Source organism: Billgrantia sp. Q4P2 (genome assembly GCF_052806135.1).
This window is the reverse complement of record NZ_JBRBAI010000003.1, coordinates 447,644-502,798: the sequence shown is the minus strand read 5'-3', so window position 1 is coordinate 502,798 and position 55,155 is coordinate 447,644. Positions and strand designations below refer to the sequence as shown.

The following is a 55,155-nucleotide window of genomic DNA, read 5'->3' as shown; positions in this document are numbered from 1 at the left end:
CCTCTGGGCGAGCCGGCTGCCCCCGGCGAGCCGTGGCGGCTTGATCTGGAGGCTTTGGAAGCGGCGATCACGCCCGAGACGCGGCTGCTCTTGTGGTGTCATCCTCACAACCCCACCGGTCGGGTGTGGCGCCACGAGGAGCTGGCCGGGCTGGCGGAGCTGGTCGAACGTCACGACCTGCTGGTGGTTTCCGACGAGCTGCACTGCGATCTGCTGCTCGACGAAGGGGCCGTGCACCGGCCGCTGGCAGCAGCGTTCCCGAGCTTGGCGGCACGTACCATCACCCTCTGGGCGCCTTCCAAGACCTTCAACCTGGCCGGCCTCACCGCCGCCTGCGCGGTGATTCCGGATGCCTCGCTGCGGCAACGCTTTGCCGCGGCAACGCGAGGTTTGATGCCGGACGTGAACGTGCTGGGGCTGGTTGCCGCCGAGGTGGCCTACGCCCAGTGCAACCCCTGGCGTCGGGCGTTGATCGAGGTATTGCGTGGTCACCGCCAGGCCCTGGTCGAGCGCATCGCCCAATGGCCGGGAGTGAGCATGAGCGCCCCCCAGTCCACTTATCTTGCCTGGCTCGACCTGCGCCGTGCCGAAGGGCTGGCGCAATGCAAAGGCTCACCTCAGCAAGTGCTGATGGAACGGGCGGGAGTGGCGCTCTCCGACGGTGCCGATTTCGGCTGGCCGGGCTTCGTACGGCTCAACTTCGGTACTACCGCGTCGCAGCTCGAAGAGGCGCTGGTGCGCCTCGATACGGTGCTGAAGGGATAATGCACCATAGGTGAGGCGGCCCAGCGGGGGCCGCCAGCGGTTGGGTCGGTGCTGGATCAGTACAGCAGCGTGAACAGCTTGCGGCGATAGGTGACGGTCAGGGGATGTTCGGCGCCCAAGGCATCGAAGACTCGCAGCAGGGTCAGGCGTGCCGCGTCATCCCCGTAGCTTCGATCGGTGCGCATCACGCCGAGAAGCCCCTCCAGCCCTGCCTCGTAGTCGCCATCGGCAACCTGGCGCAAGGCGCGCTTGAAGTTCGCCTCGCTGTCGTCACGGCCGGCCAAGGTGGTCAGCTCCTCGTCGCTTGGCGCCTCCTCGCGGAACTCGATGCTGGCGCGCACGCCACGCGCCGAAGCGGCGTCGCGCTCCTCGGGGGGCAGATTGTCGAGCAGGGCCAGGGCCTCCTGGCTGCGGTCTTCCGCGACCAGCGCCCGGGCCAGCTCCACCTGGTAGGGGTAGTGCTCGGGGTTCTCCTGCACGAGTTGTTCGTAAAGGGCGCGGGCCGTGGCGGCGTCACCCTGAGCCAGGGCCTCGGCGGCCTGCTCCTCGGGGCTCGCCGGGGTATCCTCCGGCGCGGGGAAATAGCGCGACAACCATTCGCGGATTTCCTTCTCGGGCAAGGCCCCCTGGAAGTGATCCACCAGCCCGCCCTGGCTGATCAACTTGACGTCCGGCACCGAGCGCACGCCGAGCTGAGCGGCGATCTCCTGGTTCTCCTCGATGTTGAGCTTGGCCAGGATGAAACTGCCACGATACTCCCGGGTCAGCTTCTCGAGAATCGGCATCAGTGCCTTGCAAGGCTGGCACCAGGGCGCCCAGCAGTCGAGCAGCACCGGTACCTGCATGGAGAATTCCAGCAACTGCTGGATATTGTCGCGATCGACATCGATGATCAGTTGCTCATCGCTGGGCGCCGCTTCCTGCGATGAAGAAGGAGATTCTTGAGGCGCCGTTAGCGGGGCACCATTGCGAGGGTCGACGATGGACATGGAAACGGCCTTGCACAAAGAGTGAGTTTGTTCGAAAGATGCGGGTAAAGGCCGCGGGATTCAAGGGGGCAGGTGCCGCCTTCGTCGTCGCGTTGGCCAGCAGGCTGCCGTGGGCGCGGCATCCATTACAGGGCTGTGATAGTCTCGTCTTCGTCCGGCCGTATCGGGGCCGGGCATCCAGACATGAGGATCCGTGGGATGGCAACGTACCGACTGAACGGCGATAGTGACCTGATCGACAACCCTTCACCGCGCTGTGCTTGCATGCTGGTGCTGGATACGTCTGCGTCGATGTTCGGCCCGCCGATTCGTGAACTCAACGCTGGCGTCCAGGCCTTCATCTCGGCCATTCAGGAAGACGACATGGCCGCCTGCTCGGTCGAACTCGGTGTCATCACCGCCGGCGGCAAGGTCACCGAGCAGTTGCCCTTCACCACGGCCATGAACATCTCGCAGTGCCGTCAGTTCACTGCCTCCGGCCTGACGCCGCTGGGCGGCGCCATGGAGCTGGCGCTGGACCGTCTGGAGGAACGCACCGCGGCCTACCGCAAGGCGGGAGTGGCCTACTACCAGCCCTGGCTCGTCGTGATCAGCGATGGCGTGCCGACCGACCAATGGCAGGTGGCGTCGACAAGGGCGCGGACCCTGGCCCAGCAGCGCAAGCTGGTAGTGATGCCGGTGGGTGTCGAGGAGGCCGATCTCGAGGCGCTCAGCGCTTTTTCCACCCGGCCGGCCAAGCGCCTTGATGGCTTGAAGTTTCGCGAATTCTTCCTCTGGCTCTCGGCCAGCATGAGCCGCGTCTCGGCGTCGTCGTCGACTACCGATCAGGTCAAGCTGCCGCCTACGGACAGTTGGGACAGCATCTAGTACGGATGCCTGGCGTCGAAGGAGGTCGAGTGGTTGCACGCGCACTGGTAGTAACGGATTCACAGGGCAAGGTCCGGCGGCTCGGCAAGCGCCTCGAGCGTGGGGGGGAGGGAGAGATCTTCGCCCTGCGCGACCGTCCCGACGTGATCGTCAAGTGGTACTACCCCGAGGTGCTCGACAAGCGCGGTGAGGAGCTACACCGCAAGGTCGAGGCCATGCGCGGCCTGCGTGATGCCCATATGACCCGCGACGTCTGCTGGCCACTGATTCGTGTGTTCGACGAACAGCATCGCTGGATCGGATTCGCCATGTATCGTGCCCGTGGCGTGAAGATGAGTTTCCTGGCCCACTCCTTGCTCTATCAGCGCTACTTTCCCGGCCTCGACCGGCGCCGGATCGTCGGCTACCTGATCCGCTTCGTCGAGATCGTCCAACAATTGCATGAGGCTGGAGTCTGCATCGGCGACTACAACCTCAACAATGTCTTCTGTGTCCCGGCGTCCGAACAGGTGACGTTGATCGACTGCGACAGCTACCAGCTGCGCGTCGGTGGCACCTTCTATCCCTGCCCCGTGGGCAGCCCCGACATGACCCCCAAGGAGCACCAAGGCGTCTCGTTCCGGCATATCGTGCGTTCACCGCGCAGCGAGGCCTTCTCGCTGGCCATCGTGCTGTTCAAGTGCCTGATGCTGGGGCGCCATCCCTACGATATCGTCGGTGGCGACGACCCGGTGCGCAACCTCAGGCGAGGCAATTTCGCCTATGGCCGCGGCCAGCGCGACGTGCCCCAGGGCGTATGGTACGAACTGTGGCGCGAACTGCCCGACACCATTCGCGACATGTTCGTGACCACCTTCACAGTAGGGGCCGATGCCCCTATCCAGCGCGCCACGCTGGCCCAGTGGCATGCCGCGTTGAGCGACTATCGCGAAGCGATGGCGACTGGCCAGTGTGCCGTGCACCTGGCCAAGCCCGGTCGCCCTCAGCGTTCGCAGGTGCTGCATGCCCGCTGAATCGAAGCTCTCCTGCAGCGAGCCGGTGCATGCATGGTCGGCCCTGGGGGTCGCCACCGCCGGGTTGGCGCACCTGGAGAACACGCCGCCATTGCCCTGTCAGGACGCCGTGGGTGCCGTGGCAGGTCCGCGTGCGGCGCTGGTGGCAGCCGATGGTGCCGGCAGCTCGCCAGCCTCGGACCGTGGTGCGCGCACCCTGGTCACCGCCATGCTGCGTTTGGCCGATACCCTGGAGGCGCAGCTGGCCTGGCTGCTCGATGCCGACACTGAGCCAGACCCCGAGGCCGTACGCCAGTTCGCCGCACTGCTGGTGCGTCATGCCCAGGGTACGCTCGAGGATCTTGCGGCCGAGCAGTGCCGGCCGGTCCGTGACCTGCGCTGTACATTGCTGCTGGCGCTGGTGGGTCGCGAGCGGCTGCTATGGCTCAAGGTGGGGGACGGCGAGATCGTACTGGAGAGGGCAGTGCCCAGCGACGCGCAGGAGGGGGGGGAGCCCGAGCTGCTGCCGCATCTTTCCACCTTGGGCGAGCGCGGCAAGGGGGAATTTGCCAACCAGACGGTCTTCGTCGACGAGCGCCTGGCCTTCGAGCAGGTGCAGTACGGAAGCGAGCCGGTGGCGGCCCTGACCGGCATCGCCCTGATGAGCGACGGCGCCGCCGAGAAGCTGGTCTCGCTCGATGGCGAGCAGGTGTCGGGGCAGCTCAGCCACTGGCTCGACGACCTGCGCCAGGGGCGGCTGCGCCAGCGCGACCTGGTGCGCCGCTTCTACAGCGAGAGCTTCTGCCGCGGCACCGGCGGTGACGACCGCAGCATAGCGTTGGCAGCGCGTGACCTGGAGTCGCTGTGAGTCGAGGCTTCATGGCCTCGGTTCTCATATTGGGTAGCGGGGGCCGCTGACCTTGAAACGAAGAGCGAACCGACGGTCGTCGGTTCAATGCCGTGCGAGCAACAAAAAACCGAGGCTTCATGGCCTCGGTTCTCATATTGGGTAGCGGGGGCCGCTGACCTTGAAACGAAGAGCGAACCGACGGTCGTCGGTTCAGTGCCTGGCGGGTAACAAAAACAAGCGAGCAACAAAAAACCGAGGCTTCATGGCCTCGGTTCTCATATTGGGTAGCGGGGGCCGCTGACCTTGAAATGAAGAGCGAACCGACGGTCGTCGGTTCAGTGCCTGGCGGGTAACAAAAACAAGCGAGCAACAAAAAACCGAGGCTTCATGGCCTCGGTTCTCATATTTGGTAGCGGGGGCCGGATTTGAACCGACGACCTTCGGGTTATGAGCCCGACGAGCTACCAGACTGCTCCACCCCGCATCAACGTGAGGCGTATTCTACGCTTTTTCTGCGTTGTGTCAAGGAGAGCGGCGTTGCTCGTGCAAGGGCGGCGCATGTGTCCATAATCAGGGGGGGAGGAGGCTTGAAGGCGAGCCCTTCTGCCAGCATTCTGTAAGAGCTGGCCTGCCCCGGTAGGTCTGGCAATGCGATTACAAGCGTCATGATCAGGGAGGTGGAATATGACTCAATCAGCACCCGTAGCGTGGGTCACCGGCGGAACCGGTGGTATCGGTTCGGCGATTTGCCGTGCACTGGCATCGGCGGGCTACCACGTAGTAGCGGGCTACCACAATCCGGAAAAAGCCAAGACCTGGCTCGAGACACAGAAAGCCGACGGATTCGACAATATCTCCCTGTCGGGTGTCGACCTGACTGACTATCAGGCGTGTGAAGAAGGGGTCAAGGAGGTCGAAGCGGCCCATGGGTCGATCAGCGTACTGGTCAACTGTGCCGGGATCACCCGCGACGGCACGATGAAGAAGATGACGCCCGAACAGTGGCACGAAGTCATCGACACCAACCTCAACACCGTGTTCAACACCTGCCGCAGTGTCATCGAGAGCATGCTCGAGCACAAGCACGGGCGCATCATCAACATCTCCTCGATCAACGGCCGCAAGGGGCAGTTCGGCCAGGTCAACTACTCGGCGGCCAAGGCCGGCATGCATGGGCTGACCATGGCGCTGGCCCAGGAGACCGCCACCAAGGGCATCACCGTCAATACCGTGTCGCCAGGTTACATCGCCACCGACATGATCATGAAGATTCCCGAGAACGTGCGCGAGGCCATTCGTGAAACCATACCGGTGAAGCGCTATGGCACGCCGGAGGAGATTGCACGGCTGGTGGTCTTCCTCGCCGACAAGGAATCCGGTTTCATCACCGGGGCCAACATCGACATCAATGGTGGCCAGTTCATGGGCTGAAGGCTGCGTTGAGTCCTTTATGAGGGAGGCCCAGGCCTCCCTTTTTCGTTCTACAGGGAGCTTCAGGGTGGCGGCAGACGTGTCAGGCGCGTGAGCAGCGAGTCGAGTTCGCCCACTTCCCGTTCCCACTGCTCGGGAGAGACCGGCCCCGTCGCCAGCAGGTTGCGCAGGACGATGCGGACCTCCTCGTCGCGGCTCAGTTCACGGCCAAGGCTCTCGTTGAGCCGTTCGACCTGAATAGCCAGCCGCAGGGGTTCGTCGTGCTGACTGACGCGCCCCATGGTGAGCAGCGAAAGGTGAACGCGCAGGCGTGCCAACTGCTCGCTGACCTCCTGAAACGGCAGCGGGTTTCGCCGCGAGGCATTGCGCTGTTCATGGGCGCTACGCATGTCCTCGGGCAGGTCGAGTGTCGGGTCGAGGAGAACGTCCTCGCTGGCGTCCCCTCCGAGGCAAGCAGCATCCGCCGCCAAATGAGCGTCGAGCAGGGGGCGGCAGGCTTGCCAGCGCTGGATCTCTTCCACTACGGCCAGGCGTGCCAGGCGCTCGCGGCGGGTGCGTACGATGCCGCTCCAGCGGCGCCGCATGCCTTCCGTACGCCGTCCCGAGGGTAGCGGCTCCAGGGCCGCAGCCGCGTCAATGGCCTGCTCCAGCACGACGCTGTCGGCATGGCGGGTTGGCTGCCAGGCGTCGAGCCGATCGATGAGGGCCTGCATTTCATCGAGGCGTTGGCGCGCCCGCTGCACGCGGTCGTCACGCTGGGCCTCGCGTATGGCGAAGATCTGGTCGCAGGCCGCGCGGAACTCGCGCCACAGCGTCTGTTCCTCCCCGCGAGGGGCACGGCCGAGTTCGCGCCAGCGCTGCTGCAAGGTCTTGGCGCGTTCCGCCCGCACATCGGGGGGCAGCGGGCTCTCGATCATCGCCTGGGCTTCGTCGATGAGCCGACGCTTGGCATCAGCCACCTCCTTGGCACGCTGGTCGATCAGGCCCTGCAGGGCGAAGCGTATGCGGCCGAAACGTCGCCCGACGGCCTGGGCCTGCTCGCGTGGTACCGGGGAGTGACGGCGCCACTCTTCACGCGCCTGGTCGCGGATGCGCCGCAGAGCATCCGGGTCGGCGTCGGCGGCGGGCGTGTCCAGCAGGGCTTCGAGCTGCTCGCACAGGGCGATGCGCGCCTCGAGGTTGTGCGTGCGCTCGCTGGCTTGACGTTCGCGCCAGGGGGTCAGGCGCTCATGGATGCGGTCGGAGGCACTGCGAAAATGCTCGGAGAGTTCGCGGCTGGCGGCGGCATCGCCGAGCCCTTTCCAGTCGCGCACCAGTTGACGGTGGCGCCGGTCGAGCTCGGCCTCGGTGATGCCGGTATCGTCAGCAAGCTGGTCGATGGCCTGACACAGCTGTTCGCGCTTGGGACCGGCGACGTAGCCCCGCCAGTCGCGCAGCTCTGCCAGTCGGGCGCCAAGCCGCTTGAGCGTGGCCTGGTAGGGGCGCAGGCTCGCTGCAGGTAACGCGTCGGCACGATGCCTGAGACTCTGGTGGAGGCGGCTGGCTCCCTTGAAGGCGCCGCGGTCGAGCAGCTTTTCCAACTGGGAGAGGTCCTGGGAGAAGCGCTCGAGGCGTACCTCGAAGGCTTCTTCCTCCGACTCTTCGCGACCGGCCAGGAATTGCTGAGCGCGGGCCAGTAGAGGCGTCGGTGGAAGCTCCTTGGGCCACCGGCAGGCTTTGACCGCGCTTGCCAGTTGCTCGACGTCCGGTTCCTTCAGGGCCTGCTCGATCTCAGCGACGCGCTCCTCGTAGCGTTCCCAAGTGCGCAGGACATGATCATAGTCCGCCAGTACGGCATCGTAGCGCTGGCGCAGTGCCTCGTCGGTCACGTGCAGGTCGGAGAGTGTCTGCCAGCGGTTGGCCAGCAACACTTTCTGTGAGCGCAGGCTGGCGATGTCCTGCCCGGTCAGGCGGTCGCCGCGGGGCAGGCTAGCCAGGCTCTCCTCCAGCGCCTCGAGCAGCGACTCTCGTGCCTCGGCGGCCTGCTCCCGGCGGCGATCCGTCTCGGCGATGGCATGCTCATGGGCTTCGTGGTCCGAAATGATCTTGCGACAGCTCAGGCTGGCCTCCTGGAAACGGCGCTCCTGCTGCGCATCGGGCAGGTCGTCGAGCGCTTCCCACTCGCGTGTCAGGTGCCGGTAGCGACCGGCGTAGAGCGGCTCCCAGGGAGCCCGCGCATGCGCTTCGAGCTTCACCAGCAGGGCTTCGCGTTGTTCTCGCGCTGCCGCCAGGGTGGCGGCATCGGTGCGCAGCCGATTCAGGCGCTCGCGCGCCTGGCGCATCACCTGGCGGTCGCGACGCGCCTGCTGGACCAGGCGCTGCAGGCCGGCTTCGCTGATCACGCGCGCCGCGGCGGCGTGGCGCACGGCAGCGATGCCGTTGTGGCAAGCCTGCTCGATAAGATCCTCTTCCGCCGACAGGCGTGCCACGGCGGCCAGTCGCAATTGCTGGTTGTCGCCATCCAGTGCCACGCGCGACAGTAGCGCCCTGTCGTCGAGCCCCTCGACGATGCGCAAGCGCTGGGTCAGGTCCAGGTGGCCGGCCTGACCGGTAAGCAGTGCGGCCAGCCGGCGGTGCAGCTCGGGTAGCTCTGGCTGTTGGTTCGACAAGGCGAGCAGGATATCGATCGAGTCGATTTTTTCCAGCGCTGCCTGGCGGACGGAGGCCTCTGCATCGAGGCATAAAGTTTCCAAGGCCTGGCGCTGTTCCGGGCGAGCGGGGTCGAGCCGGCCGATGGCTTGATATCGAACCTTGGCATCGGGGTGCTGCCAGCGTGGGGCGAGAAGGCGGCGAAGGAATCCGGGCATGAGGCATCCTGCAGTAAGAGGCGCAGCCGATGCTGCGCAAGCCGTATTGTTGCTGTCGTGTCGGCGTCTTTCGTCTAAGGTATGTTATCTAAGCACGCGCCGCGGTTATGGAAAAGCCTGCCGGAACAGGAGCGTGTGGGCCAAAGGCGCCAATGGCCGCCGAGCCTTGGCTGGCCGTATCATCAGTTGCAGGGGGGATGGGAGTCGCTTAGCTTTAGTCCCACGACCCGACAACACCCGAGTGGAGTCCGGCAATGAGCCTCAAAGTGGACAGGGCAGACATGGCATTCACCTTCAAGGGGGGCATGCTGCCCATGACGGTAATGGAATTGGCGAGCGCTGATCCAGAGCAGATCCGCGAGCAGCTTTCGGGCAAGCTTAGCCAATCCCCCGCTTTCTTCCAGCATACCCCTGTGGTCCTCAGCGTGGAGAAGCTCGACGAGCCCCATCTGGCCCTGGAGCGGATCTGTGCCGTATGCCGCACCCACAAGCTGCTACCGGTGGCGGTACGTGGTGGTGCCGACCCCGTCAAGCAATCGGCGTGGGCGCTGGGCCTGGGCTGGTTTCCGCCCACCGACGGGTCGCGTGCGCGCTCACTCGAGGAGGTGCCGCCCGTCGAGACGGCCGTACCAGGCGCTACCGAGGCAGCGGCCTCGGTGGCCAGTGGCGGGCGTATCTATCGCGGCACGGTACGTTCGGGGCAGCAGGTGAGCGCACCCGATGGTGACCTGGTGGTCATCGGCGCCGTCAATGCCGGGGCGGAAGTGCTGGCCGCTGGCAGCATCCACGTCTATGGCGCCTTGCGCGGCCGTGCGCTGGCCGGCATCCATGGCGATACCGAAGCCGGCATCTTCTGCCGCGAGCTGCGTGCCGAGCTGCTTTCGGTGGCGGGTAACTACAAGCGTCTCGAGGATATCGACCCGCACCTGCTGGGCTCCTCGGTTCAGGTCGCGCTGCGCGATGCCCAGTTGGGGATTACCTCGCTGGCCTAAGCCACCTAGCTCTCTTCGTCTTACTTCGTCTATTCAAAGGAACGTGCAACTTGGCCAAGATCATCGTAGTGACCTCAGGCAAGGGTGGGGTCGGCAAGACTACCAGTGCAGCGGCCATCGCCACCGGGCTGGCGCTGCGAGGCAACAAGACCGTCGTCATCGACTTCGACGTGGGGCTGCGCAACCTGGACCTGATCATGGGCTGCGAGCGCCGTGTGGTGTACGACCTGGTCAACGTGATCCAGGGCGAAGCCGGGCTCAACCAGGCGTTGATCCGCGACAAGCGGGTCGACAACCTGCATATCCTGCCGGCTTCCCAGACCCGCGACAAGGATGCCCTCTCGTCCGAGGGCGTCGAGAAGATCCTCGAGACCCTGGGCAAGGATTTCGACTATATCCTGTGCGATTCGCCCGCCGGCATCGAACGCGGTGCACAGCTGGCCATGTACTACGCTGACGAGGCGATCGTGGTCACCAATCCCGAAGTCTCGTCGGTACGCGATTCCGATCGCATCTTAGGTCTGCTTGCCTCCAAGACGCGGCGCGCCGAGCGCGGTGAGGACCCGGTCAAGGAGCACCTGCTGATCACTCGCTACAATCCCTCGCGGGTCGACCATGGCGACATGCTCAACCTCGAGGATATCCGCGAGATCCTGGCCATCGACCTGATCGGCCTGATTCCCGAGTCGGAAGCGGTACTGCGCGCCTCCAACCAGGGGGTGCCCGTGACTCATGACGACGATAGCGATGCGGGACAGGCTTACATGGATACCGTATCGCGCCTGCTGGGGGAAGACATCCCGCTGCGTTTCCATGAGCTCCAGAAAAAGAGCCTGCTAAGCCGCATGTTCGGAGGAGGTCGTCGGTGAAGTTACTGGAATTCCTGAAGCGCGAACGCAAGAAAACCGCCTCGGTGGCCAAGGAGCGGCTGCAGATCATCGTGGCGCACCAGCGTAGCCAGCGCGGCCAGCCCGACTACATGCCGATGCTGGAGAAGGAGCTGCTGGAGGTGATCCGACGCTATGTGCAGGTGGACGACGACGCCATCAACATCAGCCTGGACAGCGAAGACAACTGTTCGGTACTGGAGCTCAACGTCACCCTGCCGCGCAGTTAGGGACATACCGAACGTAGCGATTCGTTCACGCCGACATGCATGCAGTGTTTCCTCGGCTGAGTCGTTCGCGGGGCTATGATAGGCTGTGCCACTCAGGACGCAGTCAGGAGACACCGCGCCCATGGCGAAGCCCAATGCCGCCCCGATGACCTTCCTGTGGCACGACTACGAAACCTTCGGCGCCGATCCTCGCCGCGACCGGCCTTCGCAGTTCGCCGCGATACGTACCGACACCGACTTCAATGAGATCGGTGAACCGATCGAGCTTTTTTGCAAGCCGGCGGATGATTACCTGCCGCACCCCCAGGCATGCCTGATCACCGGTATCACGCCGCAGCAGGCGCGTCGGCGGGGGCTGCCCGAGACCGAGTTCGCCGGGCGTATCCACGCGCTGATGAGCGAGCCCGGCACCTGTGCGCTGGGCTACAACAGCCTGCGCTTCGACGACGAAGTGAGCCGTTGCCTGTTCTACCGCAACCTGCTCGATCCCTACTCCCGCGAGTGGCAGAACGGCAATTCGCGCTGGGACCTGATCGATGCAGTAAGGGCCTTCCACGCCCTGCGCCCGGCAGGCATCGAGTGGCCGCGTCGTGAAGACGGCTCGCCCAGCTTTCGGCTCGAGCACCTGACCGCCGCCAATGGCATCGCCCACGAGGGAGCCCACGATGCCGTGGCCGACGTGCGAGCCACCATTGCCCTGGCGCGGTTGTTGCGGCAGCGTAACCCCCGGCTTTTCGACCACCTGCTGGCGCTGCGCAGCAAGCGTGAAGTAGCCAAGCGCCTCGATATCCCTGGCCGCAAGCCGGTGCTGCACGTGTCGCGGCGCTACCCGGCCAGCCGCGGCTGCAGTGCGCTGGTAATGCCCCTGGCCGAGCACCCCACCAACCCCAACGGGGTGATTGTCTACGATCTTTCGGTGGACCCACAGGCCCTGCTCGAGCTGAGCGCGGAGGAGATTCGCCAGCGCGTCTTCGTCAGCAGCGACGACCTGGCCGAGGGCGAGGATCGGATTCCGCTCAAGGTCATTCACATCAACCGCAGCCCGGTGATCCTGCCCGCCGCGGCGCTGAAGGACGTGGAGGGGCCGCGTCAGGGCGAGTATGGCGAGATCGTCGAGCGCCTGGGACTCGACCTGGCCGCTTGCCGCGCCAACTGGAAACGGCTCGCGGCGAGCCCCGAGGTGGCGCACAAGGTAGGAGAGGTCTTCGCCCAACCGCCCCCCGATGGCCCTTACGACCCGGACCTGATGCTCTACAGCGGCGGCTTCTTTTCGCCTGCCGATCGCCAGCAAATGGAGCGGGTACGAGCAACGATGCCCTGGGACCTGGTGGATGCCAGGTTTGCCTTCCAGGACCCCCGTCTGGAGGAGATGTTGTTCCGCTACCGGGCGCGCAATTATCCCGATACCCTCAGCGGCGAGGAGCAGGCGCGCTGGGAGGCCTATCGCTGGGAGCGCATGAACGACGGCGCCGTGGCTGGGTTCACGCTGAAGGATTTCGCCCGCGAGATCGAGCGCCTCAACCAGGTCGCCCTCAGTGACCGCGACCGGCTGATTCTCGAAGAGCTCGTCATGCATGTGGAGGCGATGATGCCGGCACAGGCTTTTGGTTAAACGTCAGCCAAATATACGACAGCGCCCGGCCTATGGCCGGGCGCTTTGCTATGGGCACCCTGGTGGGTTCAGTCGTTGGCTTCGGGCAGCGGTTGCAGGTGCCGGGTCAGGGCGGCCACGTCGCTGGGTTCGTCACCCGGGTCGTAGGCAACGGTGGCGATCGCCGACTCGAGCAGCTCGGGCCAGATGTCGTGCAGGTCGTCGGCCGTGACGGCGAGCACGCGCTGGGCCAGGCGCTCGCGTCGGTCGAACCCGGTATCGCCGAACGACAAGGCGCGCCACAGCCGGTTGGTCAGCCCCGACAGGCTGGTATCGCGCTGCAGCAGGCTGTCGTGCACGGCCTGGCGATAGGGGGCCAGGTCGGCGTCGTCCATCTCTGCCAGGCGTTGGCCGAACGCCTCGAGGAAGGCGTCGATATGGGTCTGGATCTCGGCGCTCGTGGCATCGGGTGATTGTACCAGCAGGCTCAGCCCTGGCGCGTCGAGCAGGGGGGAGTAGCCGGCGCTGACCACATAGCCCAACTGCTCTTCGGTGCGCAGGCGCTGGTAGAAGGGTGTGTCGATCACCTGTCCCAGCACCGCGAGGCGCGCCTGGGCGTCGAGCGAGCGGTCGCTGCCCTGCAGATAGCGCAGCACCAGCGACTCCTCACGGCTGGTCAGCGGGTGCAGGGTGGGTAGCTCGGCATCGATACGTAGCGGTGTCAGGTCGGGGATCGCCGCCTGCGGCAGCGTGGGGGCGAGCATCTCGGCCACCAGCCTGCCTTCGCGCAGGGCCAGCTCGGCATCGAGGTTACCGATGGCCAGTGCCTGCAGGCGCAGCTCGCCGAGGAACTGATCGCGGAATTCACGCAGGTCGTCCACCGTCAGGTCGCGGCTGGCTTCCAGTAGGTCCTGGGTTGGCCAGCTAGGCCTCATCAAGGCCTCGGCCAGGGTGCGGTGGCCCTGGCGGAACAGCGCGGCCTGGGGAGCGTTGCGCCATTCGCGCTGCAGGCTATAGCGCACGCGCTCGAAGCTCGCCTCGTCGATATCGCCCTCGCGAAGCTGCTCCAGGGTGCGGCGAATGACCCGGTCCTGGCGGTCGCGCCAGCCCGAGAAGGCCAGCGTGATGCCTCGGGCGTGGGCATAGGCCTCGGCATCATGCCCGGCCAGGCGCGCCGTGTAGAACTCCTCGTTGAGGCTGTCATCCAGCCAGCCGGCCAACAGGTTGGCCAGTACGGCATGACGCGGGTCGCTGCTGGCGGCGGGGTTCTGCAAGCTGAAGCGCCACTCCACCTTGGGCGTGTTGAAGCTGGCGTCACTCATGTGCCAGAGGCTGAAGCCCTCCTCCTCAAGCAGCTGCGATGGGCGTTCGTCCTGCTCGTCGAGCAGTGTCACGTCTTCGGCGATGAAGGGGTTGGGCGCGGGCAGGGCAAGGCCCGCCAGCGGCTGGGCAGTGGCGGCGGTGGGCTCGACTTCGCGCCAGGGCGTATTGAACCAGGGCGAGGTGCGCTCGCCTTCCACTTCGGGGCCGCTGTAGACCCGTAGCAGCGTCTCCGGGCGCAGGGCATCGAGATATTCCGCGACCAGCTCGGGCTCGAAGCCATCCATGCGATAGGCGGCATACTGCACGTCTTCCATGGGGAAGCGGGCCAGGTTCATGGCCAGGCGCATGGCACTCTGCAAGGTCGAGCCATGCTGCTGGAAGCGGAACTGCTGTTCGGCGAGCTTGGCCTGCTCGTCGTAGCGCCACTCCTCCAGACCCTGTTCGCGGATCTGCTCGATGGCGGCGAACAGCGTGGCTTCGATCTCGTCGATGCGCTCGGCGCCGGCCGGCGTCAGGCTGACGCTGACGGTGAACAGCGCATGGCGTTCGTCGCCGCGCCCGACGCCGGCGGACAATCCATCGGCCAGCCCTGCTTCGCGCAGTACGGCGAACAGGCTGCCCTCGCCCTCGTGTCCCAGCAGGTGGGCAAGAATATCGCCAGGCTTGTGGCGATAGTGCTGGATGGGGTCGGGCACCGGGAACATGAAGCTCACGTGGCGGCTGTCGCGTACCGACTGCAGTTCTACCTGACGCGGCAGGTTCTCCTCGTATACCAGCGGCTCCTCGATGACCGGGCGCTCCAGGCCGCGGTCGGCAATGCCGGCGAAGCGCTCGGCCACCATCGCTTCCAGTTCGTCCAGCGGCTGCGGAGCGACCAGCGCCAAGTGCATCACGTTGGCATCGTAATGACGCTCATAGAAACCGATCACCCGCTCACGCAGGCTGGGTTCGCCCTCGGGGCGGTCCGCCAGCGTTTCGCGGCTGCCCACCGAGAAGCCAGTAGTGGGGTTGTCGCGGTTGAGCACCTGGTTGAGCACATCATTCTCACGCCGACCGTCGTCGCGGATGCGTGCCATGTACTCGGAGTGCACGATGTTGCGCTCGCTCTCCAGTTGGCTGGGGTTGAACAGCGGCGTGAGGAAGAATTGGCTGAAGCGGTCCAGGGCGCCGGGCAGCGCCTCGGGCTCGATGTCAAAGAAGTAGTTGGTATCCTGCGGGGCGGTGAAGGCATTGTGGCTGCCGCCATGGCGACGCAAGTAGCCCTGATAGGCCTCGGCCTCGGGGTACGGCTCGGTGCCGAGGAACAGCATGTGCTCGAGGAAATGCGCAAGCCCGGCCAGGTCGTCGGGATCCTGAGCGCTGCCCACGCCGACGTTCATCGAGGCGGCTGCGCGATCGGCCTCCGGGTCGCTGACGAGCAGGGCGGTGAGGCCGTTGTCGAGCAGCAGAACGCGGTAGTCACGGCTGTCGTGAGGGCTGACGTGGGGAAGCACGACCTCTTCGACCGCCTCCTCGAGAGCGGCATTGGCGTCGTCTGGCTGCTGTGCCTGGGCGAGACTGGGCAGCAGGAAGCCGGCCAGCAGCAGGCTTGCAAGCCAGGGCGGCGAGTGGCGGCCTTGGCAATGCAGGGGCAGGCGGGGCTTGAGCATCATTTCTCCTGTTCGTTCCAGCGCAGCATGGGACCTGTCGGGTGGGCGCAGGCGGGATCCTGGTTGGCAGGGTCGTTCACCCTTCTTGATACCGGAAAGGCGCCCAACAGTTCCCGGCGTGCTGGCTGCAGTAGCGTGTGGGCGGCTTCCGGCGCCGTCCGGGGGTCGAGCCAGCGCATGGCGTCGGCGGCATCGATCAGCGCCGGCAGCCTGTCGCTGAGTGGCGCCAGGAAGTCGTTGGACGGCACCGTCACCAGTGCCATCGAGTCGGCATGTTCGGTCAGGTCGGTATGGTAGCGGCACCAGATGGCGGCTAGCAGCATCGGGCCACGATCGACACGGGTCACCAGGAATGGCTGCTTGAAGCGCGGCTGCGTCTTCCATACGTAGACGCCCCCCACCGGCACCAGGCTACGGCGGGCGGTGAAGGCATCGCGGAACATGGGGCGTGCGTCGAGCGATTCGGCCCGAGCACAGTGGGGAGCGTGATCGAGCACGGTCAGCCATGAGGGTGTCAGCCCCCAGAAGACCGGGCACAGGCTGACGCGGCCGCCCTCCAGCCGAATGTGCGAGACCGAGCGCCTTGGCGCCAGGTTGGTGGCGGTGAGCAAGGGAGACTCCAGGCACAGTTCGGGCAGCAGTCGAGCCATGTCGAGTGGCGGAATGTAGAGGCGGCCGGCCATGGAGTCTCCGGGTGGCGGAATGGCGTCAGGTTAGCCAACTCGAAGAAAACAGGGAAGGGTTGGCGTACAGTGGTCGAAAACAGTGTTCGATGTGCGCTATCCTAAGTTACCGGGCGAAGTACCGCCGCCCCGAGATGTGCAACCTCCTGCGAGGAACCCGATGGCTCGTCCCCGACAGCATGCGCCCGAAGCGCTCCATGCCCAGGTCATGGCCGCATGCGATGACTGGCTTCAGGGCAACCCCGTCCATGCGCTCTCGCTGCGCTCGCTGGCGCGCGAGGTGGGCTGTGCGCCTAGCACGCTGCTCAAGCTCTACGGCAGCTTCGGCAATCTGCTTCAGCATGTGAACATCGAGACCCTGGCGCGGTTGCGCATGGTCATCGAACCACTGACCGAGGGAGCCCTGCCCGAGCGCCAGCTCAGCTCCCTGGCCTTGGCCTACTGGCAGTTCGCCCAGCGCGAGCCGTTCCGCTGGCAACTGCTGTTCGACTACCCTCTGGCGCAGGAGGGCGAGCTCGACCAGCGCCAGTCTGACATGATCGAGGCGCTGTTCCTGCGCGTCGAGACGAGCCTCAAGGAGTATCAGCCGGCGCTCGGCGACCTGGAGGCCAGGCGCCTCGGGCGAACCCTGTGGGGTAGCGTGCATGGCCTGGTGCAACTGGGGCTGAATGAACGCCTGGGCTACTGGCAGGGCCAGCAGCTCGAAGTGCCGGAGCTGCTCGACCAGCTGCTTTCCACCATCCTCGCCGGCCTGAGAAACAGGTCCAATATCGCGTGAATTTCGTGCTATACGGGGCGCTTGGCTCCCTGTTGCTGCTGGGGGGGTGGCGCGTGGCGCGTGCGCCACGACCGCTCATCCGCTTCCTCATCTACCTGCTGGTCCACAGCTGTTATCGACTGCGTCTGCGCGGGCTCGATCACATACCCGCCAAAGGCCCGGCTGTGGTGGTGTGCAACCATGTCAGCTTCATGGATGCGCTGGTCATGGGTGGGGCGAGCCCGCGGCCGCTGCGCTTCCTGATGGATCGGCCGATCTACGAGTCGCCCTGGCTCAACTGGCTGTTTCGCCTGGTGGGGGCGATTCCGGTAGAGTCCGACCGGCGCGATCCTGGCAGCGTGCGTCGCGCCCTGGAGGAAGTCAGCCGGGCGCTGCGCAGCGGCGAGGTGGTAATGCTCTTCCCCGAGGGGCGGCTGACGCCTGACGGCGAGGTGCATACGTTCCGCCGCGGGCTCGAAACGATCCTGGCGCGTGACCCAGTGGCGGTGATCCCGGCCGGCCTGGCTGGCCTGTGGGGTTCGTGGACCTCGCATCGCGATGGCCCGGCGCTGTCCAAGCGGCCGCGGCGCTTTCGCGCGCGGGTGGCGCTCTATTTCGGCAAGCCGATTCCACCCAGGCTGGCGCGTCGCGACCTGTTGGAGGCGCGGGTACGGGCGCTCAAGGCCGAGGCCGATGGCTGGGTCTGCCCGCTCAAGGCGACCTCCTCGCCCCGGCGGCACTGATCACTGCTGGCGCTGGCGGCTGCTACGCACTGCCTGCCAGCAGCGCGCCGCGGTGATCAGGTTATCGCGAACTTCGAGAATTTCCATGCGAATGCTGCCGATCTGCAGGCAGGCAGGCCCGTCAGGGAAGGCTTCCAGGTGCTCGAGAATCAGCCCGTTCAAGGTCTTGGGGCCGTCGGTGGGTAGCTTCCAGCCCAGCGCGCGGTTGATGTCGCGGATGTTGGCGGTGCCGTCGATCACGTGGCTGCCGTCGTCCTGACGATGAATCTCCTGGTCCTGGCCGGCCACGTCGGTGGTGAATTCGCCGACGATCTCCTCCAGGATGTCCTCCAGCGTGACCAGGCCCTCCACATCGCCGTACTCGTCGACCACGATGCCGATGCGGCGCTTCTGCTTCTGGAAATTGAGTAGCTGGGTGTGCAGCGGCGTCGATTCGGGGATGAAGTAGGGCTCGCGTGCCTCCTGCACGATCGAGGCCTTGGTCACCTCGTCCCGCGACAGGAAGCGTGCCGCGTTGCGCAGATGCAGCATGCCGATGATGTTGTTGATGTCGCCCTTGAACACCGGCAGGCGGGTATGCTGGCTGGTGCGGATCTGGGCCAGGATGGCTTCCAGTTCGTCGTCGAGATCGATCCCCACCACTTCGTGACGTGGCACCATGATGTCGTTGACCGTGACGTTCTCCAGGTCGAGGATCGACAGCAGCATCGCCTGGTGACGGTGGGGAATCAGCGTGCCCGCTTCGTGCACCACGGTGCGCAGTTCGTCGCGGGTCAGGCTGTCCGCACCGCCCTCGAGACTCTTGATGCCTATCAGCCTCAGTAGGCCATTGGAGATGGCGTTGACCAGCCAAACCAGCGGATAGAGCAGCTTCAGCAGCGGCTCCAGTATCAGCGAGGAGGGGTAGGCGACGCGCTCGGGCTTGATCGCCGCATAGGTCTTTGGGCTGACCTCGGCAAAGATGAGGATCACGATGGTCAGGATCAGCGGCGCGACTGCGGGGCCAGTGACCTCGCCGAAGAAATGAATGGCGAGCACGGTAGCGATGGCGGCCGCCAGGTTGTTGACCAGGTTGTTGCCGATCAGAATCACGCCAATGAGCCGATCCGGGCGCGCCAATAGCCGCAGGACCCGACGAGCACGGCTGTCTCCGCTGTTGGCCTCGTGATTCAGCCGGTAGCGGTTGATCGACATCATGCCGGTCTCGGAACTCGAGAAGAAAGCGGAAAGGCAGACGAGTAGGAAAAGCAGGCCGAACAGCAATCCCAAAGGGAAGTCGTCGCTCAAAGTCGTAGGATCCTCGCTGGCTTGTCAGCCCCGTTTGTAGGGATTCGGTCCGGCAGTGTCAAGGCGACCTATGATTCAGTTGCGGTTGAGAATGATCTCGAGCACGAATTTGCTGCCAAAATAGGCCAGCAGCAGCACGGCACAGCCACCCAGCGTCCAGCGTACGGCACGCATGCCACGCCAGCCAAGCACATGATGACTGATCAGCAGTATGGCGAAGATCACCCAGGCGGCCAGAGACAGGATCGTCTTGTGCGCCAGGTGCTGGGCGAACATGCTCTCGACGAACATGAAGCCACTGACGATCGACAGGGTGAGCAGCACCATGCCGGCCCAGATCAGCTCGAACAGCACCCGCTCCATGGTGGTCAGCGGTGGCAGCACCTGGACCACGCCGCGAGTGTGATGATGGCGCAAGGCCTGGTTCTGCAGCCCCAGCAGCATCGCCTGGCAGGCGGCAATGAACAGTATGCCGAAGGCCAATGCCGAACTCATGGCATGCAGGGCGATGCCCGGCGTCATGCCGCCGGTGCGCTCAGGGCTCGGCAGGCCCACCGCCAACAGCAGTGCCAGGCCCGACACCGGGAACAGGGCCACGGCTACGCTGAGCACCGGCTTGGCCAGGCTCACGCTGAGCAGCAGGATCACCATGATGGCGGTCAGCACCACGGCGCTGGTCGAAAGGCCGGGCATCAGGCCGGGGCTCTGATCGATCAGCTTGAAGGCTACGGGAAGATGGAACAACAGGCCCAGCAGGCCCAGGACGCGAACCAGGGTGGGGCGCTGCGGCACGCGCCGAAGCAACGTGAGCCCTTGCCAGGAAGCTGCACCCAGGTAAAGGATGAAGGCCATGATGGCCAGAGGAAGCGCCTGCATCAGTTGTCGCCCGTGCGCCGTCGCCGGCGTCTGTACATCTCGTGGTGGATGGAGTCTGCCGAGGCCACTATAACCAATCCTCGCTGCGGCGCACAGCCGTGGCGCGAGGCCGCATGCATGGAGACTGGCCGCTGCAGGGCGTATAATGCTGGCCAGATTCTTCAACCGCTTTACCCGGGCTGTTCCGTCGCCGGGTGGACCGTCATCTTTGTAGCGAGCGTGACGCTTCGCCGCAGGTGCCTCTCGCCAGGCGGCGAGACATCGCGCCGACCCGACAGCCCGACAGCCGGAGTGGCTTATGTTCCAGAACCTCAGCGAGCGGCTCTCCCAGACGCTCAAGTCCATCAAGGGTCAGGCGCGCCTGACCGAGGACAACATCAAGGACACCCTGCGCGAGGTACGCCGCGCGCTGCTCGAGGCCGATGTCGCCCTGCCGGTGGTCAAGGCCTTCATCGAGCGGGTGCGCGAGCGCGCCGTGGGCCAGGAGGTGTCGAAGAGCCTCTCGCCAGGCCAACAGTTCGTCAAGATCGTCCAGCAGGAACTCGAGGCGATCATGGGCGAGGCCAACGAGGGGCTTTCCCTCAAGGGCTCACCCTCGGTGGTGCTGATGGCCGGCCTGCAGGGTGCGGGCAAGACCACCTCGGTGGCCAAGCTCGCACGCTACCTGCGCGAGCGTGAAAAGAAGAAGGTGCTGGTGGTCTCTGCCGACGTTTACCGTCCGGCGGCCATCGACCAGCTCGAGACCCTGGCCGGCGAAGTGGGCGTCGATTTCTTTCCTTCGCAATCCGACCAGAAGCCGGTGGCCATCGCCGAGGCGGCGATCAAGCACGCCAGGATCCAGTTCCACGACGTGGTGATCGTCGACACTGCCGGCCGCCTGGCGATCGACGAAGCCATGATGGCCGAGATCGCCGAGCTGCACCGCGCTTGCCAGCCGCAGGAAACCCTGTTCGTGGTCGACGCCATGACCGGCCAGGATGCCGCCAACACGGCCAAGGCGTTCCACGAGGCGCTGCCGCTGACCGGTGTGATCCTGACCAAGGCCGATGGCGATGCGCGCGGCGGTGCGGCGCTTTCGGTGCGCCACATCACCGGCAAGCCGATCAAGTTCATGGGCGTGGGCGAGAAGGTCGATGCCCTGGAGCCCTTCCACCCGGATCGGGTGGCCTCGCGCATCCTCGGCATGGGCGACGTGCTGTCGCTAATCGAGGAGGCCGAGCGCACCGTCGACAAGAAGAAGGCCGAACGGCTGGCCAAGAAGGTCAAGAAGGGCGAGGGTTTCGACCTCGAGGACTTCCGCGACCAGCTCCAGCAGCTCAAGAAGATGGGGGGTATGGGCGGCCTGCTCGGCAAGCTGCCGGGTATGGGGCAGATGGCCGAGATGGCCCAGGGCCCGGGGCCCGAGAAGGAGCTGGGCAAGCTCGAGGCGCTGATCAACTCGATGACGCCCCATGAGCGACGCAAGCCAGAGATCATCAACGGCTCGCGCAAGCGTCGCATCGCCGCCGGTGCCGGCCTGCAGGTGCCCGACCTCAACCGCCTGCTCAAGCAGCACAAGCAGATGCAGAAGATGATGAAAAAGGCGGGCAAGAAGGGCGGCATGCAGAAGATGATGCGCGGCATGTCCGGCATGATGGGCGGCGGCGGTCCCGGTGGCCCCGGAGGAATGGGCGGCATGGGCGGCCCCGGTGGCTTCCCGTGGCGCTGATGGCAGGGCTCGATAAAAGGGTTTCAAAGCGGGGCTGATTTCCGTAGAATGCTGCGTCTTCATGGCAGGACCGTGGCTAAGCCCGGCTGCACGCTTGTAAAGAAAGTGACCGAATGACGCGAAGGCGGGTCCACGGACCCGCTTTCCTGGCAGTTGCCGAGAAGCCCGGCCGTTAGCCGGGTCCGGCGCATCGGTATTAAACGTAACCTCAACCGAAGGATAGTTAACGCCATGGTTACCATTCGTCTGGCACGTGGTGGCGCCAAGAAGCGTCCCTTCTACCACCTGACCGTGACCGATTCACGCAACTCCCGCGACGGTCGTTTCATCGAGCGTCTGGGTTTCTTCAACCCGATCGCCCGCGGTCAGGAAGAGCGCCTGCGCGTCGATCTGGACCGCATCGCCCACTGGCAGGACCAGGGTGCGCAGATGTCCGATCGCGTGGCCGAGCTGGTCAAGGAAGCCCGCAAGCAGGCGTGAGCCTGTGATGCCCCGGTGACATCATGAGCGAGCAGGCCGAACGCAGTGAACGCGACGACCATCGCGAAGGCCATGTAGTGCTGGGCAAGTTGACCAGCCCCTACGGCGTCAAGGGATGGCTCAAGGTCTACTCTCATACCAGCCCGATGGACGGCATCCTCGAGTACCCGCAGTGGGTGCTGAGGCAGGGCAATGCCCTGAAGCGTCATCGGCTGCTGCAGGGGCGGCGACAAGGCAAGGGTTTGGTGGCGCTGCTGGAGGGCGTCGACTCGCGCGAGGCCGCCGAGCAGATGGCCGGTGCCGAGATCCTGATACCCAAGGCCGACCTGCCCGAGCTCGGTGGCAACGAATATTACTGGCACCAGCTGGAAGGGCTCACTGTCGTGACCCGTGAAGGGGTGGTGCTGGGTCGCGTCGCTTACCTGTTCGAGACCGGCGCCAACGACGTGCTGGTGGTCAAGGGCGACCCGGGAGGGGCGCCGCCGGCCATCGACGATCGTGAGCGTCTGCTGCCCTTCCTGCCCGACGAGGTAATCCTCGAGGTGGACCTGGCGGGCGGCAGCATGACCGTCGATTGGGATCCGGAGTTTTGAGCCTCACGGGGGACGCCCGGCAGAGCGAATCGCTGGGCATGTGGGTTGGCGTCGTGTCGCTCTTTCCCGAGATGTTCGAGGCCATCACCCGGCATGGCGTCACCGGGCGGGCAGTCAGCCAGGGGCGCGTGGCGCTGGAGTTCTGGAATCCGCGCGACTATGCCAGCGATCGGCATCGCACCGTAGACGACCGACCCTACGGTGGCGGCCCAGGCATGCTGATGAAGGTCGACACCCTGCGAGCGGCCATTCACGCCGCCCGTGAGCGGGCGAGTGAGGCCACGGGGCAGCGGCCCAGGGTCATCTACCTGTCGCCCCAGGGGCGCAGGCTCGACCAGCAGGGCGTGCGTGAACTGGCTTCCGGCCCCCCGCTGGTGGTGGTGGCCGGGCGCTACGAAGGCATCGATGAGCGCATCGTGGAGAGTGACATCGATGAAGAGTGGTCGATCGGTGACTATGTGCTCAGTGGCGGCGAGCTGCCGGCCATGGTACTGATCGATGCCGCGGCAAGACTGGTCCCCGGTGTGCTGGGGCACCATGATTCCGCGGTCGAGGACTCCTTCAACGAGGGGCTGCTGGATTGCCCGCACTATACGCGCCCCGAGGAGATCGACGGGCGGCGGGTGCCGGATGTGCTGCTCAGCGGCCATCACGGCGAGATCCGGCGCTGGCGGCTCAAGCAGTCGCTGGGGCGGACCTGGCTGAGGCGCCCTGATCTGCTGGAAGGCAGGACGTTGGATGCCGAGCAGCAGGCGCTGCTCGATGAGTTCATCGAAGAATACGCCTCGTCTACCAGGTAGATCGGGGCGGAGGTGCAGGACGCCGGCTCGCGCTGAGCTCGCGGACCTGCGTCACCCATCATCTCCCGCGCTCTCGAGCCAGGCTCGGGCGCCGGGATCACGCACCGCCCTTGTACTTGTAATGAGCGGCGGTGCCGAATATCGAGGAGTTTTGTCATGAGCAGCAAGAACAAAGTGATCCAGGCGCTCGAAGCCGAGCAGATGAGCAAGCAGGTGCCGGATTTCGCCCCGGGCGACACCATTATCGTTCAGGTCAAGGTCAAGGAAGGCAACCGCGAGCGTCTGCAGGCCTTCGAAGGCGTGGTGATCGGCAAGCGCAACCGCGGCCTGAACTCCGCTTTCACCGTGCGCAAGATCTCCCACGGTGTCGGCGTCGAGCGTACCTTCCAGACCTACAGCCCGCTGGTTGACTCCATCGAAGTCAAGCGTCGCGGTGACGTGCGCCAGGCCAAGCTGTACTACCTGCGTGAGCGCAGCGGCAAGTCTGCCCGTATCAAGGAAAAGCTGTCGTAAGACGTACTGCGCGGGCGGATCGCTGTGTTGCCCGATTCGTTGCGCAGGCCGGAAGCCCCGCCACCGCTTACGCGGGGCGGGGCTTCGTCGTATTGGGCGATGACATGACACACGACACCCAGCCCCTTGCCCTGATCGAGACGTTTCTGGATGGCCTGTGGCTCGAGCGTGGAGCGAGCGAGCATACCCTGGCGGCCTATCGCCGCGACCTGGAGGCCTGGTGCGCTCGCTTGGCGGAGGCGGGCGATACGCTGCTTGCGCCGGGCGCGGGCCTGCTGCCGACCTGGCTCGACGAGCGTCGTGCCGCCGGCTACCAGTTGCGCAGCAATGCCCGGTTGCTCTCCAGCCTGCGTGGCTTCTACCGCTGGGCGCTGGCCGAGGAGCGTATCGAGCGCGATCCGCTGGCCGAGGTGCGCCTGCCACGGGTGAGGCCCAACCTGCCCGATACTCTCGAGGAGGACGAGGTGGAGCGCCTGCTCGCCGCGCCTGACCTTGCCACCGATATCGGCCTGCGTGACCGCGCCATGCTCGAGATTCTCTACGGCTGCGGCCTGCGGGTGTCGGAACTGGTGGGCCTCAGCGTGGATGCCGTCAACCTGCGCCAAGGCGTGGTGCGGGTGCGGGGCAAGGGCGACAAGGATCGACTGGTCCCGCTGGGGGAAGAGGCCGTACACTGGCTGACGCGTTACCTGCGTAGCGCGCGTGGCGCGCTGATGAATGACGTGACGCGGCCGGCGCTGTTTCCCGGGCGTGGCGATAACTGTATGACGCGCCAGACCTTCTGGCATCGGATCAAGACGCACGCGCGCACGGCCGGTATCACGCGACCGCTGTCGCCGCATACGCTGCGGCATGCATTCGCCACGCATCTATTGAATCATGGGGCCAATCTGCGTGTCGTACAGCTGCTGCTCGGTCACAGCGACCTGTCGACCACGCAGATCTATACCCATGTGGCGCAGGCGCGACTCGAAGCCCTGCACGCCGACCATCATCCTCGAGGCTGAATCATGATCGCGTTATCCCATCGTCTTGCTGGCTCCCTGTTCGCCCTGGCCGTTCCGCTTGCGGCACTTATGCTACCTGCCGCTGCCCTGGCCGATGGCGCCGAACGCCTGGCCGAGCGCCTGCAGGTCAGCGGCCAGCCAATGCCCGTTGCCAGCGTGCACGAGACACCGCTGGAAGGCTTCTACCAGGTGCGCCTGGAAACCGGCGAGACGTTCTACAGCGACGCCGAAGGCAAGTTTTTCCTGGTCGGCGATCTGTACGAAAACGGCGAGGGTGGGCTGACCAACCTGACCGAGCAGTCGCGCAACGTGGAGCGCGCCGAGCAACTTGCCAAGGTGCCCGAGAGCGAGCGGGTCGTGTTTCGCGGCACTGCCGGCAGCCGCGCCGAGCTGGTCGTGTTCACCGATACCACCTGTCCCTACTGCCGGCAGTTTCACGAGGAAGTGCCGACGCTCAACGAGATGGGCATCGAGGTGCACTATCTGGCGTTTCCGCGTGCCGGCATGAATTCCCAGGGGGCCAGGATACTCGAGCAGATCTGGTGTGCCGACAACCGCAGCGAAGCGATGAACGCGGGCAAGCGCCAGGAAGCACTTTCGGGCAGTGCCGACTGCGACAATCCGGTCGAGGAACAGTATCATCTGGGCATGGCCGTGGGCGTCCAGGGCACGCCGGCCATCGTACTGCCCGACGGGCGGCTGGTGCCGGGCTACGTGCCCGCCGAGCGCCTCGCCGACATGCTCGGCCTGGCAGAGTGATAAGCGACGGTAGACAAAGAGCTGCCAAGTGCATGTAAACGCTGGACATTGACACCATCATGGGAGCAGGACATTGAAACCGGTGAGAGTGGGAATCTGTGGTCTGGGTACTGTAGGCGGCGGTACCTTCAACGTGCTGACGCGCAACGCCGACGAGATCGCGCGGCGGGCCGGCCGGCCGATCGTCATCGAACAGGTGGCATTGCGTAGTACCAACTCGGAGTGCGACCTCACCGGAATCAAGACCACCAACGACGTGTTCGAGGTGGCCCGCAACCCTGACGTCGACGTGCTGGTCGAGCTGGTCGGCGGCTATGACCTGGCCCGTGAGCTGGTGCTCACCGCCATCGCCAACGGCAAGCACGTGGTCACCGCCAACAAGGCGCTGATCGCCGTGCACGGCAACGAGATCTTCCAGGCGGCTCATGAGCAGGGCGTGATCGTCGCCTTCGAGGCCGCGGTGGCCGGCGGTATCCCGGTGATCAAGTCGCTGCGCGAGGGTCTTGGCGCCAACCGCATCGAATGGGTCGCCGGCATCATCAATGGCACCGGCAACTACATCCTTACCCATATGCGCAGCGAGGGTCGCGCCTTCGAGGACGTGCTCGCCGAGGCCCAGGCGCTGGGCTACGCCGAGGCCGACCCTACCTTCGACGTCGAGGGCATCGATGCCGCTCATAAGTTGACCATCCTGGCCTCGATCGCCTATGGCGTGCCGCTGCAGTTCGAGAAGGCCTATACCGAAGGCATTTCCCGGGTGACGGCCGAGGACGTCGAGCAGGCCGATAACCTGGGCTACACCATCAAGCACCTGGGCATCTCCAAGCGCACCGAGCATGGGCTTGAGCTGCGCGTGCACCCGACGCTGATTCCCAAGGAGCGCCTGCTGGCCAATGTGCACGGCGTCAAGAACGCTATTGCCATCATGGGCGACGCCGTGGGACCGACGCTCTACTACGGTGCCGGTGCCGGCTCCGAGCCGACCGCCTCGGCGGTGGTCGCCGACCTGCTCGACGTGGCCCGCGACATCGCCACCGACCATCACTATCGCGTGCCCTACCTGGCCTTCAGCGGTATCGGTGAGGGCGACGGCGGCATGCCGATCCTGCCCATGGAGGATATCGTCACCGCCTACTACCTGCGGCTGCTGGCGGTGGATCGCCCCGGGGTGCTGGCGCGGGTGGCGACGATCCTCTCCGAGCAGGGCATCTCCATCGAGGCGTTAGTGCAGAAGGAAGCCACCGAGGGCGAGCTGGTACCGATCATCCTGCTGACCCACTGTTGCCGCGAAAAGCAGATGAACGAGGCGATCCGTCATATCGAGTCGATGGCCGATATTGCCGGGCCGGTCACGCGGATTCGCGTCGAGTCGCTGGACGAGCAGGAGTAAAGGCATGCGCTACATCAGTACCCGCGGGCAGGCGCCTGCGCTCTCTTTCGAAGAGGTCGTGCTGACCGGCATGGCCAGTGACGGCGGGCTCTACGTGCCGGAGGAGATCCCCCAGCTTTCGCGCGAGGCGCTCGAGGCGATGGCGGGACTCTCCTATGCCGAGATCGCCTTTCGCGTGATGCAGCCCTTCGTCAACGGCGAGATCGACGACGAGACTTTCCGCGGCATCGTGCGCGACGCCTACGCCACCTTCAGCCACGACGCCGTGGTGCCGCTCAACCAGCTCGACGCCAACCATTTCCTGCTCGAGCTGTTCCACGGCCCGACGCTGGCGTTCAAGGACGTCGCCCTGCAGCTGCTCGGCCGCATCCTCGACCACTTCCTGGCCAAGCGCGGCGAGCGCGCAGTGATCATGGGTGCCACGTCGGGCGATACCGGCTCGGCGGCGATCGAGGGCTGTCGCCACTGCGACAACCTCGACATCTTCATCCTGCACCCGCACAACCGGGTCTCGGAGGTGCAGCGCCGACAGATGACCTCGGTGCTGGCCGACAACGTGTTCAACATCGCCATCGAGGGCAACTTCGACGACGCCCAGGCCATGGTCAAGGCGAGCTTCGCCGACCAGGGCTTCCTCAACGGCACCCGCCTGGTGGCGGTGAACTCGATCAACTGGGCGCGCATCATGGCCCAGATCGTCTACTACGTGGCGGCCGGCGTGGCGCTGGGTGCGCCCCATCGCCAAGTCAGCTTCTGCGTGCCTTCGGCCAACTTCGGCAACGTCTTCGCCGGCTACATGGCCTACCGCATGGGCCTGCCGGTCAAGCAGTTCATCATTGCCACCAACGCCAACGACATCCTGCATCGCACGATTTCCGCAAACGATTTCTCAAAGCAGGAACTCAAGGCGACCCTGGCGCCCTCGATGGATATCGTGGTGTCGTCCAACTTCGAGCGCCTGCTGTTCGAGGCCTACGAGCGTGATGGCCACGCCGTGGCGGCGCTGCTCGAGCGCTTCCAGTCCGAGCCCACGGCGCTGGCCGAGGCGCCGCTGGCCAGGCTGCGCAAGCTGTTCGCCAGCCACAGCGTCGATGACGCCACCATCCTCGAGGTGATCCGCGAGGCGCACCATCGCACCAAGGAACTGCTCGACCCGCACACCGCCACCGGCTATCGCGCCGCCGAGCGCGCCCGGGCGGATGCCGAGACACCGATCATCACCCTGGCCACGGCCCATCCGGCCAAGTTCGCCGAGGCGGTGGTCAAGGCGGGCTTCCCTGGCGTGCCGCTGCCGCCGCACATGGACGACCTGCTGGAGCGCGAGGAGCGCTACACCGTGCTGCCGGCGGAGCTGGCGAAGGTACAGGCGTTCGTGGCCGAGAATCGGCGGTAGAACTCAAGGCCGAAGCTGAGGCGAGGGATGCCGGGGAAAGGTCTGGAGGGGGTCTTTTTCCAGGGAAGGAAAAAGTAGCGTACAGGGAAGTATTTACAGCGCCCCCGAACAGGCCTTTTCGCCGGATCAGCCCCGAGCGGGTGCCAGTGGCGCAGAACCTTGCAAGGGGTTTTCTGGTGTCCTTCGCATCGAGGTTGGGCCAAGCGCTCTGGCGGACACCGTTTGGCGTATGACTCACAACACTGTGAGCTGAGTCCCATCGCAATAGCCCTCTGCAAAAGAACAGGAGCCACGCTTGGACGTGACCGCGCCGCCCGATCTGCACGCCCGACTCAAGCCTCGGCTGCTGCTGCGCCCGCGTAACGAGGCACTGTATGCCCGCGCTCGCGCCGAGGGGCTGACCGAATTGCAGGCCCGCATACTGGCCGGCCGCCTGGCCAACTACGAGGGCGAGCTTGCGCCGCTCACCCAGCCCAGCCTGCGTTACCTCGAACACCCGGAGCGCCTGGCCGACGGCCGTCGCGCCGCAGAGCGTATCGCCCAGGCCGTGGTGGCGGGCGAGCATATCGGCATCCTTACCGACTACGATGTCGATGGCATTACCTCCCATGTGGTGATTCGGCGCACCTTGGTGGAGCTGTTCGGCGTGCCGGAGTCGCGGCTGCACAGCCTGATCGGTCATCGCATCCACGACGGCTACGGTATCAGCCTGCCGCTGGTGGAGCGGACATTGAGGCTCAAGCCGCGGCCGAGCCTGGTGATCACTGCCGACTGCGGCAGCTCCGACGAGCCGCGCATTGCCCGGCTCAAGGCGGCGGGCATCGACGTAGTGGTGAGCGACCATCACGCCCTGCCGGTGGAGGGCCCTCCGGCCTCGGCCCATGCGGTGGTGAATCCGACGCGCGACGATTGCCAGTACCCCGACCGCACCATAGCCGGTTGCATGGTGGCCTGGCTTACGATGTCGCTCACCCGCAGCGTGCTGGTCGAGTGGGGAGCGATTCCCGAGGCCACGCCCAAGCTCTCCGCCTGGCTCGCCTACGTGGCGCTCGGCACCGTGGCCGACTGCGTGTCGCTGGGAGCGAGCCCGGCCAACCGTGCCGTGGTCAGCCATGGCCTGACGCTGATCAATCGTATGGAAGCCGCCTGTTGGCGTGCCATGGCGGCACGCCTGGGGGAAGACAGCGTGCCGTTTTCCGCCGAGACGCTGGCCTTCCAGATGGGGCCGCGGATCAATGCCCGCTCGCGCCTCGACGACCCCTACGCGGCGCTGCACTTCATGCTGGCGGCCGATGACGCCACTGCGATACGCCACCTGCAGACGCTGGACGATGATAACCAGTCACGCAAGGCGATCGAGGCGGAGATGGTCGAGGAAGCCCGGGCCCTGGCCATGCCGCAACTCGAGGCCGACCAGCCGGCGCTGGTGATCTATCTCGATAGTGGCCACCCGGGTGTGCAGGGCATCGTCGCCTCGCGCCTGGTGCAGTCCTATGGCCGCCCCACGCTGGTACTGACGCCCGCTGCGGCTCCCGGCATGCTTACCGGCTCGGGGCGCTCCATCGAGGCGTTGCACCTGCGCGATGCCCTGCAGCGTACCTTCGAGCTGGCGCCCGGGGCGCTGCCACGCTTCGGCGGTCACCGCGGTGCGGCCGGCGTCGGCGTGCCGGCCGATCAGCTGGAAATCTTCCGGGCGGCTTTCCTGCAAGCGGTAGGGGAGCAGTTGGGCGGCGCCGAACTGTATCCCCATATCCTGACCGACGGAACCTTGACGCCCGCGCAGTTCCAACTGGCCACGCTGCTGGAGCTGGAGGCACTGGGGCCCTACGGGCGTGAGTTCGATGCGCCGCTGTTCGACGGCGAGTTCCTGGTCGAATCGATGCGCTGCGTGGGTGCCGACGGTACCCACCTTTCGATGCACCTTTCCGCGGGCGCGACGAGCCTCAAGGCGATCTGGTTTCGCGCGCTCACGCCTGGGGAACTGCCATCTTTCGGCATGGGTGACAGGTTGCGCTGCGCCTACCGGCTCAATCGCAATCGCTGGCGCGGCCAGGAGTCGCTGCAGTTGATGGTGGAATACGCCGAACCGATTGGCCGCTGACCGCCAAGGCGGCCGCGATACCTGCGACTGAGCTGAGTCAAAGTGACAAGTCCCCGCCCTCGGTAGAATCCGGCTTCCCGCCCAGCGGTCGACATACAAGCCCGACCGGTGCGGCTAATCGAACATCGCTTGCCAGTTGCAAGGTATTCCGCATGGATCCACAAGATCTCCCCACCGACCCCCATCGTCCCTACGAAGACGTGATGGCCATGCTGGTGGGTACGCTGTTCGTCGCCCTCGGCGTCAGCTTCTATACCCAGGCGCTGCTGCTCACCGGCAGTACCGCCGGCATGGCTTTCCTGCTGCAGTACGCCACTGGCTGGCGCTTCGGGGTATGGTTTTTCCTGATCAACTTGCCGTTCTATTACTTGGCGGTGAAACGCATGGGCTGGTCGTTCACCCTGCGGACCTTCGTCGCCATCGCCCTGGTATCACTGTTCGCCGAGCTGACCGGCAAATGGATCGCCTTCGACATCCTGAACCCGCTCTATGCCTCGCTGATGGGTGGCAGCCTGATTGGCATCGGCATGCTGGTGCTGTTTCGCCACCGTACCAGCCTCGGTGGAATCAACATCCTGGCACTCTACCTGCAGGGTCGTTACGGCCTGCGCGCCGGCTACGTACAGCTCGTCATCGACGGGCTGATCATGCTCGCCGCTCTCCTGGTGCTGCCGCCGGAACGGGTCGGGCTCTCGGTACTGGGCGCCGTGGCGCTCAACCTGATCATTGCCCTGAACCATAAGCCCGGCCGCTACATGGGTGTGAGCTGAAAAGTGGCTGTGTTCACAGGGATGTGGGAAGTGCGTAGGCCCGTAGGGAACGGGCCTAGCGCTGACCTTCTCGAGCCAACTTTTCGGCGGGCATGACTCTTATCAGTAATTGGGCCAGACGCCCGGCGTAGCCAGTTCGATCAAGTGCCCGTCGGGGTCGCGGAAGTAGAGGCTTTCGCCGCCGCGGGGCCAGTGGGTGCGCCCTTCGATGGGGACCCCGTGATCACCGAGCTGGTGCTCCCAGGCGGCCAGTTCGCGCTTGGCAATGGCGAAGGCGAGGTGCACCCGCCCCTTGCCATCGTGAGGCGGAATGGTGCCCATGTCGTCAGGCAACACCACGGTTTCCAGGGTTTCGCCCTGTAGGAACAGCAACAGCACCGAGCCGGCACCGGCATCGTAGGCGGTGAAGCGATGGTCGGCATTGAAGGGCTCGAGGCCCATCACGCCTTCGAAGAAGACCCGCGCCCGATCCATGTCATCAACGTAGAGCGCGGTCTCGAGAACGCCGTTGAGCTTGGGCATGGCTTTCTCTCCTTCTGCCATATGTCTTCAGCTTAGCAGGTGCTTCCTGGTTGCCGGCGAGCCTGGCTGGCCAGGCGTCTGTCGTGGCCTCTCGAGAAGAAGGCATGCTGTCACGCAAAAGAGGAAAAGTTCAGCGGCTTACGTACGAATAGAACTAAAGTATGAGGATTCCTGGCGTTAAAACGAACGTTTGGCCTTGATTCAAACGAATGTTTGTCGAAAACTGGCCTGGTAGGACACCGCTCCGGTGAGGGCGGAACAAAATAACCAGCTCCAGCTCGCATTTGGAAGAGGACGTCGAAACATGCAGAACAAGTTCAACAAGATCACCTGGGCCGTTGCCATCGCCGCCGTCGCCTTCACCAGCCAGGCCAACGCCGGCGGTTACCAGATCAACGAGCAGAGCGTCAGCGGCCAGGGCTATGGTCACGCCGGGCGGAGTTCCAACGTCAACGACGCCACCATCGTCTTCGGCAACCCGGCGGGCATGTCCTTCCTCGACCGGGCGCAGCTGACCGCGGGTGGGACTTATCTGAACGTCAACAGCAAAATTCGGAATGTTGAATCCGAGCGTACGGGAGTGGTAACGGCGGGCGGTGCACCCATCGGAGCAACTTCGGGACCGGTCAATGGCACCAACGAAGGGGATATGGTTCCAGGTACTCTGATTCCCTTTGCTTTTTATGCACAGCCGGTCAATGAACAGCTGGCTTTCGGTTTCGGCGTCTATGCCCCCTTCGGCTCCAATACCGATTACGAAGGTGGCTTCGAGGGGCGCAACCAGGGCAACTACACTGAGGTTCGCGTAATAAGCGCCCAGCCAACCGTCTCCTACCGGTTCAATGACCAGTGGGCCGTTGGTGCTGGCATTACCTATAATCGCGTCAATGGCGAACTCCGGCGACAAGTGCCCGTTGCCATCCCGGATGGTTTGGGCGGGGCTGATATTACAGAGTTGGATGCCCGTGTTGAAGGTGATGACGATAACTGGGGCTATAACCTGGGTGTGATCTTCCAGCCGGTTCCAGAGACTACGTTAGGGTTGACCTACCGCTCCAAAGTCAGCTACACGCTCACCGGCGATTTCCGGGCGACCGCAACGGATGCCTCTTTGGGCGTACCTGAAGGAACGGTGGTTAGAGAGGACAATGCCAGTCTCGACCTGACCACTCCCGAGACGGTCAATTTCTCCGTAACCCAGCAGATGAGCGACAACCTCAAGCTGATGGCAGGCGCCTCCTGGACGCGCTGGAGCCGGTTCGATCGGATTCTGGTCGAAGGAGAGAATTCTGACGACCCGATTACCCTTGAGCCGCAGAATTACTCGAACGCCTGGGCGTTTGCCGTGGGCGGCGAATACCAGCTCAACCCGCAGCTTGCCCTACGTGCGGGCGTGACCATCGATAACACGCCCACCAACGATGCCACTCGCAGCGTGCGGATTCCGTCGGATGACCGTCGGATCTTCTCGATTGGCGCGGGCTGGACGCCCATGGAAAACCTGACGCTCGACGTTGCCTATTCCTACCTGACCGAGCGCGGTACCCACGTGGACCAGACCAAGACCGACACCCGCGAATTGCAGCCGGGGGTAGTTTCGCAAGTGACTTCTTCATATAGCGCCGACTACAAGAACGAAGCCCATGGCTTCGGCGCTCAGCTGACCTACCGCTTCTAACAAAGCCCCGGTCAGCGCAACGCCCCGGAACCCGGCCTCGGCCGGGTTCCTTGCGTCAAGTCGCAGCTGACGGATGCGACCTGCCGCCAGGTTCGCTACAATAACCGCCTTTTCCGTGCTGCCTGTGTCACGGGCTCTGGCCCGTACCATGGCGGCCGTTTTTCCTCTGCAATTCAGGCGAGCGAGCCCATGCTGGAAACCAACCCCATTCACAACCTCATCAAGGACCTGTCCGAGCGGACAGACGTCCTGAGGGGGTATCTTTGACTATGCCGAACGCAAGGATCGGCTAGAGGAAGTCTCCCGCGAGTTGGAAGACCCCAACGTCTGGAACGACCCCGAGTACGCCCAGAAGCTCGGCAAGGAGCGTGCCTCGCTGGAGGTCATCGTCGAGACCATCGACGAACTCGACCAGGGCCTGGCGGACAGCCGCGACCTGCTCGAACTGGCCGAGATGGAAGAGGACGAGGACACCGTCGCCGAGGTCCAGAAGGAGCTAGACGGGCTTCGGGAGAGCCTGGCCAAGCTCGAGTTCCGGCGCATGTTCTCCGGCGAGATGGATGCCAACAACGCCTACCTCGACATCCAGGCCGGCTCCGGCGGCACCGAGGCCCAGGACTGGGCCAACATGCTGCTGCGCATGTACCTGCGCTGGTGCGAGCACCACGGCTTCAAGGCCGAGATCGTCGAGGTGTCGGCCGGCGAAGTGGCGGGTATCAAGTCGGCGACCATACACGTACAGGGCGATCACGCCTTCGGCTGGCTGCGCACCGAGACCGGCGTGCATCGCCTGGTGCGCAAGAGCCCATTCGATTCCGGCGGCCGTCGCCACACCTCCTTCGCCTCGGTGTTCCTGTCGCCGGAGGTGGACGACAACTTCGAGGTCGAGATCAACCCGGCGGACCTGCGCACCGACACCTACCGCTCCAGTGGCGCGGGCGGCCAGCACGTCAACACCACCGATTCGGCGGTACGTATCACCCACGAGCCCACCGGCATCGTGGTGGCCTGCCAGAGCCAGCGCAGCCAGCACGCCAACCGCGACTTCGCCATGAAGCAGCTCAAGGCGAAGCTGTGGGAGCACGAGATGCAGAAGCGCAATGCCGCCAAGCAGGAGGCGGAGGATGCCAAGTCCGACATCGGCTGGGGCAGCCAGATCCGTTCCTACGTACTCGATGACCAGCGCATCAAGGACCTTCGGACCGGCGTGCAGACCAGCAACTGCGACCGGGTGCTCGACGGCGACCTGGATGCCTTCATCGAAGCCAGCTTGAAGCAAGGCTTGTAGCCTCGGGTTTCGAGCCACGGGCCGCGAGCGGTAGCCAGTCCGCTTGCGCCCGTGGCTCGGGGCTCGCCGCCCGTAGCGAATTCTTAACAGGTAACGACATGGCCAACCAGAGCTCCTCCCCGGATAGCCCCCAGATCGACGAGAACCGCCTGATTGCCGAGCGCCGGGCCAAGCTGGCGGCGCGGCGTGAGCGTGCCGCCGAGACCGGCGGCAGCGCCTTCCCCAACGACTTCCGCCGCGACAGCCTGGCGGCCGACCTGATCGACGAGCTGGGCGAAAAGGACAAGGCGGAGCTCGAAGCGTTGAGCCGCCCGGCGGCGGTGACCGGGCGCATCATGCGCAAGCGCGGCCCGTTCCTGGTGATCCAGGACCCCAGCGGCGTCATACAGCTCTACGTCGACAAGAAGGGGCTCCCGGAAGAGGTGTTAGAGGACATCAAGGGCTGGGACATCGGTGACATCGTGGCCGGTCGTGGCCCGGTGCACAAGTCGGGCAAGGGCGACCTCTACGTGATGATGGAAGAGGCCAAGCTGCTGACCAAGAGCCTGCGCCCGCTGCCGGACAAGTTCCATGGCCTGACCGACATGGAGGCGCGCTACCGCCAGCGCTACGTCGACCTGATCATGAACCCGGATTCACGCAAGGTATTCGAGACCCGCGCCGGGGTGATCAGCGCCATGCGCCGCTTCTTCGAGGAGCGTGGCTTCATGGAGGTGGAGACCCCCATGCTGCAGCCGATTCCCGGCGGTGCCACCGCGCGGCCCTTCGTCACGCACCACAACGCGCTGGACATCGACATGTACCTGCGCATCGCACCGGAGCTCTACCTCAAGCGCCTGGTAGTGGGCGGCTTCGAGAAGGTCTTCGAGATCAACCGCAACTTCCGCAACGAGGGGCTTTCGACGCGCCACAACCCCGAGTTCACCATGGTCGAGTTCTACCAGGCGCATGCCAACCATCATGACCTGATGGACCTCACCGAGGAGATGCTGCGCACCATCGCGCTCAAGGTGCTGGGCACCACCGTGGTGGTCAACACCGTGCGCAACGCCGAGGGCGAGATCCTCGAGACCTACGAGTACGATTTCGGCAGGCCGCTCAAGCGCATCAGCGTGTTCGACTCGATTCTCGAGTACAACCCGGACATCCACGCCGACGCCTTGGCCGACGAGGCGGCGGCTCGCCAGATCGCCGAGCGCCTGGACATCGACGTCAAGGATGGCTGGGGCCTGGGCAAGATCCAGATCGAGATCTTCGAGAAGACCGTCGAGCATCGCCTGAAGAATCCGACCTTCATCACCGACTATCCCACCGAGGTGAGCCCGCTGGCGCGGCGCAACGACCGCGATCCGTTCGTCACCGAGCGCTTCGAGTTCTTCGTCGGCGGCCGCGAGATTGCCAACGGCTTCTCCGAGCTCAACGACGCCGAGGACCAGGCCGAGCGCTTCCGCGCCCAGGCGGCAGAGAAGGAGGCCGGTGACCTCGAGGCGATGTACTACGATGCCGATTACGTGCGCGCGCTGGAGTACGGCATGCCGCCTACCGCCGGTGAGGGCATCGGCATCGACCGCCTGGTGATGCTGTTCACCGACAGCGCCTCGATCCGGGATGTGCTGCTGTTCCCGGCCATGCGTCCCGAGGTGGACTGAAGGGGCTGCGCTTCGGCCCGGCAAGCCGCTGAAGCGACGGGGGACATGCCTTCGAGGAGGCGCACCGAGCCCATCCCTGGGAGCTACCGGCGCCATCCATGGCGCCGGACCTTCTCTCCGGCATTCCCCCGTCGCGTTACCTCTTCTGACGGATCAAGCCCGGGCCTCTCGGTGTCGACCCGGCGGAAGTATTGGTAAGCGGCGGCGCTAGCGCCCATAATGATCACCGTTTCGACGTCGAGGAGACCGCGATGAAACTGCTCAACCGCTCCGCCCTGAGCGTCAGGCCTACCCGGCATTTCGTGGACTGGATCAACGCCCTGGAACCCACCATGGGAGAGGACGACCTCACCCTGGCCGACGTCGAACGTGAAAGCACGGTCTATCTGATTCCCGAGATGGATACCCCGGAGGCGCTTGAAGCCTTCGTGCGCGAGCGCTATCTCGAGATCCTCGAGACTGAGCTGCGCGCCTGGGAAGAGGACGAGCGCCAGTGGCCCGAGGCCCTGGACTGGGCGCTGTTCCAGCGTTTCCTGCAGGTCGAACACAGCTACCTGGCCATCGACCTGGATGACGAAACGGCGCTTGAGATCTCCGAGGTCGACGATTCGCTACTGCTGGAAACCGACCAGGACTGATTCGCTTCTCTCGTTGTTCTTCGGGAACCGGCTGCGGCCGGTTTTCTCGTTACGTTACCCTGCTGTGATGGAAACAGGATGAGCCGACTCTTCTCCACCCGGCCCGGCGATGACGGCCTGCCGGGTCCCGAGCGCCGCCTGGCGGTGTTGGCGCTGATCCTCGGTACCCTGATGGCCGTGGTCGACGTCACCATGGTCAACATCGCGCTGCCTTCCATCGCGCGCGATCTGCAAGTGTCGGACGCCCGTGCGGTGTGGGTCACCAATCTCTACCAGATCGTCTGCGCCGCTTTCCTGCTGGTGTGCGCCTCGTTCAGCGAGATGGTTAGCCGTCGCCGGCTCTACGTGGCCGGGCTGGCGCTGTTCGTGGTGGCTTCACTGGGCGCGGCGCTGGCGCGTAGCCTGGAGTGGTTACTGGTATTTCGTGCGTTGCAGGGCCTGGGTGCGGCGGCTACGCTTTCCATCGGTCCTTCGCTCTATCGCTCGATCTTCCCGACTCGCCTGTTGGGCAGCGCGCTGGGGCTCTCCGCCCTGGTGGTGGCGGGTGGCTACGCTGCTGGCCCGGCTCTGGGCGGCCTGATTCTCTCGGTGGTCAGCTGGCCCTGGCTGTTTGCCCTGCACCTGCCGCTGGGGATCGTCTCGCTATGGCTGGCGTGGCGCGCACTACCGCGGGAGAAGGGACGGCGAGGCGGATTCGATGGCCGTGGGGCGCTGGGCTCGGTGGTCATGCTGGGCAGCTTCTTCCTGGGCATGGACACTTTGGCTCACGCTGCGCCGCTGTGGCAGGCAATGGCGTGGCTGGCGTTGAGCGTGATCACGGGCTGGCTGTTCCTGCGTCGCCAGCGCCGGGCCAGCCATCCGCTGCTGCCGCCCCGATTGTTTCAGGTGGCGCGCTTTCGCCTGGCGGTCTCCGCCTCGGGGCTGGCCTTCGTCGGCCAGGGGCTCGCCTTCGTCGCGCTGTCATTCCTCTATCAGCAGGAGATGGGCTTCTCGCCCTTGCACACCGCCTGGCTGTTCACGCCCTGGCCGCTTGCCATCATGCTGGTCGGCCCCATTGCCGGCCGCCTGGCCGATCGCGTGAATCCCAGTCTCATGGCAAGTGCCGGGCTGGTGCTGCTGATGCTGGGGCTCGCTTCGCTGGCGCTGCTGCCGCAGGATGCCGGCATCATGGATAGCCTGTGGCGTACGGCCCTGTGCGGTATCGGTTTCGGGCTATTCCAGCCGCCCAACAATCGCGAGCTGATGACCAGCGCGCCGCGCGAGCTGAGCACCAGCGCCTCCGGCGTACTCAGTACCACACGCACCGTGGGTCAGTCCCTCGGTGTGGCGCTGGTAGGCGCTTTCATGGCGGCCAGTGCGCCGGTGCAGGCCACGCTGTGGGTCGGTTGCCTGGCCTGTCTGCTGGCGCTCGTGGCCAGTCTGGCACGGGTGACGCTGGCCGGCGCCGCCCAGGCGGACAGCCGCGAGGAGGTCTCGCAGGTGCAGTCGCCGGGCAAGCGAGTACAATGACCTGACACCCATGATCGAGGAGCCAGCATGAGTATCCAGGCCGATATCGAAGAGAAGCTGAAGGCCCTCGAGCCCACCCATGTGACGGTGGAGAACGAGAGCCATCGACACGCCGTACCGGCGAACTCCGAAACCCACTTCAAGGTGACGGTGGTATCCGCACACTTCTGGGGGTTGATGCCGGTGAAGCGCCACCAGCGTCTCTATGCGCTGCTGGCCGATGAACTGTCGGGGCCGGTGCATGCCCTGGCGCTGCACCTCTACACGCCCGAGGAGTGGTCCGCGCGCGGTGAGGCCCGCCCCGACTCTCCCAACTGTCGTGGCGCTGGCGCGTGACCACCGAACCACAGCGTCTGCAGTACCTGGAGGCGATGGGCCTGACCGCCTGGGTCGCTCGCTTCCAGCTTCCCCATGCGCGGCCAACGGAGGCCTGCGAATGGGAACTGCCCGAGCGTCCTGCCGCTTCGCCGCCTGCCGAGCGCCTGCATGCGCTGCTCGACGAGGCCGAGGCAGCCGCCCGGCAGCCCACGCCGCCTCCGGCCGCGGAGCCGCTGCGTGCACCGGCACCCAAGCGGGCGCGACACCTGCTGGGTATCGCACCGACGGATGAAGAAGTCGATGCCAAGCCACGTCCCGAGCGCGAGCAAGCGATGCCCCGGGAGAAGACGTCGGCTCAGGAACCGCTGCGCTTCACCCTGCAGGTAGCGTGCCTGGCAGGGCGTTGGCTGGTGGTCGTGCCGGGGCAGGCGACACCGGACGCCAGCCAGGGGCAGCTGTTAAGCAATCTGTTCCAGGCGGCGGGGCTTGGGCAGCCCACGGCCTTCGAGACGTTTCGCTGGCCGCCGATGGAGAACCTGCCGGTCGAGGCGCCGCTGGATGAGGCGCGTGAAGGCCTGCAGGCTTTCATCGAAGGCACGCACCGGCGCGGCTGGGCGCTCGAAAGAGTCCTGGTATTCGGTCAGGACGACACGCTCGTCAGGCTTCTCGGCACCCAGCAAGGCACTTTCGAGCTGCAGGGCCTGCCCGGCTGGCAGGGGCCCGCTCTGGCCGAGCTGGTGCAGAGTGCCGCAGCCAAGCGCGAACTGTGGCCCACCTTGCTGGAGTGGCGACGGGCCTGGTCGGAGAGTGGCGGCAGCGATGACTGAAGCCAGGTTGCGGCGGCTGTCGCTTGCCGATCTGGAGCGATTGGTGGAGTTGGAACGCTGCCAGCCGCGCCATGGGTCGCGCAGCCAGCTCGAAGCCGTCCTGCAGGATACCGATTGCTGCGTGCTGGGCGCCGAGGTGGAGGCCCAGCTCGTCGGCCATGCCGTGGTGGCCAGGCTGCCTTTCGAGGCCGAGCTGCAGGCCATGCTGGTGGCGCCCACCATGCGGCGGCGCGGCCTGGCTGCAGCGCTGCTTGAAGCGGTGATCGAGCAGAGTCGAAGCTGGGGCAGCGAGCGGCTACTGCTCGAGGTCAGGGCGGGCAACGAGGCCGCTATCCAGCTCTACCGCCGCGCAGGCTTCAGCGAAGACGGGCGGCGGCGCGGCTATTACCCGCCGCTGTATGAGGTAGCCGACGCGAGCAGGGAGGATGCCATTCTGATGTCGCGTCTGCCTTGAGGCAGGGCGGAAGGGTTCAGCCTCTCTCGGTTTCCACCTCGTCGAACTTGCCCAGCAGGGCGGTCAGGCGACGCTCCCACTCCTCGCGCTCCTGCTTCAGCCGGCCGTTTTCCTCGCGCAGCTCCTCGGCTTCCATCTTCAGCAGCTCCAGCGCCTCGACGGCACTGGCCACTTTCTGTTCGAGCCGATTGAAGAGTTCGGTGCTCATCGTGTTCTCCTGAAATGACGTCCTGCCGGGGCGGGCCCCTGCCCGCGCTGAATCCGTTGCGCAGCGTAACGCCGAGGGCTGCGGGTGGGCAAGCGTAGCCGAACGGCGACGCCCACTTATTCGACGAGCGGCGCAGCGGGCGCCAGTGGGCGACGACGGTAGAGCCGGCCGGTGCTGTCGCCAGCGCGTACTTCGCGATGCAGCGACCAGTTGGCGGGGACGCCCACCTCGAGCGCCGTCTCGGTTTCGAGGTAAATCCAGGCGTCCGAGGCAAGCCAGCCCTGCTCCAGCCGTTCGCAGCAGGGCTCGGCCAGGCCTTGGCGAAAGGGCGGGTCGACAAAGACCAGCGAGAACGGGGCATCATCATTTGGCCCGACAGCCAGGAGCGCAAGGGCATCGCCGGTATGCACCCGGCCCCGCTCGTCGGCGCCCAGGGTACGGAGATTGTCCGCAAGCGCCCGGGCGACCTGGCCGTCGCGTTCGACGAACAGCGCTTCGGCCGCGCCGCGGGAGAGCGCCTCCAGGCCCAGGGCGCCGGTGCCGGCAAACAGATCCAGTACCCGCGCGCCCGGCGTGGTTGCGGCCAGCCAGTTGAACAGCGTTTCGCGAACCCGGTCGGGTGTGGGGCGCAGGCCGGGGCTATCGAGTACCGGCAGCAGCCGGCGGCGGTATTCGCCGCCGATGATGCGCAGGCGGCCGCTGCCCTTGAGCGGGCTGGCGCCGGGGCGTGAACGGGATCGGAGGGAAGAGCGGCGACGTGTCATGCGGTCGAATTGTACCCGTCGCCTTGTCCACAGTCATGATGCGCGGTGTTAGGATGTAGCGATCATTCACCCGTGAGGCTGAATTCCCCCATGTTCGGTTTTTTCAAGCGCAAGAAACAGGAAGAGCAGCAAGAGAAAGAGCGGCAGCCGACGCAGCCCGAAGAAGAAGGCGCGAACGAGGAACGGCCTGCAGGAGACGCGTTCACAGAAGAGTCAGCGACCGAGCAGGCCAGCCACGAGGCGGCACCTGCGGAGTCGGACGCCGTCGATGCGCCGCGCCCCGAAGAGCGCGCCATGGCCGGCCCCGCGGCGGATGAGACGCTTGAGCGGGCCGAGGCGGTCGATGAGGTCGGTCAGGAAGAGGAGAACGCGGTGCTGCGCGAGGAGGCGCTGGCGCCCGATCTCGTGCCCGCCGAACCCGAGCCGCCTGCACCTGAACCGGTGCCCGAAACCGAACTGCCAGGACTCGAGCCTGAGCCGGTCCGTACGCCATTGCAGGAGAAGCCCGTTGCCGAGAAGCGGGGCTGGTTCGCGCGTATCCGCTCGGGCCTGGGCAAGACCCGCGCCAATCTCACCGAAGGTGTCGCCGGGCTGTTCCTTGGCAAGAAGCAGATCGACGACGAGCTGATCGAGGATCTCGAAACCCAACTGCTGATGGCCGACGTGGGCATCGAGGCCACCACCGAGATCATCGACCGCTTGACCGAGCGCGTCTCGCGCAAGGAACTCAAGGACCCACAGGCGCTCTATCGCGCGCTGCAGGATGAACTCGCCGTGATGCTCGACGCCGTGGCCAAGCCGCTGGCTCTGCCGGCCAAGGGCGAAGGTCCCTTCGTGATCCTGGTGGTCGGAGTAAACGGGGTGGGCAAGACCACCACCATCGGCAAGCTGACCCAGCGCTTCCAGCGCGAAGGGCACAGCGTGATGCTGGCCGCTGGCGATACCTTTCGTGCTGCCGCAGTGGAGCAGCTCAAGGTATGGGGCGAGCGCAACAAGGTGCCGGTGATCGCCCAGCATACCGGCGCCGATAGCGCTTCGGTGATCTACGATGCGGTGGCCGCAGCCAGGGCGCGCAAAATCGACGTGCTGATCGCCGATACCGCCGGGCGTTTGCACAACAAGAGCCACTTGATGGAAGAACTCAAGAAGGTGCACCGGGTGATGGGCAAGCTCGACGACACCGCCCCTCACGAGGTGATGCTGGTGCTCGACGCCGGTACCGGCCAGAACGCGCTGTCCCAGGCCAACACCTTCAACGAGGCGGTGCCGGTCACCGGCATTACTCTGACCAAGCTCGACGGTACCGCCAAGGGCGGCATCATCTTCGCCCTGGCCAAGCAGCTCGGTACGCCGATCCGCTTCATCGGGGTGGGCGAGGGGCTGGACGACCTGCGCCCCTTCGAGGCTCGTGACTTCGTCGACGCGCTCTTCGACCAGGGCGACGAGGGAGCCGCCGCCTCGCCATGATCCTCTTCGAGCATGTGGGGAAGCGCTACGGCGGGCGCTTCGAGGCGCTGGCCAACATCGATTTTCGTGTGCAGCGTGGTGAGATGGTCTTTCTGACGGGCCACTCCGGCGCCGGCAAGAGTTCGCTGCTACGCCTGATCATGCTGCTCGAACGGCCGACTCGCGGGCGGGTACTGGTCGCCGGCCACGACATCGGTCGCCTGCACCCCAGCCAAGTGCCGTTCTACCGCCGCCAGATCGGCGTGGTATTCCAGGATCACCAGCTGCTGCTCGACCGCTCCATCTTCCATAACGTGGCGTTGCCGTTGGAAATCCGCGGCTTCGAACCTCGCGAGGCCGCCCGCCGGGTGCGCGCGGCGCTGGACAAGGTCGGCCTTCTGCATCGCGAGAAGGCGCTGCCCGTCGAACTTTCCGGCGGTGAGCAGCAGCGCGTGGGTATCGCCCGGGCGGTAGTCAACAAACCATCGCTGCTGCTGGCCGACGAGCCTACCGGCAATCTCGACCCGCAGCTCTCGGCTGACATCATGGCGCTGTTCGAGGACTTCAATCGAATCGGCACCACGGTGATGATCGCCAGTCACGACCTGGCGCTGATCGCCCGCTTGCGCCATCGCGTATTGCGCCTGCACGACGGACGCCTGGTAGCCGACGAGGAAGCGGCATGAGCCGACAGCCTGCCGCGCCGCCCCGCGGTGCACGCACTCAGCGCACCCGTTCATCGAGCCGTTTTCGCGGCTGGCTGCGCCATCATCGCGCCATGTGTCTCGACAGTGCCCGGCGGCTGCTGCGGACCCCTATCGGCAGCCTGCTCACCATGCTCGCCATCGCCATCGCCCTGGTACTGCCGGCGGCGCTGTGGCTGGCGCTGGACAGCGCACGCCTGCTCGACGCCGAACTCGAAGAGAGCGCTACGCTTACCGTCTACCTGGCTCACGATGTCGACGAGGCTCAGGCCGGGCGCGTCGACGAAGCGGTGGCGGCCCATGAGGGAGTGATGCGTACCCGGCTGGTCACTGCCGCTGAAGGCATGGCCGAGTTTCAGCAGGCGCTGGGCCTGGCCGACGCCTTGGGTCGGCTCGAGGACAACCCTCTGCCGGCCAGCATCGTGGTGGTACCCGCCGACCCGGCCCCCGAGGCCGTGCGTCGGCTGGCCGGGTCGCTGGAGGCAATGACCGGCGTCGACGAAGTGCGCCTCGATCTGGCCTGGCTCGAACGGCTGCGGCATCTGGCCGAGCTAGGTAGTCGGCTGGCGCTGGCGCTGGCGGTGCTGTTCGGCCTGGGTGTGCTATTGGTGGTGGGCAACACCATTCGACTGGCGGTAGAGAGCCGCCGCCAAGAGATCGAGGTGGTAATGTTGATCGGTGCCACCCACGCCTTCGTACGCCGCCCCTTTCTTTATAGCGGCGCCTGGTACGGTTTCGGCGGCGGTCTGCTCGCCTGGGGGCTGCTGGGGCTCGGCAACCAATGGCTGGCGATGCCGGTCAGCGCTCTCGCCGCCAGCTACGGTGCCACCTTTACCCTGCCGAGCCTGGGGCTGGAGGGCTCGGCAACGCTGCTCTTGTGCAGTACACTATTGGGCTGGCTGGGCGCCTGGATCGCCGTGAGCCGCCATCTCGCGGAGGTTCGGCCGCGATAGAAAGCCACAACGATATGGCTGCGACACCCAGTCGCGGACCTGCCGTTGCGCTGGCGACCTCAGTCGGCATCTGCCAAGCTGTCGACTGCAGGAAGGGAACGTTATCGGTTATCGCCCGTCTAATCAGGCGGTTGAAAAGTATATTAGGTTTTCAAGGAGACAACCTGCAATGAGCACCAGTCTTCTGCCGGTGGGTCAGCTCTCGCCGGGGCATGACCTCAACGGGTATATCCAGGCGGTCAATGGCATTCCCATGCTTACCGCCGAGGAAGAGCGCGAACTCGCCTTCCGCCTTCACGACGAAGGCGATCTGGAGGCGGCGCGTCGCTTGGTGCTGTCGCATCTGCGCTTTGTCGTCCATATCGCGCGCAGCTATTCCGGCTACGGCCTGCCTCAGGCCGACCTGATCCAGGAAGGCAACGTGGGGCTGATGAAGGCCGTCAAGCGCTTTGACCCCAATCAGGGCGTGCGCCTGGTCTCCTTTGCCGTGCACTGGATCAAGGCCGAGATCCACGAGTTCGTGCTGCGCAACTGGCGCATCGTCAAGATTGCCACCACCAAGGCACAGCGCAAGCTGTTCTTCAACCTGCGCAGTGCCAAGAAGCGCCTGGCCTGGCTCAACAACGACGAAGTCGACGCCATCGCCCGCGATCTCGACGTCAAGCCTGAAGTGGTGCGCGAGATGGAGGGGCGTCTGGCGGCCCACGATGCCGGCTTCGACGTCTCCCCGAGCGACGATGAGGACTCCGCCTACCAGGCGCCGGTCCACTACCTCGACGACGATGGCTCCGACCCCGCCGTCCAACTCGAAGACAGTGACTGGGAAGACGACGCCAACCGTCGCCTGAAGATGGCCCTGGAGGCGCTGGACGAGCGCTCCCGGGACATTCTCCAGCGCCGCTGGCTGGCCGACGACAAGGCGACGCTGCACGACTTGGCCGACGTCTATGGCGTCTCCGCCGAACGCATCCGGCAGCTCGAGAAAAATGCCATGAAGAAGATCCGCCAGCAGTTGGGTGACGCCCTGGCTGCTTGAGCACCGACCCAAGCCGATACGCAAAAGCCCCGGTTCAATGAACCGGGGCTTTTGCGTATCGGCGCGGCTGCTCTAGGCGCTTTGCGTGATCGGCGTTCGCATCAGCTGCGCCGACAGTAGCGCCCACTGATCGTCCCAGTGCTCGGTGGGGCGACGCTGGAAGTCGCTGCGCACGTACTGCGAGATGCGCCCCTCGGCGACGGCGATCAGCAGGTTGGCGGTAGCCGACACCGTCAGCACGGGGCGCCGGCGCTCGCGCAGCTCCGCTTCGCGCAGGACCTGCTTGAGCTGGGTTTCCAGGCGCTCGAAGAGCTGATGGATGCGCAGCCTGAGCCGAGCGGTCTCACCGGTCAACACATCGCCTTCGAGCAGGCGCGAGAGGCCGGGGTTCTTCTCGGCGAAGGCCAGCAGCAGGGTGAGTATCTGGCCACAGCGCGGCACGGCCTCGGGGAAGTCCTCGAGAATGCGGCTGATGCGCTCGAACAGCGTCTCTTCGATGAATTCGATGAGGCCCTCGAACATGCGGGCCTTGCTCGGAAAATGGCGGTAGAGAGCGGCTTCGGAGACGCCCACCTGGCGCGCCAGCGCCGCGATGGTGATGCGCTTGCCGCTGTCCTCCTCCAGCATCAGGGCGAGCGACTGCAGAATCTGCTCGCGCCGGCTGGAAATCTGTGTTGCCTGCGTCATGTTGGAGTTGTCTTCTGGTTATTGGATGGCCGGAGGTATCCGCCCGGTGACGGGCACGGGGCGGAAGTTCCTTCAGGCGCTGTCGTTCCCTTGCTGATCGGCATCGGTGATCAGGGTGCCGACCCCGGCGTTGGTGAATATTTCCAGCAGCGTGGCATGAGGCACGCGGCCGTCGATGATGTGCGCGCTGCGCACGCCTCCCTTGACGGCTTCGAGTGCGCAACGGATCTTCGGCAGCATACCACCATGAATGGTGCCGTCGGCGATCAATGCATTTACCTGAGCGGTGGTCAGCCCGGTGAGTACCTCGCCCTCGGCGTTCATCAGCCCGGCGACGTTGGTCAGCAGCATCAGCTTCTCCGCACCCAGCGCCTCGGCTATCTTGCCCGCCACCAAATCGGCATTGATGTTGTAGCTGTTGCCCTTGGCATCGACGCCGATGGGCGCGATCACCGGAATGAAATCGCGCTCGGCGAGCATTTCGATCAGGTCGGTGGAGACATGCTCCACCTCGCCCACATGACCGATGTCGATGATCTCGGGGGCGGTCATCTCCGGCGTCTTGTGCTCGACCTTGAGCTGACGCGCGCGGATCTGGGCGCCGTCCTTGCCGGTGAGGCCGATCGCCTTGCCGCCGCACTGGTTGATCAGGTTGACGATGCCCTTGTTGACCAGCCCGCCGAGCACCATTTCCACCACGTCCATGGTCTGCGAGTCGGTGACCCGCATGCCGTTGACGAAGCGCGACTCGATCCTGAGCTTGGCCAGCAGGTCGCCGATTTGCGGCCCGCCGCCGTGCACCACCACCGGATTGATGCCGACCTCCTTCATCAGCACCATGTTGCGGGCGAAGGAGTCGATCAGGGTGTCCTCGGTCATGGCGTTGCCGCCGTACTTGACGACGACGGTCTTGCCGGAAAAGCGCTGGATGTAGGGAAGTGCCTCGGAAAGCACTTCCACTACCAGCCGCGGGTCACGAGTCGTTTCGGTCATGGTCCTTCCTTAAGGAACAAAACGAAGGGACGCTGCCGTCAGCTCGGCAGCGTCAGCGCTGGGTCGACCTGTTTCAGGGCGTCGGCGAACTGTTGGCGAATGCGTTCGAGGGCCGCGTCGCTCTTGCCCTCGAAGCGCAGCACCAACACCGGTGTGGTGTTGGAGGCACGACACAGACCCCAGCCGTCCGGGTAATCGACGCGAATGCCGTCGAGGGTGGTCTTGACGCCATCGTTACCGAAGTCGCCCTCGCGGGCCAGCTTGTCGACCAGGTCGAACTTGTTCTCATCGGTCACGTGGACGTTGATCTCGGGCGTGCCGATGTCCTGTGGATAGCGGGCGAAGAAAGTATCGGCGTCCTCATCCTGCTTGGACAGGATCTCCAGCAGCCGGGCGGCGCCGTAGATGCCGTCGTCGAAGCCGTACCAGCGCTCCTGGAAGAAGATGTGGCCGCTCATTTCACCGGCGAGCTGAGCGCCGGTCTCCTTCATGCGTGCCTTGATCAGCGAGTGACCGGTGCGCCACATCTCCGGCGTGCCGCCGGCCCGCTCGATGACGCCCGCCAGGTTGCCGGTGCACTTGACGTCGAAGATCACCTTGGCGCCCGGGTTGCGCGACAGCATGTCCTCGGCGAAGGCCATCATCAGGTGGTCGGGATAGATCAGCTTGCCACTCGGCGTGACCACGCCGAGGCGGTCGCCGTCACCGTCGAAGGCCAGGCCGATGTCGGCGCCGGTCTCCTGCACCGTGCGGATCACGTCCTGCAGGTTCTCGAGCTTGCCCGGGTCGGGGTGATGGTTGGGGAAATTACCGTCGATCTCGGCGAACAGCGGTACGGTCTCGACACCGAGCATCTCGATCAGCTTCGGTCCCAGCTCGCCGGCCACGCCGTTGCCGCAGTCGACCACTGCCTTGAGCGGGCGTTCCAACTTGATGTCGCCGACGATGCGCTCGAGGTAGGCGTCGCGCAGGTCGTCCTGGCGCACGCTGCCCTGGCCCTCGCTGAGGTCGCCGGACTCGATGCGCCGGTAGAGCGCCGTGATTGCCTCGCCGGAGAGTGTCTCGCCGCCCAGCACGATCTTGAAGCCGTTGTAGTCCGGTGGGTTGTGGCTGCCGGTGACCATCACGCCCGAGGCGGTGCCTTCGAGCACGTGGGTGGCGAAATAGAGCACCGGGGTGGGCACCATGCCGATGTCGACCACGTCGCGGCCGGCCGCGGTGAGGCCGCGAATCAGCGCCGCGCTGAGCCGGGGGCCGGAGAGACGGCCGTCGCGGGCTACCACCACGGTGGATTCGTTGCGCGCTGCGGCTTCCGAGCCGATGGCCCGGCCGATCATCTCCACGGTCGCCTCGGTCAGGGTATCGTCGACGATCCCGCGAACGTCGTAGGCGCGGAAGATGGAAGCCGGTACGGTGCTGTTCTTGACTTGGCTCATAGCGATTCCTTGTCAGACAGGAGTGAGTTCATGTGCCAGGTTGCGAAAACGCTGCCGGACGATTCCGTTCCCTGGAACGTTCGGCAGCGATTCGTCGCGCGTCTCAGTGGCGCCCCGAACTGCCGAAGCCGCCTTCACCGCGAAGGCTGGTCTCGAAGCTGTCGACGACTTCGAGTTCGGCTTGCACCACCGGTACCAGGACGTACTGGGCCAGGCGCTCGAAGGGCTCCAGCACGAAGGGGGTGGTGCCGCGATTCCAGGTCGAAATCATCAGCTCGCCCTGGTAGTCGGAGTCGATGAGCCCCACCAGGTTGCCCAGCACGATGCCGTGCTTGTGCCCGAGGCCCGAGCGCGGCAGGATCAGGCCGGCAAGGCCGGGATCGCCGATATGAATGGCAAGCCCGGTGCGGACCAGCTCGCACTGACCGGGCTCCAGGGTCAAAGGTGCATCGAGTAGGGCACGCAGGTCCATGCCCGCGGAACCCAGGGTAGCGTAGCGGGGCATGTAGTCGTGCAGCCGCTCGTCGAGCAGCTTGACTGCCAGGCGCGGTCGGGGGGTGGGGCTGGCTTGTAGGGACTCGGGCATGGTCGTTCCGTCGGGTTCGCTGATGTCTGGTTCAGGGTCGATATTCAGAGTTCGGAGTCAGAACTCAGTGCACGGGGCGCGAGGCCAGGCAGCCGAGGGCCCGGTCGATCACCGCCCTGGCAAGCTGGGTCTTGGGCTGCGGCGGCAGGTTCGCGCCACCTTCGCCTTCACCTTCACGCCACAGCAACAAGGCGGCATTGTCATCGGCGCCGAAGCCGAGGCCAGCGGCCGAGACGTCATTGGCGACGATCATGTCCAGCCGCTTGCGCATGAGCTTGTCTCGGGCGTAGGCCTCAAGGTCGCGGGTTTCCGCGGCGAAGCCCACCACGAAGGGGCGCCCGCCTGCCGCGTCGCGCTGCCTGGCGATATCGGCAATGATATCCGGATTCTTGACCAGTCTCAGGGTCATTCCATCCTCGCCTTCACGCTTCTTGATCTTGTGTTCCGATGCCGCCTCGGCGCGGTAGTCGGCCACCGCTGCGCAGCCGATGAAGATATCGCATTCGCTTGCCAAACGGCGGCTTGCCTCGTGCATCTGCAGTGCCGTCTCCACATCGATGCGCGCCACACCCTCGGGCGTCGGCAGGCTGACGGGTCCGCTGATCAGGGTGACCTGGGCGCCAAGCTCGGCGGCGGCAGCAGCCAGGGCGAAGCCCATCTTTCCCGAACTGTGGTTGGAAAGGTAGCGTACCGGGTCGAGGGGTTCACGGGTGGGGCCGGCGGTGATCACGACATGCAGTCCCTGGGCCGGGGTATTCTCGGGTGGTACGACTTGGCCTTGTGCTGTCTCGCTTGCCGGCTGGATGAGTTCGGCCATGATCGCCTCGGGCTCGAGCATACGACCCGGCCCAACGTCGCCGCAGGCCTGGTCGCCGCTGGCCGGCCCCAGCAATCGCCAGCCGTCCTGTTCGAGGCGGGAGGCGTTGCGCTGGGTGGCGGCGTGGCGCCACATGGCCTGGTTCATGGCCGGAGCCATGACCTTCTCGGCTTCGCTGGCCAGGCACAGGGTCGTGAGCAGGTCGTCGGCCATGCCCTGGGCCAGGCGCGCCATCAGGTCGGCGGTGCCGGGGGCGATCAGGATGACGTCGGCCCAGCGGGCCAGCTCGATATGCCCCATGCCGGCTTCGGCTTCCGGGTCCAGCAGCGAGGTGCGTACCGCCTCGCCGGTGAGCGCCTGCAGCGTCAGCGGCGTGATGAAGGCCTGGGCGCCCTCGGTCATGACCACGCGAACCTCGCAGCCTGCCTGCTTGAGCAGCCGGGCGAGCTGGGCGCTCTTGTAGGCGGCGATGCCGGCGCTGATGCCGAGCAGAATGCGTCGGCCGGCGAGCCGACTGGCGGACTGCACTGTCATGGTGATTCCCTGAGCTAAAACCCGACCTTCTACCTTACCATCGCCGTTGAAGTTGCGCAGCCGCGGCCTTTCGTGCGCGTCGGTTACAATGCATGACTTCTACCAACCGATGGAAAGCGTAGCAAGGAGACAGGGGATGTCGATTCGCGACTGGCCCGAGGGCGAGCGCCCGCGGGAGAAACTGCTGGCGCTGGGTGCCGAGGCACTGTCCGATGCCGAGCTGCTGGCGATTTTCCTGCGTGTGGGGGTGGCGGGCCGCTCGGCGGTGGATCTGGCTCGCGACCTGCTGAGTGCATTCGGCGGCCTGCGCCAACTGCTGGAAGCCGACCAGGCGCGCTTCTGTGCCGAGCGCGGTCTGGGCACGGCCAAGTTCGTCCAGCTCCAGGCCACTCTCGAACTCTCCAAGCGCCACCTGGCCGCGCAGCTAGCCCGCGGCAATGCCCTGACCTCGCCGACCCTGGTGCGCGCCTATCTGGCCACCCAGCTGCGTCATCTGGGCCACGAGGAGTTCGCCGCGCTGTTTCTCGACACCCAGCACCGCGTGATCCGCTTCGAGTCGCTGTTCCGCGGTACCCTGGACAGCGCCTCGGTCTACCCTCGTGAGGTGGCGCGCCGGGCGCTGGAGGTGGGGGCCGGCGCGATCATCTTCGCGCACAACCATCCTTCGGGCGTGGCCGAACCCTCTGATGCCGACCGGCGCATCACCGAGCGGCTGCGTGAGGCGCTGGGCCTGTTCGAGATCCGCGTGCTGGATCACTTCGTCGTCGGCGACGGGGAGGTGGTGTCTTTCGCCGAGCGAGGCTGGCTTTAGGAAACACTGCATAAATGTCTGCGCGAGCGAATCGCTGCGTTGCGCGGTGCTCGGAGTCCTCACCTATACCCCATAGGCTCCGGCTCCTGCGCTTCGCTCGCTCGGTTCGCTGGCTGGATGGAGAAGACTGGTGACAGTACGACTGTTTATGAAAGCTTGCGGGAGTGGGGGGCAGGGAGTGTAGAATACGCGGCTACTTGCCTGTAGGGGCGCACTCTGCTATAAAGTGCAGCCTTTGAATTCCCTTGGGTCAAATGACAACGGGGTCGTTCCCGGTTTGCCCGACAGGTTTTGAACACTCAGGTTTGACCACCTGGCCAAGCGGTTGGAGGCTCCCATGTCCAAAGTATGTCAGGTTACCGGCAAGCGTCCGGTAACTGGTAACAACGTTTCACACTCCCAGCGCAAGACCCGCCGTCGTTTCTTGCCGAACCTGCACACCCATCGTTTCTGGGTGGAGTCCGAGAACCGCTTCGTCAAGCTGCGGGTCTCCTCCAAGGGTATGCGCATCATCGACAAGAAGGGCATCGACGCGGTGCTCAGCGACATTCGCAAGCGCGGCGAAGCCGTCTAAGCGACCACTCAGGGAGTAAGCAGCCATGCGTGACAAGATCAAGCTGGTGTCCAGTGCCGGTACCGGCCACTTCTACACCACCGACAAGAACAAGCGGAACACCCCGGACAAGCTCGAATTCAAGAAATTCGACCCGGTCGTCCGCAAGCACGTGATGTACAAGGAAGCCAAGATCAAGTAAGCCGATCCCGATGTCCGGCGACGGACATCGATGGGGCGACTTGATGGCTTCCAGCCGCAGGTAGCAAGACCTGTCCTCCTGAACCCGGCCCTACGGTCGGGTTCAGGCGTTAGTGAACACTGCGCAAATTGCTGCACGGGCGAATCGCTGCGTTACGCGCTGCTCGAAATCCTCACCTATACCCCATAGGCTCCGGTTTCTGTGCTGCGGGCGCCTTGCGCTTCATCCCGTTCGCTAATCTGCGCAGCGCCCACAGCAGTATTCTATTGTCGAGCCGTATTGCGGCTATCGAGTGAGCGACAATATGCCCGAGCTTCCCGAAGTCGAGACTACCCGGCGCGGCATCGCTCCCCACGTGGAGGGGCGCGAGATCGTCGAGGTGATCGTGCGCCAGCCGCGCCTGCGCGTGCCGGTGCCTGGCGATCTCATCGAGCGCCTGGTGGGATCGCGCATCGGCAGCCTGTCACGGCGCGCCAAGTACCTGCTGCTGCCGGTCGAGGGTGGGGGGGCGAGAGAGGATGCAGGCAGCCTGATCTGGCACCTGGGCATGTCGGGCAGCCTGCGCATCGCCCGGCTGGGCGACATGCCGAAGAAGCACGATCATATCGATCTGGTGTTCGACGACGGTGCTATCCTGCGCTACCACGACCCGCGCCGTTTCGGCTTCGTCGACTGGCTCGCCGGCACTGCCGAGAGCGACCCGCGACTGGCGAACCTGGGGCCCGAACCGCTGTCCGATGCCTTTGACGGCGAGCGCCTCCATCGGCTCTCGCGGGGGCGGCGCATGGCGGTCAAGCCGTTCCTGATGGACAATGCCGTGGTGGTGGGCGTCGGCAATATCTATGCCAGTGAGGCGCTGTTCCTGGCCGGTATCGACCCTCGCCGGGCGGCGGGGCGCATTTCTCTCGAGCGCTACCAGCGCTTGGCCGCGGCCATTCGCGAGGTGCTGGCGGCGGCCATCACCCAGGGCGGCACCACCCTGCGCGACTTCGTCAGCGGCACCGGAGAGCCCGGCTATTTCAAGCAACGCCTCAACGTCTATGGTCGCCACGGCCAGGGCTGTCGGCGCTGCAACGGCGAGCTGCGGCTGGTGACGCTGGGCCAGCGGGCCAGCGTGTTCTGCCCTGCCTGCCAACGTTAGGGAACACTGCACAAATGGCTGCGCGCGCGAATCACTACGTTGCGCGGTGCTCGGAATCCTCACATATAACCCATATGCTCCGGTTCCTGTGCTCCGTGCGCCTTGTGCTTCATCTCGCTCGCTGATTTGTGCAGTGTTTCCGTAGTATTAATTTTACCGAGACGAACCATGACCCAGACCCTGCGCCTCAAGAAGAATGCCGACCGTCGCCTCAAGGCCGGTCACCTGTGGCTCTACTCCAACGAGGTCGATATCGAGGCCACGCCGCTCAAGGGCCTCGAGCCGGGCGCCCAGGTGGTGGTCGAGGCCGCCAACGGCAAGGCGATGGGCGTGGCCTACGTCAACCCCAACTCGCTGATCTGCGCCCGGGTGGTATCGCGCGATCCTGAGATGAGCCTCGACCGTTCGCTGCTGGTGCACCGTTTCAACCAGGCGCTGTCGCTGCGCCAACGCCTCTACGCCAAGCCGTTCTACCGGTTGGTTCACGGCGAGGGCGACCTGCTGCCGGGACTAGTGATCGACCGCTTCGACGACGTGCTGGTGGTGCAGCTCAATACCCTGGGCATGGAACGCCTGGCCGAAGAGGTCGTCGCCGCGCTGGACAAGGTGCTTTCGCCGCGGGTCATCGTGTTCAAGAACGACTCTTCCGGGCGGCGTCAGGAGCAGCTCGAACGCCAGGTCACCGTGGCCAAGGGCGAACTCGACGGGCCGGTGATGCTGGAGGAGAACGGCGTACGCTTCCACGTGCCGGTGCTCGACGGCCAGAAGACCGGCTGGTTCTTCGATCACCGTGCCAACCGTGCCTGGCTCAACGGCCTGGTGGCCGGCAAGCGGGTACTGGACGTGTTCAGCTATATCGGTGGCTGGGGCGTACAGGCGGCGGCTCACGGTGCCAGCGAGGTGCTGTGTATCGATGCCAGCGGCCAGGCGCTGGAACGGGTTGCCGAGAATGCGGCCCTGAACGGTTTGCATGAGCAGGTGGCGGTGGGCGAGGCCGATGCCTTCGAGGCGCTGGCCGCGCTCAAGGCAGACGGTGAGCAGTTCGACGTGGTGATCCTCGACCCCCCGGCCTTCATCAAGAAGCGCAAGGACATTCCCAATGGCGAGCGCGCCTACGCCAGGCTCAACCGCGAGGCCATGCGCCTGCTGGGGCGCGACGGCCTGCTGCTCACGGCCTCCTGTTCCATGCACCTGGCCCCCGAGCGCCTGGTGGAGGTGGTGCGCGGTGCGGTGCGCCATCAGGATCGCCACGGGCAGATCGTCTACCAGGGGCACCAGGCGGCGGACCATCCGGTGCATCCGGCGATCCCGGAAACGGCTTATCTGAAAGCCTTGGGCGTCCGCGTCTTCCGCGACTAGGCAAGCAAGTGCTGCGCTCGCTAATTTCAGAATGGTGCCCATGAACTACGTTCGCGTCTTCGCCCACTCCAATGCGCTGCTGGTCAGCCACGTGCGTAACGTGTTGGCTGCGGCAGGTATTCCCGTGGAGCTGCGTAACATGGTGCTGGGGGGCGGCGCCGGTGAGCTGCCACTGGGCGAATGCGAGCCCGAGGTATGGGTGGCATCGCACAACCGCGAGCGCGCCGAGGCACTGATTCACGAGGCCATGGCGGGGCCCGGCGAAACGCCGGGCTGGCACTGTCCGAACTGCGGCGAAGCACTGGAGGGTGTGTTCGATACCTGCTGGCGTTGCGGTACGACGAAAGCCTGAATCCGTCACGAATGAACCCGCACGGAGAGCACCATGTCACTGGAGTGGGATCTTCCCGACCCGTTCATCCTCGAGCTGGAAGTAGAAGCCTCGGCCATCGACGAGTACGGCCACGCCAACAATGCGGAGTACCTGCGCTGGGTCGAGCAGGTCAGCTGGGCCCACTCGGAATACCTCGGACTCGACCTGGCCCGCTATCGTGAGCTGGACCGGGCCATGGCCGTGCATCGTCATGAACTCGACTATCTGGCGCCGGCCTTTCAGGGTGAGCACCTTGCGCTTGCCACCTGGATCGTCGGCTGCGATGGCCGCCTAACCTTGACCCGGCGCTTCCAGCTTATCCGCCCTGTCGATGGCCGCACCTTGCTGCGTGCCTGTACCCGCTTCGCCTGTATCGAGCTTTCCAGTGGCCGGCCAC

55 protein-coding genes and 1 tRNA gene (2 of these 56 only partly in view) are annotated in these 55,155 nt (G+C 65.3%); 41 read left to right on the top strand and 15 right to left on the bottom strand.

Going from position 1 to position 55,155, the window contains the following annotated elements:
• Positions 1-765: the 3' portion of a MalY/PatB family protein gene (locus tag ACUY1T_RS07800; protein ID WP_446021567.1), read on the top strand. The gene continues 414 nt to the left of window position 1, outside the view; the window shows 765 of its 1,179 coding nt (coding positions 415-1,179); the start codon falls outside the window, past its left edge; it ends in the stop codon at positions 763-765.
• A 56-nt stretch (positions 766-821) separates the two neighbouring features.
• Here the strand turns inward: ACUY1T_RS07800 and ACUY1T_RS07795 are convergent, their stop codons facing one another.
• A complete protein-coding gene (locus ACUY1T_RS07795; protein WP_446021566.1) occupies positions 822-1,754 on the bottom strand; it encodes a tetratricopeptide repeat protein in 933 nt (310 codons plus the stop codon).
• A 198-nt stretch (positions 1,755-1,952) separates the two neighbouring features.
• Between ACUY1T_RS07795 and ACUY1T_RS07790 the strand changes: the two genes are divergently transcribed.
• The 3 genes from ACUY1T_RS07790 to ACUY1T_RS07780 are packed head-to-tail and all read left to right on the top strand — an operon-like array spanning position 1,953 to position 4,481.
• Complete coding sequence (locus ACUY1T_RS07790) at positions 1,953-2,621, top strand: vWA domain-containing protein (protein ID WP_446021565.1); 669 nt, start codon at positions 1,953-1,955, stop codon at positions 2,619-2,621.
• A gap of 29 nt (positions 2,622-2,650) precedes the next feature.
• Positions 2,651-3,634, top strand: coding sequence for a kinase (locus ACUY1T_RS07785; RefSeq protein ID WP_446021563.1), 984 nt, complete (start codon positions 2,651-2,653; stop codon positions 3,632-3,634).
• Positions 3,624-4,481: a PP2C family serine/threonine-protein phosphatase gene (locus ACUY1T_RS07780; protein WP_446021561.1), complete on the top strand. Its 858-nt coding sequence runs from the start codon at positions 3,624-3,626 to the stop codon at positions 4,479-4,481. The genes ACUY1T_RS07785 and ACUY1T_RS07780 overlap by 11 nt, the downstream gene beginning before the upstream one ends.
• Before the next feature lie 389 nt (positions 4,482-4,870).
• Here the strand turns inward: ACUY1T_RS07780 and ACUY1T_RS07775 are convergent.
• A tRNA-Met gene (locus ACUY1T_RS07775) sits at positions 4,871-4,947 on the bottom strand.
• 200 nt (positions 4,948-5,147) lie between these two features.
• Here ACUY1T_RS07775 and phbB point away from each other — a divergent pair.
• A complete protein-coding gene (phbB, locus tag ACUY1T_RS07770; RefSeq protein WP_446021560.1) occupies positions 5,148-5,894 on the top strand; it encodes an acetoacetyl-CoA reductase in 747 nt (248 codons plus the stop codon).
• 62 nt (positions 5,895-5,956) lie between these two features.
• On the opposite strand, the gene ACUY1T_RS07765 is transcribed toward phbB, so the two are convergent.
• Positions 5,957-8,740, bottom strand: a complete 2,784-nt coding sequence (locus ACUY1T_RS07765; protein WP_446021558.1) for a DUF349 domain-containing protein — start codon at positions 8,738-8,740, stop codon at positions 5,957-5,959.
• A 254-nt stretch (positions 8,741-8,994) separates the two neighbouring features.
• Here ACUY1T_RS07765 and minC point away from each other — a divergent pair, with 254 nt between their 5' ends.
• From minC to sbcB, 4 genes are all read left to right on the top strand, one after another.
• Positions 8,995-9,732 (top strand): septum site-determining protein MinC, encoded by a 738-nt coding sequence (minC, locus tag ACUY1T_RS07760; RefSeq protein WP_446021556.1) that lies wholly within the window; start codon positions 8,995-8,997, stop codon positions 9,730-9,732.
• A gap of 50 nt (positions 9,733-9,782) precedes the next feature.
• Entirely contained in the window at positions 9,783-10,601 is an 819-nt protein-coding gene (gene minD, locus ACUY1T_RS07755; RefSeq protein WP_446021554.1) for a septum site-determining protein MinD, read from the top strand.
• Positions 10,598-10,849, top strand: a complete 252-nt coding sequence (gene minE, locus ACUY1T_RS07750; RefSeq protein WP_010630224.1) for a cell division topological specificity factor MinE — start codon at positions 10,598-10,600, stop codon at positions 10,847-10,849. The genes minD and minE overlap by 4 nt, the downstream gene beginning before the upstream one ends.
• 121 nt (positions 10,850-10,970) lie before the next feature.
• Positions 10,971-12,461: an exodeoxyribonuclease I gene (sbcB, locus tag ACUY1T_RS07745; RefSeq protein ID WP_446021551.1), complete on the top strand. Its 1,491-nt coding sequence runs from the start codon at positions 10,971-10,973 to the stop codon at positions 12,459-12,461.
• Positions 12,462-12,529: 68 nt separating this feature from the next.
• Here the strand turns inward: sbcB and ACUY1T_RS07740 are convergent, their stop codons facing one another.
• Both ACUY1T_RS07740 and ACUY1T_RS07735 read right to left on the bottom strand, forming a co-directional pair.
• Positions 12,530-15,412 (bottom strand): insulinase family protein, encoded by a 2,883-nt coding sequence (locus ACUY1T_RS07740; RefSeq protein WP_446021550.1) that lies wholly within the window; start codon positions 15,410-15,412, stop codon positions 12,530-12,532.
• Positions 15,412-16,095 carry an SOS response-associated peptidase gene (locus ACUY1T_RS07735; protein ID WP_446021548.1) on the bottom strand — a complete coding sequence of 228 codons (684 nt, stop codon included), beginning with the start codon at positions 16,093-16,095 and terminating at the stop codon, positions 15,412-15,414. The genes ACUY1T_RS07740 and ACUY1T_RS07735 overlap by 1 nt, the downstream gene beginning before the upstream one ends.
• Before the next feature lie 160 nt (positions 16,096-16,255).
• Here ACUY1T_RS07735 and ACUY1T_RS07730 point away from each other — a divergent pair, with 160 nt between their 5' ends.
• On the top strand, positions 16,256-16,873 hold the full coding sequence (locus ACUY1T_RS07730) for a TetR/AcrR family transcriptional regulator (protein WP_446021547.1): 618 nt from the start codon (positions 16,256-16,258) through the stop codon (positions 16,871-16,873).
• On the top strand, positions 16,870-17,595 hold the full coding sequence (locus ACUY1T_RS07725) for a 1-acyl-sn-glycerol-3-phosphate acyltransferase (RefSeq protein WP_446021545.1): 726 nt from the start codon (positions 16,870-16,872) through the stop codon (positions 17,593-17,595). The genes ACUY1T_RS07730 and ACUY1T_RS07725 overlap by 4 nt, the downstream gene beginning before the upstream one ends.
• Here ACUY1T_RS07725 and ACUY1T_RS07720 read toward each other — a convergent pair whose 3' ends face one another.
• Complete coding sequence (locus tag ACUY1T_RS07720; protein WP_446021543.1) at positions 17,596-18,882, bottom strand: HlyC/CorC family transporter; 1,287 nt, start codon at positions 18,880-18,882, stop codon at positions 17,596-17,598.
• Positions 18,883-18,957: 75 nt separating this feature from the next.
• Positions 18,958-19,758, bottom strand: coding sequence for a cytochrome C assembly family protein (locus ACUY1T_RS07715; RefSeq protein WP_446021541.1), 801 nt, complete (start codon positions 19,756-19,758; stop codon positions 18,958-18,960).
• A 298-nt stretch (positions 19,759-20,056) separates the two neighbouring features.
• On the opposite strand from ACUY1T_RS07715, the gene ffh reads away from it, so the two are divergent.
• The 11 genes from ffh (at position 20,057) to ACUY1T_RS07660 (ending at position 31,272) form a co-directional block, all read left to right on the top strand.
• Positions 20,057-21,466, top strand: a complete 1,410-nt coding sequence (gene ffh, locus ACUY1T_RS07710; protein WP_446021539.1) for a signal recognition particle protein — start codon at positions 20,057-20,059, stop codon at positions 21,464-21,466.
• A 231-nt stretch (positions 21,467-21,697) separates the two neighbouring features.
• On the top strand, positions 21,698-21,946 hold the full coding sequence (gene rpsP / locus ACUY1T_RS07705) for a 30S ribosomal protein S16 (protein WP_104204845.1): 249 nt from the start codon (positions 21,698-21,700) through the stop codon (positions 21,944-21,946).
• Between the two features lie 23 nt (positions 21,947-21,969).
• Positions 21,970-22,539 (top strand): ribosome maturation factor RimM, encoded by a 570-nt coding sequence (gene rimM, locus ACUY1T_RS07700; RefSeq protein ID WP_446021537.1) that lies wholly within the window; start codon positions 21,970-21,972, stop codon positions 22,537-22,539.
• Between the two features lie 38 nt (positions 22,540-22,577).
• Positions 22,578-23,339, top strand: coding sequence for a tRNA (guanosine(37)-N1)-methyltransferase TrmD (gene trmD / locus ACUY1T_RS07695; RefSeq protein WP_446021622.1), 762 nt, complete (start codon positions 22,578-22,580; stop codon positions 23,337-23,339).
• Positions 23,340-23,495: 156 nt separating this feature from the next.
• Positions 23,496-23,852, top strand: coding sequence for a 50S ribosomal protein L19 (gene rplS, locus ACUY1T_RS07690; RefSeq protein ID WP_446021535.1), 357 nt, complete (start codon positions 23,496-23,498; stop codon positions 23,850-23,852).
• A 104-nt stretch (positions 23,853-23,956) separates the two neighbouring features.
• Entirely contained in the window at positions 23,957-24,859 is a 903-nt protein-coding gene (xerD, locus tag ACUY1T_RS07685) for a site-specific tyrosine recombinase XerD (protein WP_446021533.1), read from the top strand.
• Positions 24,860-24,862: 3 nt separating this feature from the next.
• Positions 24,863-25,618, top strand: a complete 756-nt coding sequence (locus ACUY1T_RS07680) for a DsbC family protein (protein WP_446021531.1) — start codon at positions 24,863-24,865, stop codon at positions 25,616-25,618.
• A 73-nt stretch (positions 25,619-25,691) separates the two neighbouring features.
• On the top strand, positions 25,692-27,008 hold the full coding sequence (locus ACUY1T_RS07675; protein ID WP_446021530.1) for a homoserine dehydrogenase: 1,317 nt from the start codon (positions 25,692-25,694) through the stop codon (positions 27,006-27,008).
• Between the two features lie 4 nt (positions 27,009-27,012).
• Entirely contained in the window at positions 27,013-28,401 is a 1,389-nt protein-coding gene (gene thrC / locus ACUY1T_RS07670; RefSeq protein ID WP_446021528.1) for a threonine synthase, read from the top strand.
• Positions 28,402-28,702: 301 nt separating this feature from the next.
• A complete protein-coding gene (locus ACUY1T_RS07665) occupies positions 28,703-30,502 on the top strand; it encodes a single-stranded-DNA-specific exonuclease RecJ (RefSeq protein ID WP_446021620.1) in 1,800 nt (599 codons plus the stop codon).
• A gap of 152 nt (positions 30,503-30,654) precedes the next feature.
• Complete coding sequence (locus ACUY1T_RS07660) at positions 30,655-31,272, top strand: YitT family protein (protein ID WP_446021527.1); 618 nt, start codon at positions 30,655-30,657, stop codon at positions 31,270-31,272.
• A 102-nt stretch (positions 31,273-31,374) separates the two neighbouring features.
• On the opposite strand, the gene ACUY1T_RS07655 is transcribed toward ACUY1T_RS07660, so the two are convergent.
• Positions 31,375-31,794: a VOC family protein gene (locus ACUY1T_RS07655; RefSeq protein ID WP_446021525.1), complete on the bottom strand. Its 420-nt coding sequence runs from the start codon at positions 31,792-31,794 to the stop codon at positions 31,375-31,377.
• A gap of 304 nt (positions 31,795-32,098) precedes the next feature.
• On the opposite strand from ACUY1T_RS07655, the gene ACUY1T_RS07650 reads away from it, so the two are divergent.
• From ACUY1T_RS07650 to ACUY1T_RS07615, 8 genes are all read left to right on the top strand, one after another.
• Positions 32,099-33,472 (top strand): OmpP1/FadL family transporter, encoded by a 1,374-nt coding sequence (locus ACUY1T_RS07650; protein WP_446021523.1) that lies wholly within the window; start codon positions 32,099-32,101, stop codon positions 33,470-33,472.
• A 189-nt stretch (positions 33,473-33,661) separates the two neighbouring features.
• A protein-coding gene (prfB, locus tag ACUY1T_RS07645; RefSeq protein ID WP_446021521.1) for a peptide chain release factor 2 occupies positions 33,662-34,760 on the top strand; the annotation gives its coding sequence in 2 pieces (ribosomal slippage) (positions 33,662-33,736 and positions 33,738-34,760; 1,098 coding nt in all).
• A gap of 98 nt (positions 34,761-34,858) precedes the next feature.
• A complete protein-coding gene (gene lysS, locus ACUY1T_RS07640) occupies positions 34,859-36,409 on the top strand; it encodes a lysine--tRNA ligase (protein WP_446021520.1) in 1,551 nt (516 codons plus the stop codon).
• A 251-nt stretch (positions 36,410-36,660) separates the two neighbouring features.
• Positions 36,661-37,047: a hypothetical protein gene (locus tag ACUY1T_RS07635; protein ID WP_197449449.1), complete on the top strand. Its 387-nt coding sequence runs from the start codon at positions 36,661-36,663 to the stop codon at positions 37,045-37,047.
• A gap of 78 nt (positions 37,048-37,125) precedes the next feature.
• On the top strand, positions 37,126-38,556 hold the full coding sequence (locus ACUY1T_RS07630; RefSeq protein WP_446021518.1) for an MFS transporter: 1,431 nt from the start codon (positions 37,126-37,128) through the stop codon (positions 38,554-38,556).
• 27 nt (positions 38,557-38,583) lie between these two features.
• Positions 38,584-38,892, top strand: a complete 309-nt coding sequence (locus ACUY1T_RS07625) for a BolA family protein (RefSeq protein WP_446021517.1) — start codon at positions 38,584-38,586, stop codon at positions 38,890-38,892.
• Complete coding sequence (locus ACUY1T_RS07620; RefSeq protein WP_446021516.1) at positions 38,889-39,701, top strand: hypothetical protein; 813 nt, start codon at positions 38,889-38,891, stop codon at positions 39,699-39,701. Before ACUY1T_RS07625 ends, ACUY1T_RS07620 begins: the two co-directional genes overlap by 4 nt.
• A complete protein-coding gene (locus ACUY1T_RS07615; RefSeq protein WP_446021514.1) occupies positions 39,694-40,155 on the top strand; it encodes a GNAT family N-acetyltransferase in 462 nt (153 codons plus the stop codon). Before ACUY1T_RS07620 ends, ACUY1T_RS07615 begins: the two co-directional genes overlap by 8 nt.
• Positions 40,156-40,171: 16 nt before the next feature.
• On the opposite strand, the gene ACUY1T_RS07610 is transcribed toward ACUY1T_RS07615, so the two are convergent.
• Both ACUY1T_RS07610 and rsmD read right to left on the bottom strand, forming a co-directional pair.
• Complete coding sequence (locus ACUY1T_RS07610; protein WP_446021512.1) at positions 40,172-40,363, bottom strand: cell division protein ZapB; 192 nt, start codon at positions 40,361-40,363, stop codon at positions 40,172-40,174.
• A 116-nt stretch (positions 40,364-40,479) separates the two neighbouring features.
• The gene (gene rsmD / locus ACUY1T_RS07605) at positions 40,480-41,127 is read right to left on the bottom strand and encodes a 16S rRNA (guanine(966)-N(2))-methyltransferase RsmD (RefSeq protein ID WP_446021511.1); all 648 of its coding nucleotides are present in this window, start codon (positions 41,125-41,127) and stop codon (positions 40,480-40,482) included.
• Positions 41,128-41,217: 90 nt separating this feature from the next.
• Here rsmD and ftsY point away from each other — a divergent pair, with 90 nt between their 5' ends.
• The 4 genes from ftsY (at position 41,218) to rpoH (ending at position 45,266) form a co-directional block, all read left to right on the top strand.
• On the top strand, positions 41,218-42,594 hold the full coding sequence (gene ftsY, locus ACUY1T_RS07600; RefSeq protein ID WP_446021618.1) for a signal recognition particle-docking protein FtsY: 1,377 nt from the start codon (positions 41,218-41,220) through the stop codon (positions 42,592-42,594).
• The gene (gene ftsE / locus ACUY1T_RS07595; protein ID WP_446021509.1) at positions 42,591-43,259 is read left to right on the top strand and encodes a cell division ATP-binding protein FtsE; all 669 of its coding nucleotides are present in this window, start codon (positions 42,591-42,593) and stop codon (positions 43,257-43,259) included. The genes ftsY and ftsE overlap by 4 nt, the downstream gene beginning before the upstream one ends.
• Positions 43,256-44,230 (top strand): permease-like cell division protein FtsX, encoded by a 975-nt coding sequence (gene ftsX / locus ACUY1T_RS07590; RefSeq protein WP_446021507.1) that lies wholly within the window; start codon positions 43,256-43,258, stop codon positions 44,228-44,230. The genes ftsE and ftsX overlap by 4 nt, the downstream gene beginning before the upstream one ends.
• 169 nt (positions 44,231-44,399) lie before the next feature.
• Positions 44,400-45,266 carry an RNA polymerase sigma factor RpoH gene (rpoH, locus tag ACUY1T_RS07585; RefSeq protein ID WP_446021505.1) on the top strand — a complete coding sequence of 289 codons (867 nt, stop codon included), beginning with the start codon at positions 44,400-44,402 and terminating at the stop codon, positions 45,264-45,266.
• 72 nt (positions 45,267-45,338) lie between these two features.
• On the opposite strand, the gene slmA is transcribed toward rpoH, so the two are convergent.
• The 5 genes from slmA to coaBC form a co-directional block, all read right to left on the bottom strand.
• Complete coding sequence (gene slmA / locus ACUY1T_RS07580) at positions 45,339-45,953, bottom strand: nucleoid occlusion factor SlmA (protein WP_446021503.1); 615 nt, start codon at positions 45,951-45,953, stop codon at positions 45,339-45,341.
• Positions 45,954-46,025: 72 nt separating this feature from the next.
• Positions 46,026-46,946: an acetylglutamate kinase gene (gene argB / locus ACUY1T_RS07575; RefSeq protein ID WP_446021501.1), complete on the bottom strand. Its 921-nt coding sequence runs from the start codon at positions 46,944-46,946 to the stop codon at positions 46,026-46,028.
• Between the two features lie 38 nt (positions 46,947-46,984).
• Positions 46,985-48,382, bottom strand: a complete 1,398-nt coding sequence (locus tag ACUY1T_RS07570; RefSeq protein WP_446021499.1) for a phosphomannomutase/phosphoglucomutase — start codon at positions 48,380-48,382, stop codon at positions 46,985-46,987.
• A gap of 103 nt (positions 48,383-48,485) precedes the next feature.
• Entirely contained in the window at positions 48,486-48,968 is a 483-nt protein-coding gene (dut, locus tag ACUY1T_RS07565; protein WP_446021497.1) for a dUTP diphosphatase, read from the bottom strand.
• Positions 48,969-49,032: 64 nt separating this feature from the next.
• The gene (gene coaBC / locus ACUY1T_RS07560) at positions 49,033-50,319 is read right to left on the bottom strand and encodes a bifunctional phosphopantothenoylcysteine decarboxylase/phosphopantothenate--cysteine ligase CoaBC (protein ID WP_446021495.1); all 1,287 of its coding nucleotides are present in this window, start codon (positions 50,317-50,319) and stop codon (positions 49,033-49,035) included.
• 136 nt (positions 50,320-50,455) lie between these two features.
• Here coaBC and radC point away from each other — a divergent pair, with 136 nt between their 5' ends.
• The 7 genes from radC to ACUY1T_RS07525 all read left to right on the top strand — a co-directional run.
• Positions 50,456-51,130 (top strand): RadC family protein, encoded by a 675-nt coding sequence (gene radC / locus ACUY1T_RS07555; protein ID WP_446021493.1) that lies wholly within the window; start codon positions 50,456-50,458, stop codon positions 51,128-51,130.
• A gap of 337 nt (positions 51,131-51,467) precedes the next feature.
• The gene (gene rpmB / locus ACUY1T_RS07550) at positions 51,468-51,704 is read left to right on the top strand and encodes a 50S ribosomal protein L28 (protein WP_010630182.1); all 237 of its coding nucleotides are present in this window, start codon (positions 51,468-51,470) and stop codon (positions 51,702-51,704) included.
• A 25-nt stretch (positions 51,705-51,729) separates the two neighbouring features.
• On the top strand, positions 51,730-51,885 hold the full coding sequence (gene rpmG, locus ACUY1T_RS07545; protein ID WP_086509014.1) for a 50S ribosomal protein L33: 156 nt from the start codon (positions 51,730-51,732) through the stop codon (positions 51,883-51,885).
• Positions 51,886-52,189: 304 nt separating this feature from the next.
• Entirely contained in the window at positions 52,190-53,026 is an 837-nt protein-coding gene (gene mutM / locus ACUY1T_RS07540; RefSeq protein ID WP_446021491.1) for a bifunctional DNA-formamidopyrimidine glycosylase/DNA-(apurinic or apyrimidinic site) lyase, read from the top strand.
• 168 nt (positions 53,027-53,194) lie between these two features.
• Complete coding sequence (locus ACUY1T_RS07535) at positions 53,195-54,385, top strand: class I SAM-dependent rRNA methyltransferase (RefSeq protein WP_446021489.1); 1,191 nt, start codon at positions 53,195-53,197, stop codon at positions 54,383-54,385.
• Between the two features lie 40 nt (positions 54,386-54,425).
• The gene (locus ACUY1T_RS07530) at positions 54,426-54,737 is read left to right on the top strand and encodes a putative signal transducing protein (protein WP_446021487.1); all 312 of its coding nucleotides are present in this window, start codon (positions 54,426-54,428) and stop codon (positions 54,735-54,737) included.
• A 39-nt stretch (positions 54,738-54,776) separates the two neighbouring features.
• On the top strand, positions 54,777-55,155 hold the 5' portion of the coding sequence (locus ACUY1T_RS07525) for an acyl-CoA thioesterase (RefSeq protein ID WP_446021616.1). Its footprint extends 56 nt past the window's final position; 379 of the gene's 435 nt are visible here — the first part of the coding sequence; it begins with the start codon at positions 54,777-54,779; its stop codon lies off the right edge, out of view.

Excerpts from the sequence above, each read along its gene's own strand:
- ACUY1T_RS07795 (WP_446021566.1), bottom strand. The coding sequence starts at position 1,754 with ATGTCCATCGTCGACCCTCGCAATGGTGCCCCGCTAACGGCGCCTCAA.
- ACUY1T_RS07790 (WP_446021565.1), top strand. The coding sequence starts at position 1,953 with ATGGCAACGTACCGACTGAACGGCGATAGTGACCTGATCGACAACCCT.
- ACUY1T_RS07780 (WP_446021561.1), top strand. The coding sequence starts at position 3,624 with ATGCCCGCTGAATCGAAGCTCTCCTGCAGCGAGCCGGTGCATGCATGG.
- phbB (WP_446021560.1), top strand. The coding sequence starts at position 5,148 with ATGACTCAATCAGCACCCGTAGCGTGGGTCACCGGCGGAACCGGTGGT.
- ACUY1T_RS07765 (WP_446021558.1), bottom strand. The coding sequence starts at position 8,740 with ATGCCCGGATTCCTTCGCCGCCTTCTCGCCCCACGCTGGCAGCACCCC.
- minC (WP_446021556.1), top strand. The coding sequence starts at position 8,995 with ATGAGCCTCAAAGTGGACAGGGCAGACATGGCATTCACCTTCAAGGGG.
- sbcB (WP_446021551.1), top strand. The coding sequence starts at position 10,971 with ATGGCGAAGCCCAATGCCGCCCCGATGACCTTCCTGTGGCACGACTAC.
- ACUY1T_RS07740 (WP_446021550.1), bottom strand. The coding sequence starts at position 15,412 with ATGCTCAAGCCCCGCCTGCCCCTGCATTGCCAAGGCCGCCACTCGCCG.
- ACUY1T_RS07735 (WP_446021548.1), bottom strand. The coding sequence starts at position 16,095 with ATGGCCGGCCGCCTCTACATTCCGCCACTCGACATGGCTCGACTGCTG.
- ACUY1T_RS07730 (WP_446021547.1), top strand. The coding sequence starts at position 16,256 with ATGGCTCGTCCCCGACAGCATGCGCCCGAAGCGCTCCATGCCCAGGTC.
- ACUY1T_RS07715 (WP_446021541.1), bottom strand. The coding sequence starts at position 19,758 with ATGCAGGCGCTTCCTCTGGCCATCATGGCCTTCATCCTTTACCTGGGT.
- ffh (WP_446021539.1), top strand. The coding sequence starts at position 20,057 with ATGTTCCAGAACCTCAGCGAGCGGCTCTCCCAGACGCTCAAGTCCATC.
- rpsP (WP_104204845.1), top strand. The coding sequence starts at position 21,698 with ATGGTTACCATTCGTCTGGCACGTGGTGGCGCCAAGAAGCGTCCCTTC.
- rimM (WP_446021537.1), top strand. The coding sequence starts at position 21,970 with ATGAGCGAGCAGGCCGAACGCAGTGAACGCGACGACCATCGCGAAGGC.
- trmD (WP_446021622.1), top strand. The coding sequence starts at position 22,578 with ATGTGGGTTGGCGTCGTGTCGCTCTTTCCCGAGATGTTCGAGGCCATC.
- rplS (WP_446021535.1), top strand. The coding sequence starts at position 23,496 with ATGAGCAGCAAGAACAAAGTGATCCAGGCGCTCGAAGCCGAGCAGATG.
- xerD (WP_446021533.1), top strand. The coding sequence starts at position 23,957 with ATGACACACGACACCCAGCCCCTTGCCCTGATCGAGACGTTTCTGGAT.
- ACUY1T_RS07680 (WP_446021531.1), top strand. The coding sequence starts at position 24,863 with ATGATCGCGTTATCCCATCGTCTTGCTGGCTCCCTGTTCGCCCTGGCC.
- thrC (WP_446021528.1), top strand. The coding sequence starts at position 27,013 with ATGCGCTACATCAGTACCCGCGGGCAGGCGCCTGCGCTCTCTTTCGAA.
- ACUY1T_RS07660 (WP_446021527.1), top strand. The coding sequence starts at position 30,655 with ATGGATCCACAAGATCTCCCCACCGACCCCCATCGTCCCTACGAAGAC.
- ACUY1T_RS07655 (WP_446021525.1), bottom strand. The coding sequence starts at position 31,794 with ATGCCCAAGCTCAACGGCGTTCTCGAGACCGCGCTCTACGTTGATGAC.
- ACUY1T_RS07650 (WP_446021523.1), top strand. The coding sequence starts at position 32,099 with ATGCAGAACAAGTTCAACAAGATCACCTGGGCCGTTGCCATCGCCGCC.
- lysS (WP_446021520.1), top strand. The coding sequence starts at position 34,859 with ATGGCCAACCAGAGCTCCTCCCCGGATAGCCCCCAGATCGACGAGAAC.
- ACUY1T_RS07635 (WP_197449449.1), top strand. The coding sequence starts at position 36,661 with ATGAAACTGCTCAACCGCTCCGCCCTGAGCGTCAGGCCTACCCGGCAT.
- ACUY1T_RS07630 (WP_446021518.1), top strand. The coding sequence starts at position 37,126 with ATGAGCCGACTCTTCTCCACCCGGCCCGGCGATGACGGCCTGCCGGGT.
- ACUY1T_RS07625 (WP_446021517.1), top strand. The coding sequence starts at position 38,584 with ATGAGTATCCAGGCCGATATCGAAGAGAAGCTGAAGGCCCTCGAGCCC.
- ACUY1T_RS07615 (WP_446021514.1), top strand. The coding sequence starts at position 39,694 with ATGACTGAAGCCAGGTTGCGGCGGCTGTCGCTTGCCGATCTGGAGCGA.
- ACUY1T_RS07610 (WP_446021512.1), bottom strand. The coding sequence starts at position 40,363 with ATGAGCACCGAACTCTTCAATCGGCTCGAACAGAAAGTGGCCAGTGCC.
- rsmD (WP_446021511.1), bottom strand. The coding sequence starts at position 41,127 with ATGACACGTCGCCGCTCTTCCCTCCGATCCCGTTCACGCCCCGGCGCC.
- ftsY (WP_446021618.1), top strand. The coding sequence starts at position 41,218 with ATGTTCGGTTTTTTCAAGCGCAAGAAACAGGAAGAGCAGCAAGAGAAA.
- ftsE (WP_446021509.1), top strand. The coding sequence starts at position 42,591 with ATGATCCTCTTCGAGCATGTGGGGAAGCGCTACGGCGGGCGCTTCGAG.
- ftsX (WP_446021507.1), top strand. The coding sequence starts at position 43,256 with ATGAGCCGACAGCCTGCCGCGCCGCCCCGCGGTGCACGCACTCAGCGC.
- rpoH (WP_446021505.1), top strand. The coding sequence starts at position 44,400 with ATGAGCACCAGTCTTCTGCCGGTGGGTCAGCTCTCGCCGGGGCATGAC.
- slmA (WP_446021503.1), bottom strand. The coding sequence starts at position 45,953 with ATGACGCAGGCAACACAGATTTCCAGCCGGCGCGAGCAGATTCTGCAG.
- argB (WP_446021501.1), bottom strand. The coding sequence starts at position 46,946 with ATGACCGAAACGACTCGTGACCCGCGGCTGGTAGTGGAAGTGCTTTCC.
- ACUY1T_RS07570 (WP_446021499.1), bottom strand. The coding sequence starts at position 48,382 with ATGAGCCAAGTCAAGAACAGCACCGTACCGGCTTCCATCTTCCGCGCC.
- dut (WP_446021497.1), bottom strand. The coding sequence starts at position 48,968 with ATGCCCGAGTCCCTACAAGCCAGCCCCACCCCCCGACCGCGCCTGGCA.
- coaBC (WP_446021495.1), bottom strand. The coding sequence starts at position 50,319 with ATGACAGTGCAGTCCGCCAGTCGGCTCGCCGGCCGACGCATTCTGCTC.
- radC (WP_446021493.1), top strand. The coding sequence starts at position 50,456 with ATGTCGATTCGCGACTGGCCCGAGGGCGAGCGCCCGCGGGAGAAACTG.
- rpmB (WP_010630182.1), top strand. The coding sequence starts at position 51,468 with ATGTCCAAAGTATGTCAGGTTACCGGCAAGCGTCCGGTAACTGGTAAC.
- rpmG (WP_086509014.1), top strand. The coding sequence starts at position 51,730 with ATGCGTGACAAGATCAAGCTGGTGTCCAGTGCCGGTACCGGCCACTTC.
- mutM (WP_446021491.1), top strand. The coding sequence starts at position 52,190 with ATGCCCGAGCTTCCCGAAGTCGAGACTACCCGGCGCGGCATCGCTCCC.
- ACUY1T_RS07535 (WP_446021489.1), top strand. The coding sequence starts at position 53,195 with ATGACCCAGACCCTGCGCCTCAAGAAGAATGCCGACCGTCGCCTCAAG.
- ACUY1T_RS07530 (WP_446021487.1), top strand. The coding sequence starts at position 54,426 with ATGAACTACGTTCGCGTCTTCGCCCACTCCAATGCGCTGCTGGTCAGC.